53 protein-coding genes (2 of these 53 only partly in view) are annotated in these 57,377 nt (G+C 64.4%); 22 read left to right on the forward strand and 31 right to left on the reverse strand.

Translation table 11 applies throughout. The features are described 5' to 3' along the window. From CIK75_RS06090 to CIK75_RS06105, 4 genes are all read right to left on the reverse strand, one after another. Positions 1-450: the 5' portion of a flavin reductase family protein gene (locus CIK75_RS06090; RefSeq protein WP_086997867.1), read on the reverse strand. It extends 102 nt beyond the left edge of the window; only the first 450 of its 552 coding nucleotides appear in the window; the start codon lies at positions 448-450; its stop codon lies beyond the left edge, outside the window. Between the two features lie 84 nt (positions 451-534). Next, positions 535-1,875, reverse strand: a complete 1,341-nt coding sequence (gene gdhA / locus CIK75_RS06095) for an NADP-specific glutamate dehydrogenase (protein WP_086997864.1) — start codon at positions 1,873-1,875, stop codon at positions 535-537. 165 nt (positions 1,876-2,040) lie between these two features. Further along, complete coding sequence (locus CIK75_RS06100) at positions 2,041-2,652, reverse strand: metalloregulator ArsR/SmtB family transcription factor (RefSeq protein WP_086997861.1); 612 nt, start codon at positions 2,650-2,652, stop codon at positions 2,041-2,043. A 51-nt stretch (positions 2,653-2,703) separates the two neighbouring features. Beyond that, complete coding sequence (locus CIK75_RS06105; protein ID WP_086997857.1) at positions 2,704-3,849, reverse strand: acetoin utilization protein AcuC; 1,146 nt, start codon at positions 3,847-3,849, stop codon at positions 2,704-2,706. 202 nt (positions 3,850-4,051) lie between these two features. Here CIK75_RS06105 and CIK75_RS06110 point away from each other — a divergent pair, with 202 nt between their 5' ends. Then, positions 4,052-5,470, forward strand: a complete 1,419-nt coding sequence (locus CIK75_RS06110) for a potassium transporter TrkG (RefSeq protein ID WP_086998034.1) — start codon at positions 4,052-4,054, stop codon at positions 5,468-5,470. Between the two features lie 25 nt (positions 5,471-5,495). Further along, positions 5,496-6,134: a TrkA family potassium uptake protein gene (locus tag CIK75_RS06115; RefSeq protein ID WP_086998031.1), complete on the forward strand. Its 639-nt coding sequence runs from the start codon at positions 5,496-5,498 to the stop codon at positions 6,132-6,134. A gap of 10 nt (positions 6,135-6,144) precedes the next feature. On the opposite strand, the gene proC is transcribed toward CIK75_RS06115, so the two are convergent. The 6 genes from proC to CIK75_RS06145 form a co-directional block, all read right to left on the reverse strand. Further along, positions 6,145-7,014 (reverse strand): pyrroline-5-carboxylate reductase, encoded by an 870-nt coding sequence (gene proC, locus CIK75_RS06120; RefSeq protein ID WP_086997854.1) that lies wholly within the window; start codon positions 7,012-7,014, stop codon positions 6,145-6,147. A 70-nt stretch (positions 7,015-7,084) separates the two neighbouring features. Next, positions 7,085-7,912, reverse strand: coding sequence for a sugar phosphate isomerase/epimerase (locus CIK75_RS06125; protein ID WP_086997852.1), 828 nt, complete (start codon positions 7,910-7,912; stop codon positions 7,085-7,087). Positions 7,913-7,929: 17 nt separating this feature from the next. Continuing rightward, on the reverse strand, positions 7,930-8,949 hold the full coding sequence (locus CIK75_RS06130; RefSeq protein WP_086997849.1) for an exopolyphosphatase: 1,020 nt from the start codon (positions 8,947-8,949) through the stop codon (positions 7,930-7,932). Positions 8,950-8,966: 17 nt separating this feature from the next. Further along, positions 8,967-11,705, reverse strand: a complete 2,739-nt coding sequence (gene topA, locus CIK75_RS06135; RefSeq protein WP_086997846.1) for a type I DNA topoisomerase — start codon at positions 11,703-11,705, stop codon at positions 8,967-8,969. Between the two features lie 130 nt (positions 11,706-11,835). Beyond that, positions 11,836-12,477, reverse strand: coding sequence for a winged helix-turn-helix domain-containing protein (locus CIK75_RS06140; protein WP_086997843.1), 642 nt, complete (start codon positions 12,475-12,477; stop codon positions 11,836-11,838). 11 nt (positions 12,478-12,488) lie between these two features. Then, entirely contained in the window at positions 12,489-14,153 is a 1,665-nt protein-coding gene (locus CIK75_RS06145; RefSeq protein ID WP_342744373.1) for a methyltransferase, read from the reverse strand. 64 nt (positions 14,154-14,217) lie between these two features. Here CIK75_RS06145 and CIK75_RS06150 point away from each other — a divergent pair, with 64 nt between their 5' ends. Then, positions 14,218-14,781, forward strand: coding sequence for a GNAT family N-acetyltransferase (locus CIK75_RS06150; protein ID WP_241895324.1), 564 nt, complete (start codon positions 14,218-14,220; stop codon positions 14,779-14,781). Here CIK75_RS06150 and CIK75_RS06155 read toward each other — a convergent pair. Continuing rightward, positions 14,736-15,662 carry a rhodanese-related sulfurtransferase gene (locus CIK75_RS06155; RefSeq protein ID WP_086997840.1) on the reverse strand — a complete coding sequence of 309 codons (927 nt, stop codon included), beginning with the start codon at positions 15,660-15,662 and terminating at the stop codon, positions 14,736-14,738. The two genes, CIK75_RS06150 and CIK75_RS06155, sit on opposite strands and share 46 nt — an antisense overlap. A gap of 174 nt (positions 15,663-15,836) precedes the next feature. Between CIK75_RS06155 and CIK75_RS06160 the strand changes: the two genes are divergently transcribed. After that, positions 15,837-16,502 (forward strand): GNAT family N-acetyltransferase, encoded by a 666-nt coding sequence (locus CIK75_RS06160; protein WP_086997838.1) that lies wholly within the window; start codon positions 15,837-15,839, stop codon positions 16,500-16,502. A 47-nt stretch (positions 16,503-16,549) separates the two neighbouring features. Next, positions 16,550-18,868 carry a DEAD/DEAH box helicase gene (locus CIK75_RS06165; protein ID WP_086997835.1) on the forward strand — a complete coding sequence of 773 codons (2,319 nt, stop codon included), beginning with the start codon at positions 16,550-16,552 and terminating at the stop codon, positions 18,866-18,868. Between the two features lie 8 nt (positions 18,869-18,876). Here the strand turns inward: CIK75_RS06165 and CIK75_RS06170 are convergent, their stop codons facing one another. The 7 genes from CIK75_RS06170 to ssd form a co-directional block, all read right to left on the reverse strand. After that, the gene (locus CIK75_RS06170; RefSeq protein ID WP_241895326.1) at positions 18,877-19,290 is read right to left on the reverse strand and encodes an Rv3654c family TadE-like protein; all 414 of its coding nucleotides are present in this window, start codon (positions 19,288-19,290) and stop codon (positions 18,877-18,879) included. Then, complete coding sequence (locus CIK75_RS06175; protein WP_086997830.1) at positions 19,287-19,682, reverse strand: TadE family type IV pilus minor pilin; 396 nt, start codon at positions 19,680-19,682, stop codon at positions 19,287-19,289. Before CIK75_RS06175 ends, CIK75_RS06170 begins: the two co-directional genes overlap by 4 nt. Positions 19,683-19,692: 10 nt before the next feature. Then, positions 19,693-19,929, reverse strand: coding sequence for a DUF4244 domain-containing protein (locus CIK75_RS06180; protein WP_086997827.1), 237 nt, complete (start codon positions 19,927-19,929; stop codon positions 19,693-19,695). A gap of 170 nt (positions 19,930-20,099) precedes the next feature. Beyond that, positions 20,100-20,669, reverse strand: a complete 570-nt coding sequence (locus CIK75_RS06185; protein ID WP_086997824.1) for a type II secretion system F family protein — start codon at positions 20,667-20,669, stop codon at positions 20,100-20,102. After that, entirely contained in the window at positions 20,666-21,550 is an 885-nt protein-coding gene (locus tag CIK75_RS06190; protein WP_086997822.1) for a type II secretion system F family protein, read from the reverse strand. Before CIK75_RS06190 ends, CIK75_RS06185 begins: the two co-directional genes overlap by 4 nt. Continuing rightward, a complete protein-coding gene (locus CIK75_RS06195) occupies positions 21,538-22,794 on the reverse strand; it encodes a TadA family conjugal transfer-associated ATPase (RefSeq protein WP_086997819.1) in 1,257 nt (418 codons plus the stop codon). Before CIK75_RS06195 ends, CIK75_RS06190 begins: the two co-directional genes overlap by 13 nt. Further along, the gene (gene ssd / locus CIK75_RS06200; protein ID WP_086997816.1) at positions 22,791-23,978 is read right to left on the reverse strand and encodes a septum site-determining protein Ssd; all 1,188 of its coding nucleotides are present in this window, start codon (positions 23,976-23,978) and stop codon (positions 22,791-22,793) included. Before ssd ends, CIK75_RS06195 begins: the two co-directional genes overlap by 4 nt. Positions 23,979-24,111: 133 nt before the next feature. Between ssd and CIK75_RS06205 the strand changes: the two genes are divergently transcribed. Continuing rightward, positions 24,112-25,827, forward strand: coding sequence for a bifunctional 3'-5' exonuclease/DNA polymerase (locus CIK75_RS06205; protein ID WP_241895327.1), 1,716 nt, complete (start codon positions 24,112-24,114; stop codon positions 25,825-25,827). 9 nt (positions 25,828-25,836) lie between these two features. Here the strand turns inward: CIK75_RS06205 and CIK75_RS06210 are convergent, their stop codons facing one another. The 3 genes from CIK75_RS06210 to CIK75_RS06220 are packed head-to-tail and all read right to left on the reverse strand — an operon-like array spanning position 25,837 to position 28,723. After that, on the reverse strand, positions 25,837-26,592 hold the full coding sequence (locus CIK75_RS06210) for a CoA pyrophosphatase (RefSeq protein WP_241895328.1): 756 nt from the start codon (positions 26,590-26,592) through the stop codon (positions 25,837-25,839). Further along, entirely contained in the window at positions 26,589-27,404 is an 816-nt protein-coding gene (gene nth, locus CIK75_RS06215; RefSeq protein ID WP_086997809.1) for an endonuclease III, read from the reverse strand. Before nth ends, CIK75_RS06210 begins: the two co-directional genes overlap by 4 nt. A gap of 2 nt (positions 27,405-27,406) precedes the next feature. Continuing rightward, positions 27,407-28,723 (reverse strand): hypothetical protein, encoded by a 1,317-nt coding sequence (locus CIK75_RS06220; RefSeq protein WP_086997806.1) that lies wholly within the window; start codon positions 28,721-28,723, stop codon positions 27,407-27,409. A 243-nt stretch (positions 28,724-28,966) separates the two neighbouring features. Here CIK75_RS06220 and acs point away from each other — a divergent pair, with 243 nt between their 5' ends. The 3 genes from acs (at position 28,967) to CIK75_RS06235 (ending at position 32,523) form a co-directional block, all read left to right on the forward strand. Continuing rightward, on the forward strand, positions 28,967-30,949 hold the full coding sequence (gene acs / locus CIK75_RS06225; RefSeq protein ID WP_086997803.1) for an acetate--CoA ligase: 1,983 nt from the start codon (positions 28,967-28,969) through the stop codon (positions 30,947-30,949). Positions 30,950-31,052: 103 nt separating this feature from the next. Then, positions 31,053-31,505: a type II 3-dehydroquinate dehydratase gene (gene aroQ / locus CIK75_RS06230; protein ID WP_086997801.1), complete on the forward strand. Its 453-nt coding sequence runs from the start codon at positions 31,053-31,055 to the stop codon at positions 31,503-31,505. A gap of 34 nt (positions 31,506-31,539) precedes the next feature. Then, positions 31,540-32,523 (forward strand): DUF2332 domain-containing protein, encoded by a 984-nt coding sequence (locus CIK75_RS06235; protein ID WP_086997798.1) that lies wholly within the window; start codon positions 31,540-31,542, stop codon positions 32,521-32,523. A 5-nt stretch (positions 32,524-32,528) separates the two neighbouring features. Here CIK75_RS06235 and CIK75_RS06240 read toward each other — a convergent pair whose 3' ends face one another. Continuing rightward, positions 32,529-33,716, reverse strand: coding sequence for a MarP family serine protease (locus CIK75_RS06240; protein WP_241895329.1), 1,188 nt, complete (start codon positions 33,714-33,716; stop codon positions 32,529-32,531). 204 nt (positions 33,717-33,920) lie between these two features. On the opposite strand from CIK75_RS06240, the gene CIK75_RS06245 reads away from it, so the two are divergent. Next, positions 33,921-34,598: a Crp/Fnr family transcriptional regulator gene (locus CIK75_RS06245; protein WP_086997794.1), complete on the forward strand. Its 678-nt coding sequence runs from the start codon at positions 33,921-33,923 to the stop codon at positions 34,596-34,598. Between the two features lie 143 nt (positions 34,599-34,741). Here CIK75_RS06245 and CIK75_RS06250 read toward each other — a convergent pair whose 3' ends face one another. From CIK75_RS06250 to CIK75_RS16300, 3 genes are all read right to left on the reverse strand, one after another. Further along, entirely contained in the window at positions 34,742-35,512 is a 771-nt protein-coding gene (locus tag CIK75_RS06250) for an NUDIX hydrolase (RefSeq protein ID WP_342744372.1), read from the reverse strand. Between the two features lie 217 nt (positions 35,513-35,729). Beyond that, the gene (locus CIK75_RS06255) at positions 35,730-36,206 is read right to left on the reverse strand and encodes a RidA family protein (protein WP_086997787.1); all 477 of its coding nucleotides are present in this window, start codon (positions 36,204-36,206) and stop codon (positions 35,730-35,732) included. A 21-nt stretch (positions 36,207-36,227) separates the two neighbouring features. Next, the gene (locus tag CIK75_RS16300; protein WP_086998016.1) at positions 36,228-36,383 is read right to left on the reverse strand and encodes a hypothetical protein; all 156 of its coding nucleotides are present in this window, start codon (positions 36,381-36,383) and stop codon (positions 36,228-36,230) included. A gap of 37 nt (positions 36,384-36,420) precedes the next feature. Here CIK75_RS16300 and CIK75_RS06265 point away from each other — a divergent pair, with 37 nt between their 5' ends. From CIK75_RS06265 to CIK75_RS06280, 4 genes are all read left to right on the forward strand, one after another. Continuing rightward, complete coding sequence (locus tag CIK75_RS06265; protein ID WP_179204268.1) at positions 36,421-38,601, forward strand: transglycosylase domain-containing protein; 2,181 nt, start codon at positions 36,421-36,423, stop codon at positions 38,599-38,601. 29 nt (positions 38,602-38,630) lie between these two features. Further along, positions 38,631-39,584 (forward strand): metallophosphoesterase, encoded by a 954-nt coding sequence (locus tag CIK75_RS06270; protein WP_086997781.1) that lies wholly within the window; start codon positions 38,631-38,633, stop codon positions 39,582-39,584. 176 nt (positions 39,585-39,760) lie between these two features. Continuing rightward, complete coding sequence (locus CIK75_RS06275; protein WP_241895330.1) at positions 39,761-41,608, forward strand: ABC transporter ATP-binding protein; 1,848 nt, start codon at positions 39,761-39,763, stop codon at positions 41,606-41,608. Beyond that, positions 41,605-43,413 (forward strand): ABC transporter ATP-binding protein, encoded by a 1,809-nt coding sequence (locus tag CIK75_RS06280; protein WP_086997778.1) that lies wholly within the window; start codon positions 41,605-41,607, stop codon positions 43,411-43,413. Before CIK75_RS06275 ends, CIK75_RS06280 begins: the two co-directional genes overlap by 4 nt. A 97-nt stretch (positions 43,414-43,510) precedes the next feature. Here the strand turns inward: CIK75_RS06280 and CIK75_RS06285 are convergent, their stop codons facing one another. Further along, positions 43,511-43,816, reverse strand: coding sequence for a hypothetical protein (locus CIK75_RS06285; RefSeq protein ID WP_086997775.1), 306 nt, complete (start codon positions 43,814-43,816; stop codon positions 43,511-43,513). A gap of 171 nt (positions 43,817-43,987) precedes the next feature. Between CIK75_RS06285 and CIK75_RS06290 the strand changes: the two genes are divergently transcribed. Further along, entirely contained in the window at positions 43,988-45,226 is a 1,239-nt protein-coding gene (locus CIK75_RS06290) for a helix-turn-helix transcriptional regulator (RefSeq protein ID WP_086997773.1), read from the forward strand. A gap of 70 nt (positions 45,227-45,296) precedes the next feature. On the opposite strand, the gene CIK75_RS06295 is transcribed toward CIK75_RS06290, so the two are convergent. Both CIK75_RS06295 and purD read right to left on the reverse strand, forming a co-directional pair. After that, a complete protein-coding gene (locus CIK75_RS06295) occupies positions 45,297-46,202 on the reverse strand; it encodes a phosphoribosylaminoimidazolesuccinocarboxamide synthase (RefSeq protein ID WP_086997771.1) in 906 nt (301 codons plus the stop codon). Continuing rightward, positions 46,202-47,488, reverse strand: a complete 1,287-nt coding sequence (gene purD / locus CIK75_RS06300; RefSeq protein WP_086997768.1) for a phosphoribosylamine--glycine ligase — start codon at positions 47,486-47,488, stop codon at positions 46,202-46,204. The genes CIK75_RS06295 and purD overlap by 1 nt, the downstream gene beginning before the upstream one ends. A gap of 53 nt (positions 47,489-47,541) precedes the next feature. On the opposite strand from purD, the gene CIK75_RS06305 reads away from it, so the two are divergent. The 6 genes from CIK75_RS06305 to purM are packed head-to-tail and all read left to right on the forward strand — an operon-like array spanning position 47,542 to position 52,668. Next, on the forward strand, positions 47,542-48,153 hold the full coding sequence (locus CIK75_RS06305) for a class I SAM-dependent methyltransferase (protein ID WP_086998012.1): 612 nt from the start codon (positions 47,542-47,544) through the stop codon (positions 48,151-48,153). Between the two features lie 34 nt (positions 48,154-48,187). Then, entirely contained in the window at positions 48,188-49,186 is a 999-nt protein-coding gene (locus CIK75_RS06310) for an asparaginase (RefSeq protein WP_086997765.1), read from the forward strand. A gap of 4 nt (positions 49,187-49,190) precedes the next feature. Then, positions 49,191-49,574, forward strand: a complete 384-nt coding sequence (locus CIK75_RS06315; protein WP_086997763.1) for a sterol carrier family protein — start codon at positions 49,191-49,193, stop codon at positions 49,572-49,574. Between the two features lie 3 nt (positions 49,575-49,577). Then, entirely contained in the window at positions 49,578-49,913 is a 336-nt protein-coding gene (locus tag CIK75_RS06320) for a hypothetical protein (protein WP_241895331.1), read from the forward strand. A 47-nt stretch (positions 49,914-49,960) separates the two neighbouring features. Further along, positions 49,961-51,511, forward strand: coding sequence for an amidophosphoribosyltransferase (gene purF, locus CIK75_RS06325; RefSeq protein WP_086998007.1), 1,551 nt, complete (start codon positions 49,961-49,963; stop codon positions 51,509-51,511). 14 nt (positions 51,512-51,525) lie between these two features. Continuing rightward, on the forward strand, positions 51,526-52,668 hold the full coding sequence (gene purM / locus CIK75_RS06330; RefSeq protein WP_086997759.1) for a phosphoribosylformylglycinamidine cyclo-ligase: 1,143 nt from the start codon (positions 51,526-51,528) through the stop codon (positions 52,666-52,668). Between the two features lie 61 nt (positions 52,669-52,729). On the opposite strand, the gene CIK75_RS06335 is transcribed toward purM, so the two are convergent. Together CIK75_RS06335 and CIK75_RS06340 are read right to left on the reverse strand one after the other, a co-directional pair. After that, positions 52,730-53,704: a Sir2 family NAD-dependent protein deacetylase gene (locus tag CIK75_RS06335; protein WP_241895332.1), complete on the reverse strand. Its 975-nt coding sequence runs from the start codon at positions 53,702-53,704 to the stop codon at positions 52,730-52,732. Between the two features lie 118 nt (positions 53,705-53,822). Continuing rightward, a complete protein-coding gene (locus tag CIK75_RS06340; protein ID WP_086997752.1) occupies positions 53,823-54,050 on the reverse strand; it encodes a DUF3073 domain-containing protein in 228 nt (75 codons plus the stop codon). 196 nt (positions 54,051-54,246) lie between these two features. On the opposite strand from CIK75_RS06340, the gene CIK75_RS06345 reads away from it, so the two are divergent. Next, on the forward strand, positions 54,247-54,843 hold the full coding sequence (locus tag CIK75_RS06345) for a septum formation family protein (protein ID WP_096223390.1): 597 nt from the start codon (positions 54,247-54,249) through the stop codon (positions 54,841-54,843). On the opposite strand, the gene clpB is transcribed toward CIK75_RS06345, so the two are convergent. Then, a protein-coding gene (gene clpB / locus CIK75_RS06350; protein WP_086997746.1) for an ATP-dependent chaperone ClpB crosses the window boundary here: on the reverse strand, positions 54,840-57,377 show its 3' portion. It continues 75 nt past the right edge of the window; only the last 2,538 of its 2,613 coding nucleotides appear in the window; its start codon lies off the right edge, out of view; the stop codon is at positions 54,840-54,842. The two genes, CIK75_RS06345 and clpB, sit on opposite strands and share 4 nt — an antisense overlap.

Raw genomic sequence — 57,377 nt, forward strand, 5'->3', positions numbered from 1 at the left:
CACCAGATGTGTTGCCACTTCGTGCACTGCCGTCGTTCTCAGATCGAACCAGGAAATCGCACCGTCGATCACTGCGGCCCCGCTCACCGGCGCCCGCCGGAAGGGGACTTGGCTCAACAGGCCATGGACGGGGTTGGCGGGGCTGGCCAACCAGTTGGCGATCCCCTGGTGCTCCCCGTGCAACAGCGACAGGGTCCACCCCTCGGATTCGGAGACTGCTTCACCTATGCGACCGTCCCCGTAGAGGCTGACCAGCATCGTCGGCGGATCGTAGGACACGTCCAAAAACCCGGTGACCGTCGCGGCGATGTCTCGGCTATATCTGCGTGTGGCCACCACCGCGGCCCCCGAGGCAATGTCCCCGGCGAGCAGACGATACGTGTCGATATCATCTTGCTTCGGCGCGTCCGGGTCGATGCGGTGGGCGGTGAGTGCTTCGGTGTTCTCCATACCCCCATGTAAACACCCCTGACACGACGATGTCCCGGACGCCGTGGCGTGCGGGACATCGACCGAGGGTTTCGGGTGTTGGACCTAGATGACGCCCAGGGCCAGCATGGCATCGGCGACCTTGGTGAAGCCGGCGATATTGGCGCCGGCGACGTAGTTGCCGGGTTTTCCGTAGCGGTCCGCAGTCGTGGCACACGTGGAGTGGATGCCAATCATGATTTCCTCGAGACGGCGTTCGGTGTGACCGAAGCTCCACGAATCACGGCTGGCGTTCTGCTGCATCTCCAGCGCGGAGGTTGCCACACCACCGGCGTTGGCTGCCTTGCCCGGCCCGAAGAGGACCCCTGCCTCCTGGAAGATGGCGGTGGCATCGGCGGTGCAGGGCATGTTCGCCCCTTCGGCGACCGCGACGATGCCCGCTTCGACCAGACGTTTGGCGTCCTTGGCTTCGAGTTCGTTCTGCGTGGCGCTGGGCAGGGCCACCGTGGCGTCCACATCCCAGACACAGCCGTTCTCGACATATTTCGCCTTGCCACCGCGCCGTTCGGCATATTCGCTGATCCGACCGCGTTCGACTTCCTTGATCTGGCGCAGCAGGGCCACGTCGATGCCGGCTTCGTCGACGATGTATCCGCCGGAGTCGGAGGCCGCGACGGCCGTCGCCCCGAGGGACTGTGCCTTGTCGATGGCGTTGATGGCCACGTTGCCCGACCCGGAGACGACCACGCGCTGGCCGTCGAAGGTGGCCCCTCGGGTCTTGAGCATCTCCTGGGCGAACAGGACGGCGCCATATCCGGTAGCCTCCGGACGCAGCAGCGAGCCTCCCCAGCCCATGCCCTTTCCGGTGAGCACGGCCGATTCGTAGCGGTTGGTGATCCGCTTGTACTGGCCGAAGAGGAAGCCGATTTCACGGCCTCCCACACCGATATCGCCGGCGGGAACGTCGGTGTATTCGCCGATGTGGCGGTACAGCTCGGTCATGAAGGACTGGCAGAAGCGCATGACCTCGCCTTCGGACCGGCCGCGCGGGTCGAAGTCCGAACCGCCCTTGCCGCCGCCGATGGGCATTCCGGTCAGGGCGTTCTTGAAGACCTGTTCGAAGCCCAAGAACTTTACGGTGCCCAGGTAGACCGAGGGGTGGAAGCGCAGGCCGCCCTTATACGGGCCGAGCGCCGAGTTGAATTCAACCCGGAAGCCGCGGTTGATCTGCACCTTGCCCTCGTCATCGGTCCACGGGACACGGAAGATGATCTGGCGCTCGGGCTCGCACATGCGCTGCAGAATGGCCGCGTCGGCGTATTCGGGGTGCTTGCCGATCACTGTGTTGAGGCTTTCGAAGACCTCGGTCACGGCCTGGTGGAATTCGGATTCACCCTGATTGCGGTGGAAAACGTCTTCGCGGATATCGAGCAGATGCTGATCCAAGCGGTACTCCTTAGAACTTACGGGGTGGGCGCGACGGCACCCATAGGGGGGGTGATGAGCGTCGGCGCTCCGAGAAGAACAATGGCACGTCCGGGGCCATCAGACCCAACCGATCGTAAAATATCCGAGAACCAGTCGTAACGTAGACCAGCCCGATGGCCGCCTCTAGCGGCGCCGGCCGAACTTCGGTTTCTGTAGCCTTTCGAGAAGGTCCTGGGCCCGACCGGTGACCTGTTCAACTGTACGCCCCACGGTCCGCCCCAACTGTTGTGGAGTGTTCCCGGAGCCCGGGTTTGCGGGGTTTTCCTGCTCAAGAGCCAACGCCTCCTGGGCGGAACGCTCCTCCAGTTCTCGTTGCTGGGCGGAACGATACGAAGCCGCCGTCTCCAAAGCTCGGACCGTCGCTTCCTCCCCCGCATTGTCGTCGACAGTTGCCGTATCGAGGTCGTTGCCGAATGACCCGTCTTTCTTGTATTCTGCGCGCGTAATCGCGGTCACGGCCATTTCGGCACCAGCGTGGCCAGGAAATGCAGCCAACCAGCTGGCGGCCCGGTGCAGGGCCCCTGGTTCGACAGAATAGATTCGACGCTGCCCATCGGCACGCATGCGCAGCACACCGACTTCACGTAAAACCTTCAGATGTTTGGATACCGTCGGCTGGGACACCTCAAGGAGCTGGACGAGGTCTCCCACGGAGTTCTCCTCTTCACGCAGGGCCTCGAGGATCCTGCGCCGGGTCGGATCTGCCAGGACGGAAAAGACGTCGTCGAAGGTCATTCCATCACCTTATCCGCAGATGTTCGTCCGGGCATCCCGGCCCCTGAACGCTCAGTCGAACCACGGGTCGAGCCCAAAGACGGGAAAGACCTCTTTGCGGGTGGCCATGATGGTCCGGTCAATGAAATCAGCCGGGTCGTAGCCCACTTCCCAGGAGCGCCACCAGAGGTCGACGCCATCGTTCATCAGCGCGGGACCGGCGGCACCGTACTTTTCTTTCACATAGGCCAACCAGCTGCCCGGCACCTCGGTACGCAACGGCACCGGCTGGCCTCCAGCGATCGCCACCAGATGGCTCCACGCCCGGGGAACGACCTGGATGAGGTTATATCCCCCACCGCCGGTGGCGATCCACCGTCCGCCACAGTGGCGTTCGGCCAGGTCGGAAATATCCAGGGCATTTTGTCGTTGACCGTCGACGCTCAAACGGAGATTGCTCAAATCGTCCTCGCGATGACCGTCACAGCCGTGTTGACTGACGATCACCTCGGGTTCGAAGGCGGCCACCAGTTGCGGTACCACCGCGTGGAAGGCTCGCAACCAGCCAGCATCGGTGGTCCCTGCCGGCAGTGCCACGTTCACCGCACTGCCGATGGCTTCGGTGCCACCTGTCTCATTGGCGAAGCCCGTCCCGGGGAACAGTGACATCCCCGATTCGTGCAAGGAAATGGTCAGGACCCGGGGGTCATCCCAGAAGATCGATTGGGTTCCATCGCCGTGGTGGGCATCTACGTCGATATAGACGACCCGCTGCGTACCACCGTCGAGAAGCCGCTGGATGGCCAACGCGGCGTCGTTGTAGATGCAGAATCCGCTGGCTTTGCCACGGGAAGCATGGTGCATGCCGCCGGCAAAGTTGACCACATGCAGGGCACGTTCGGCCAGCACTGCCTCGGCCGCCTGGAGCGAACCTCCAGCCAGGCGGGCACTGGCCTCATGGATATCGGCGAAAGCCGGGGTGTCCTCCGTGCCCAGCCCGCGTTCCTCGTTGACTTCATCAGGATGCTCGCCGGCGTATTGGACCGCTGAGATGTATTCCCGTTCGTGTACAAGCGCCAGCTCGTCGATGGTGGCAACCTCGGGGGCCAATAGTGAGATGTTCTTCCGCTCCAGGATGCCCAGACCCTCGATCATGCGCATGGTCAGATCCAGACGCGAGGGATGCATCGGATGACTGTCACTGAAACGGTAGGACATCAAGTCCTCGCTCCAGAGGATCTCCGTCGGCGGTGAAGGCGGTGTCGTCAAGCTCACGGGGTCAGGCTACGCGATATCGCCCTCCGACGGGTGAATGTCATCGCCGCGGCGGTTGCCCGCCGCCTAGCCGGTGGGAGGTGCTTTACTGTGGACAGTGCCGGGAAACGCCCGGATCCACCGTTTCCCGGAGCAGCCCGCGACCATGTCCGCCATACCACCAGCCACCCCGCTCAGTTGGGGGAACGCCGTGCCGCGTTTCCTCCACGGGGTACGCGACTTCGTCGACACTGTCGCGGCCACCTCGCCGGCACGGTTGGCAATCGGTGTATTCCTTCTGGTCATCGCCCTGTTCACGACACTGCTTTCGTTGCCGGTGGCCTCCTCTAGCGGGGAATTCACTCCCCTCCACGATGCCCTCTTCACGGCCACTTCAGCTGTCTGCGTGACCGGCCTGACGGTGGTGTCCACGGCGGCACACTGGTCGTTCTTTGGCCAAGTAGTCATCATCGTCGGCATCTTCATAGGTGGTCTGGGCATCCTGACGCTGGCCTCGTTACTCTCCTTGGCGGTGAGCAAACGGCTGGGCGTGCGCGGCAAGCTCCGCGCCCAGGAAGCGATGAACATCCAAAATGTTGGGCGCCTCGGAGAGGTCGGCACTTTGTTGCGGGTCGTCATCACGACGTCGGTGACCATCGAAGCCCTGCTGGCGCTGGCCCTCGCCCCACGGTTCTTGGTGTTGGGCGAGTCCATCGGCCAGGCCATCTGGCATGGGATCTTCTACGCAATCTCGGCTTTCAACAGTGCTGGTTTCACCCCGCATTCCGATGGTTTGGTCCCCTACGAAACCGATTTGTGGGTTCTGGTCCCCATCACGGTCGGGGCCATCATCGGTTCTCTGGGGTTCCCGGCCCTCATGGTGCTGATCGTCTTCCGCGGTAAATTCCGCAAATGGAACCTCCACACCAAACTGACCGTCGTGGTCTCGGGCATCCTGCTGCTGGTGGGCAGCCTCAGCTGGGGCCTCATGGAGTGGAACAACCCGCAGACGATCGGCGGGATGAGCCTGTCAGATAAGCTCATCCACTCCTTCTTCGCTTCGGCGATGACCCGTTCAACTGGTTTTTCCCTGGTCGACCAGAACCAGCTCGAATCCTCCACGATGCTGCTCACCGATGCCCTGATGTTCGCCGGCGGCGGTTCCGCCTCCACCGCGGGTGGCATCAAGGTCACGACGATCGCCGTGATGTTTTTGGCCATAGTGGCCGAAGCGCGGGGCGATAAAGACATCAAGGCCTTCGGCCGGCGCATCCCCGAAAGCACCATGCGCGTGGCGATCTCCGTCGCCGTTCTCGGCGCCACACTGGTCAGCGTGGGGACCGGCCTGATCCTATCCATCAGCGACGAACCGTTGGACCGGGTCCTTTTCGATTCGATTTCCGCGTTCGGCACGGTGGGGCTGAGCACGAATCTGGCTGCCGAACTCCCACCCGAGGGTAAATATGTTCTCTCCGCCCTCATGTTTGCCGGACGCGTGGGCACCATTACACTGGCGACGGCACTGAGCCTGCGCCAACGCAACCAGTTGTACCACTATCCGGAAGAGAGGCCGATCATTGGCTGATAACTCGTCGAACCACAATGCGCCGGTGCTGGTCATCGGTCTGGGCCGCTTCGGTGCGGCGGTGGCCAATCAGCTCGTGCGCCAGGGCCGGGAAGTTCTGGCCATCGAACGGAACCAGGATCTGGTGCAGAAGTGGGCCGGTACGCTCACCCATGTGGTGGAGGCCGATGCGACCAACGTCGATGCCTTGCGTCAGCTCGGAGCCCAGGACTTCAGTTCGGCGGTGGTCGGCGTGGGCACCTCGATTGAGTCCTCGGTGCTGATCACCGTGAACCTGGTCGATCTCGGGGTCGAGCACCTCTGGGTGAAGGCGATTACTCCTTCACACGGCAAGATCCTCTCGCGGATCGGTGCCAACCACGTAGTTTACCCGGAAGCTGATGCCGGAGTGCGCGCAGCCCACTTGGTGGGTGGGCGCATGTTGGACTTTATCGAGTTCGACGATGGGTTCGCGATCGTCAAAATGTACCCACCGAAGGAAACTCAGGGCTTCACCCTGGGCGAATCACAAGTCAGGTCCAAATACGGAGTGACCATCGTCGGCGTGAAGTCTCCCGGAGAGGACTTCACCTATGCCCAGCCCGATACCAAGGTCACCCGGCGGGACATCCTCATCGTTTCCGGACACGTGGACCTGCTCGAACGATTCGCTTCCCGCCCTTAGGCCGGGGGATCTAGCCGGCCAGCTCGCGAGTGATCTGCGCCGCCCGCTCGGAAGCTGCCTTAACGCCTGAACCGATTCCTGCACGCACCCCCGCCGCGTCGAAGCCCTCCAAAGCGGCCTGGGTGGTGCCCCCGGGGCTGGTGACTGCGGTGCGCAGCGCGGAGGGGTCGGCATGCGGTTCGTCGAGCATGACCCCGGCACCGGCAACTGTCGCCCGCGCCAGATCGCGAGCCAACCCGGTCTCTAGGCCCAGTTCTTCACCCGCAGCGGCCATCGCCTCGGCGAGGTAGAAGGCGTAGGCGGGACCGGAGCCACTCACCGCCGAAACGGCATCGATCTGGTCTTCCGAGACCACGCGCACCATTCCGGATCCGGAGAGCAACGCGGAGACCGCTTCAAGGTCGGCCTCGCTCGTGGAAGAACCTCCCGCGAGAGCCACGACGCCCTTGCCAACGGTCAGGGGGGTGTTTGGCATGGCGCGGACGACCGACTGCCCCTCTGGCAGCGACGCTTCGATCATGGCGATGGTCACCGCGGCGGCCACACTGACGACGACGGCCCGCTCGGGAAGGGCCGGGGCGATATCGCGGCAGGCATCTTGGATACCGACAGGTTTGACGCCCACGAAGACAATGTCGGCCGCTGCCACCGCTTGCCGGTTGGCTTTCTCATCCTCGGAAGTGGCCAGGGTGGCAACCCCGGTGTCGGTCGCTAGGAGCTCCGCTTTTTCGCTGCCACGCACCGTGGCCGTGATGGACTGGGGGTCGAACCCTCCGGCGAGGATCCCACGGAGAATCGCCCCGTTCATGTTGCCGGTGCCGATGAAGGCCAGGCGCTGTCCAGTCGACGGGGTGTCAGGGGTTTCATTCGAAGTTGCCATGGAATCATTCTTCCATGGTGTGTGCACCGGCCGTGTCGCCGCCCCTCACGTGGCGGGCCCGGGGGGCCTCTCAGGACCGCAGCGTGGAGGAATCCGTGGAGGTATCGGCTGGGGCAGGTTCGAGGTGTTCTCGGGCGAAGCGGAGGGTCTCTGCCAGCCATTCCTCGCGTCCGCCGGCTCCCTTGGCCTTGCGGGTCGACACCTCCACGACGACATGGCCGTCCCATCCGCTGTCCCGGAGGTACCGCATCGACTCGACAACCGGCTGGGTGCCCCGTCCGGGGACCAAGTGCTCGTCCTTGCCGTTATCAACCCCATCGCAGAGGTGGACGTGGCTGAGGCGGCTGCCGAGGGACTGAATGGATTGCAGCGAGTCCACGTTCGCGATGGCGGCATGGGAGAAATCCCAGGTGACGTACTCGTAGGGTTGCGGAACGGGGTTCCAGTGCGGCAAGTACATCTTGGCCTCACGGCCGCGGGCCCGCCATGGATACATGTTCTCCACGGCAATACGCACACCGTAATCGTCCATGATCTTCTTGACGCCGTCGGCGAATCCGGTCGCATACCCGCCTTGCCAGCGGAATGGGGGGTGGACGACCACGACATCACTGCCGACGTCACGGGCCATGGCTGCGGACATCTCGATCTTTGACCAGGCATCTCCCCAGACCTGCTGGGTCAGCAGCAGGGTCGGGGCGTGGATCGCCAAGATCGGCTGATCGTAGCGGGAACTGAGTTCGTTCAGCTTGCGGGGGTCCTGCGACAGGTGGTTGCCAGTAACCAGCACCTCGACGCCGTCGTAGCCCAGGTCGTGCGACATGGCGAAGGCATCGTGAACGTTCAGCGGGAACACCGATGCACTGGACAACCCCACCTGAATCGGATCCTTCGACATTGCCTGGCTCCCTCTTTTCAATCGACCGCGCCCACGGTGGGCACCCTCGGCAGCTGGCCGAGTTCGACGTGGCCAACTCCCACGCTACTCCCCAGAGGTAAAGGTCCGTCAAAGATCAGGTGGTCGAAGCGTCGAAGGATCAACCCTTCACGCAGCGCCCACGGGCAGATGCGCAAGGATTTCACGCCGAGGGTGTTCATGGCCACGGAGGCCACGATGGCTCCGGCGAGCATCTGTGGTGCGCGTACTTCGGAGACCCCTGGTAGCTCGGTGCGTTCCAGGGTCGTCATGGCTTCGAGCCGGCGGGTCCAGAGTTTGAGGTCTTCGAGCCGCAAGACCCGTTTGACATGAATTCCCTCGGCGCTGGGCGCGGCCCCGGTGATCCGGGCCAAGGATCTGAAGGTCTTGGACGTACCGGTGACCAGGGTCGGTTTGGGATGTTGGGCGATCCGGGCCAGTGGTTCGGCCAACGTGTCCTTGACGTAGGCACGTAGCGCTTTCACATCGGAGGTGCGGGGCGGATCCCCGGGGAGCCAATCGCGGGTCAGTCGGCCGGCGCCGAGGGGCACCGAAAGGGCCAGCTCAGGGAATTCGTCGGTCCCGTAGGCCATTTCAAATGATCCGCCGCCGATGTCGAGGTCCAGGATGCGTTCCGAACTCCAGCCGAACCAGCGACGGACCGCATGGTAGGTCATCCCCGATTCCTGTTCGCCGGAGAGCTCAGCCAACTGGATCCCGGTTTCCTGCATGACTCGTTCGAGGACGGCCGGACCGTTGCTGGCGCTGCGAATCGCCGAGGTGCAAAACGCGAGCAGATCCTCAGCACGGTGACGGGTGGCGAACAGCGAGGCTTCATGAACAAAATCAAGCAGCTCGCGCTGGCCGTCCTCGGTAATCGCACCGTCCTCGTCGAGGTAAGCCACCAAGGACAGCGGTCGCTTATGCGAGGCGAAGGCAGTGGGCCGTGCACCCGGATAAGCATCGATCAACAGCAGGTGAACCGTGTTCGAACCAATATCAAGGACGCCCAGTCGCATCGCTGCCTCCGCCTGCGCTACTTCTTCTTCTTGGCTGCCGGGCGCTTGGCCGGGGCCTTGCTGCCGCGCTTGACCGGCCCCTTGGCGCGCTTCTCGGCCAATAGCTCCACTGCCTGCTCACGAGTCAGGTCCTCGACTGCGGTCCCCCGCGGAACCGTGATGTTGGTGGCCCCATCGGTGATGTAGGCACCGAAGCGGCCTTCCTTGACGATGATCGGCTTCTCCGAGACCGGGTCGTCGCCGAACTCGGCCAACGGCGGAGTTGCTGCGCGGCCACCGCGTTGTTTGGGCTGGGAGTAGATCTCCAGCGCCTGTTCCAGCGTGATGGTGAAGATCTCCTCCTCGGTGCCGATGGACCGCGAATCGGAGCCCTTCTTCAAATATGGGCCGAAGCGGCCGTTCTGCACGGTGATCTCCACGCCTTCGGCGTCGGTACCGAGCACACGAGGCAGCGAGAGTAGCTTCAGCGCATCATCGAGGGTGATGGTTTCCAAGGACATGGACTTGAACAGCGAACCGGTGCGCGGCTTGATCTTCGCCGGCTTCTTCGGGGGTTTGGGTTTGCCGTTCTTGTAGTATTCCACCGGCCGGGCGGCCAGTTCCTCCTCGGTCGGTTCAACGATCACCTCGGACACGAAGGGACCGTATCGTCCGTCTTTGGCCACGATCTCGCGTCCGGTCGACGGATCGGTGCCCAGGACGCGTTCGGAGGGGCCGGCGTTGTCCATCAGGTCGATGGCCTTTTCGGCGGTGAGTTCATCGGGTGCCAGGTCCTCGGGCACGTTCGCTCGTTCGGGATCGGTGCCCTCCGGGGAGCCTGCGGGCGCCGGACGTTCCAAGTATGGGCCGTATTTGCCCACCCGCAACACGATGCCCGGTGCGATGTCGATCGAGTTGATGGCGCGGGCGTCGATATCACCGAGATTCTCGACGATTCCCTGCAAACCCTTTTCCTCGCCGTCGCCGAAATAGAAGTCTTTCAGCCAGGCAGAGCGGGCCAGATGACCTGCGGCGATCTCATCGAGATCATCTTCCAAACGGGCAGTGAACCCGTAGTCGACGTACTGGGCGAAGTGTTCCTCGAGCAGGCGGATCACCGAGAACGCGATCCAGCTCGGCACCAGGGCGCCACCGCGCTTGGTGACGTACCCACGATCCATGATGGTCGAAATCGTGGGGGCGAACGTCGAGGGCCGACCGATCTCTCGTTCTTCGAGTTCGGCGATAATCGAGGCCTCGGTGTAACGCGGCGGTGGGGAGGTTTCGTGGCCCGAAGCCGTGACGTCTGTGCCCACGAGGGCGTCGCCTTGGGTCAGCTGTGGCAGACGGCGCTCGGCGTCCTTTTCTGCTTCTTCGGCCGCTGAGACGTCCTTGCCCTCTTCATAAGCGGCCATGAAACCGCGGAAGGTGATGACCGTACCGGAGGCTGAGAATTCGGCGCGCCGGCCGTCGGTGGATTCACCGGCGAGTCGGACCGAAGCGGTCGAGCCCTTGGCATCAGCCATCTGTGAAGCAACGGTGCGCTTCCAGATCAGTTCGTAGAGGCGGAACTCATCGGCCCCGAGCTGAGATTTCACATCGCGAGGACGGCGGAAGGCGTCGCCAGAAGGCCGGATGGCCTCGTGGGCCTCCTGGGCGCTATCGGATTTGGCCTTGTACATGCGTGGCTTGGACGGTACCGATTCCTGCCCATACAGTTCGGCGGCCTGTTTCCGGGCGGCCGAGACTGCCTCGTTGGAGAGGAACACCGAGTCGGTACGCATATAGGTGATGTAACCGTTTTCGTACAGACGCTGGGCGACCTGCATCGTCGACTTCGATGACCACCGTAATTTGCGTGAAGCTTCCTGCTGCAGGGTCGAGGTGGTGAAAGGTGCTGCGGGACGGCGCGTATACGGCTTGGTGTCGACATTGGTGACAGCGAAGTCGCTATCCTGCAGGCCAGCGGCCAGCGAGGTAGCGGCTGCTTCGTCCAGGTGGACGACTGCGGTGCCGGATTTGGGGGTCTTCAGTGCGCCCCGGTCATCGAAGTCACGGCCAGCGGCCACACGGCCACCGTCCACGGCAACGAGCTTGGCGCGGAATGACTCCCCGGCGGTGGTGGCGAATTCGCCGGCCAGATCCCAGTAGAAGGCCGAGCGGAAAGCCATCCGTTCGCGTTCACGTTCAACGACCAGGCGGGTGGCCACGGACTGCACGCGACCTGCCGAGAGCCCCCGGGCGACCTTGCGCCACAAAACGGGCGAAATCTCGTATCCGTAGAGCCGATCCAGAACACGACGGGTTTCCTGCGCATCGACCAGATCGGTATCGAGCTCACGGATGTTCTCCATGGCCCGGGCGATGCCTTCCTGGGTAATTTCCGTGAAGGCCAGACGATAGACCGGAACCTTGGGCTTGAGGACCTGCAGGAGGTGCCACGCGATGGCTTCGCCTTCGCGGTCCGCATCGGTAGCCAGATAGAGTTCGTCGGCATCCTTGAGCTCGGCTTTGAGCTCCGAAACCTTCTTCTTCTTGTCCGGATAGACCACGTAATAGGGCTCGAAGTCATTTTCCAGGTCGACGGCGAACTTGCCGACCGGGGACTTCTTCAGTTCCGCCGGCAGCTCCGAGGGCTGCGGAAGGTCCCGGATATGACCGACCGAGGCATCGACGATGAAGCCGTCGCCCAGGTACTTGGCGATCGACTTACTCTTGGCCGGTGACTCGACGATCACGAGTTTCTTGCCGGTTTTTTCCTTGGCCTTGGGGGGCACAACACTCCTATTTGCAGCTGATGGCACGCCGTTGGGGGCGCACCTGCTCATTCTGCACTAGGTTAGCCGCTTCCGGCACACCAACTGCAAGCCAACACCCCCGGTTGTGGTCAACGCCGCGTTGGCCGGGTCAGGAATCGGTGGCGGCAACTTCCGGCAGGAAGGAGAGCATGTAGTAGATCCGTTCGCCTTCCACACCACGTTCTTCCGGTTCTGCCATGGCCTCATATTCGTCAACCAGCCCGTAGACCCGTTGAGCGAATTCCTCCTGTAGTTCCTTGCGCAGGAACACCATGCCGGTGGTCAGAACCGGTGGCCGGCCCGGAGACGGTTCGATTCCTGCCTTACGTTCTGCATCACGGCGGTTGATCTCCACGCTGAGCCGTTCGCGGAAGGCATTGAGTTGGACGTTGAGGAACGCGTTCTTGGCTGCCGTTGATTCGGTCAGGGAACCGACCACCAGCTGATCCCCGGCCGCCTTCCAACGACGCTCTCGCCCATCCCCTTCACTGGCGGCACGTTCGACATAGCCGTATTTCTCCAACGCCCGCAGATGATAACTCATGGCGCTAGGCGTCAGGTTGCAGCGCGAAGCCAGTTCGGTCGCGGTACGGGTGGACTGCGAGGCGAACAGCTCTTCGAGAACCTCCAACCGGGCTTCATGTGCCAACGCACGGATGGCCTGCGGGTCACTGATGACCACCGGCTTTTGGGCCTCTCGCCGGAACTTTGCCTCAGTGGGCAGCTCTTCTCCGGATGTGTTCTGAGTCATACAAAAAAAGTTTAGCCTTTGTTTCGCATTTCGGTGACGAACCCTTGGGTAACGAGTCGATCAACACTGGCCAGTAGGTCATCGGCAATCTCCTGCGGGTCCCCTTCCACCAGGGAGGCAACGGCCTGCGCCAGCACACCCGCGCTGAATTCGCCATCGCAGGCTGAAACGAATCCGGCCTCCGCCGAACTGAGCAGGGTGGTCCGGCGCAGCCCGGCCCCCTGCCGCAGCAGAATGACCCCCGGATGTTGCGCACCGGGGCGCTGGTGCCGTTCTTCGGTCACATCATCGGCAACCACCAGAACGAGTTCCGCGCGGTCACGTCCCATCAGGGAGTCGGTGGCCTCGATCTGCGCCTGCAGATACGGAGCGATGGGCTGCTCCAGGGGATGAGCGATCTCCTCGAATCGGAGGCCGAACCCCAGTTGCCCCGGTTGAACCGGCCGGCGGAGCCAGAGCATGCCAAAGCCGATCCCGTCCACGTCACGGCCGGCGAAGTCTTCCAAATAGTCGCCATAGGCCTCGGCGTAGGCTTCCTGATCACGCCCCTGAGAGGCGTCACGCAACCAGGTTTCGGCATAAACCTCGGGGGCGGTGACATCTCGCTGGATGAACCACGCCTCCGTGCCGGAAGAAATCCAGGAACGCGGCCGAACCTCCCAGGCACTAGGTGTTTTATCATCCGGTGCAATTTCACCTTCCGGAGGGTTTTCGTTGTTCGACGCAGGCTCTGCGGCGGCTCTGATTTCCCAGTTCGCCAACAGCTGTGCCGTGCCCCCTGGCGCGAGCACGGCAGGCAGGCCGCGGACGAGGGACTCGACGAGGGAGTCTCCGGGCATGCCTCCGTCACGGTAGGTGTATCGGTCTTCGGCCCGCTCGGTCTCCCGCCGCGGGGTGATCACGAAGGGTGGGTTGGAAACGACTAGATCGAACTCTTCCCCCGCTACGGGTTCAAGCAGTGAGCCGTGTCGAAGCTGGACCCGATCCTCGAGCCGTTGTGGATCCAGCCCCAGTGTCTGGTGGTTGAGCAGGAGGTTGAACCTGGCGAAGGCCAGGGCCCGTTCCGAGATATCGGTGGCCACGATTTGCTGGCAGTGGGTCAGCAGATAGAAGAGCTGGATACCGGATCCCGTGCCGAGATCCAACGCTTTTTCCACGGGGCGACGAATGACCGCCTGCGCCAGTGTCACCGAGGCGCGGCCGACGCCCAGCACGTGGTCATGCCGCAACGGCCCGGGCCTTTGGTGGGCCCCGAGGTCGCTGGCAATCCACGTTTCGGCAGCTACATCGCTAGCGTGGGGGCGCAGATCCGCAGCAGCACGGAAATATTCTCCGTCCGCTTCGATCAACTGCAGTCGGCTGGCACCTGCGGCCCCGGTCAGTGGCAGTGCAGCATCGAGAACTTCCGCACCGAAGGACATCCCCAGAAGCCACAAGCCCACCAGCACCGGCAAAGCTTCGGTGGTTCCGCCCTCCAGGACCCTCTCAACGACCAGTTTGGCCGGTACGATCTGGTCCCGCCCCAGAGCCTCATGGGCGGCATCGCCGAGCAGTACGGCCACGGCATCCTGAACATAGCCGGCCCGGGTCAGATCTGCGGCGAGTGCTTCGAGTAGATCCTGCTCGTGACTCAGCGGGGCATGGTTCATGACGGAGAGGGGGTCCGAGATATTCACCTCTTGAGCCTATCGGCGGATAGGCTTCCGATGCACTGACCGCACCGGAACTTGAGGAGCAGTTTTGACCTTGGTCACCACGACGTCCCTGCAGATGACCTCTGCCGGGTCCTTGAACCCTGCTGCCCGCCCCCTGCCCGAGGGGGCCCGGATCGAACGGGTCCCGGGGATCACCGCCGACTACAGCAAGTTCCTCTACCGTTCGGTGGGCGGATCCTGGAACTGGGCGGATCGGCTTCCCCTGACCCGAGAGCAGTGGTCGGCCGAAGTTCAACGCGATGGCAGCGAGACCTGGGTGTTGACGGTCGACGGCGCTCCGGCCGGCTACATCGAACTCGGCGGTTCAGCCGACGGGGTCGTGGAAATCGTCTATTTCGGTCTTTTCCCCGAACAGCTCGGACGCGGCCTTGGCGGTCTGCTGCTCAGCGAAGGGACGGCACGGGCCTGGGACCTCCATACCCGATGGGAGGGGTTCGCTGCCGTCCACCGTGTGTGGGTCCACACGTGCTCTCTTGACGGTCCTGCTGCCCTGGCCAATTACCGGGCCCGCGGCTTCGAGGTCTTCGCAGTCGAAGAGGCAGATCAGGTGGTGGGGGACGGCTCGAGCGGGCTCTGGCCGGAAGCGTAGCAATCGGGGCAGAGCCGCAGCTGGTCGTCGGAGGCACAATCAGCGCAGAATAAGCGCAATTTGCGGCAGGAGGCCGTGGCGCAGTTCTCGAACTTATTTGTCGGCCCCTGGCAGCCCACGCAGCGCCCGACCGTCACCGCCTCTGGCGTGAATTCCAGGTGCATCCGACGGTCGAAAACATAGAGCGATCCCTCCCACATGCCGCGGTCCCCATACTGTTCGCCGTAGCGTGCAATACCGCCTTCGAGTTGGTAGACCTCATGGAAACCGCGGTTGAGCATCAGTGCCGAGAGCACCTCACAGCGGATGCCGCCGGTGCAATACGTGACCACTGGTTTATCTTTCAGGTCATCATATTTTCCCGAGTCGAGTTCCTTGACGAAGTCGCGGGTGGTCTGCACGTCAGGAACGACGGCATCACGGAATTTGCCGATCTGCGCTTCGAAGGCGTTGCGTCCGTCGAAGAAGACCACCTCTTCTCCCGCTTCGCGACGGGAGTCAACGAGTTCATGGACCTGTTGGGGACTCAGATGCCGACCGCCGCCTTGGACTCCGTCATCGGTGACCGTCAATTCGCCCGGCGCCCCGAACGAGACGATCTCCTCACGGACCTTGACCGAGATTCGCGGGAAATCCTCTGCGCTCCCGTCGCTCCACTTCACATCCAGGCCATGAAAAGCAGGGTATTCGCGTGTGGATTTCAGATATTGCTTCACCGCACGGATTTCCCCGCCCACGGTTCCATTGATTCCGTCCCGCGAAATGAGGATGCGTCCGCGCAGCCCCCATTGCTCGAGGAGTGACCGCTGCCAGAGGCGCATGGCCTCGGGATCGGGCAACGGTTTAAAGGCGTAAAAGAGGGCGATGCGGTGCTGGGCCATCCCTTAAGGATAAGGCGAGCACCCCCGACTCAGCGCCTGCACCGGGACCGCACCTTCGGCACCGGGGATGAGGGCCCCACTGAACGGTCGCCGTCGTTAACAATTCGCTACCAAAGTGCCGAAGTTGCCCTCCCGACTCTGCAGAGGATCGCACCACCGGGTATTGTCAGAAGCATGGGATCGACTGCAACTGACAATTTGATTGGCGTCTGGGTCACCGGCTGGGTCGGTGCCCGCGGTTATGAAAGCCGCACCGAAGGCCGGGTCCATGCCGCCCTGCGCCACGACACGAGCGGGGACTGGGAATACATCATCCACGAGCCCAGCTCCGAGGAGCTCGTGGCCGTCAGTGAGACGTTGCATAAGCACCCTGCCCGTCGGCTGACGATCGTCACCAACGATTCCCTCAGTACCACCGAGGCTGCCCTGACGGCCGGCTTGGGTGTGGTCACTTCGGACGAGGCCTTGATGGTCGCCGATATGTCCGGCCAGGACGTGGAATCACCTCGACCTGCCGAGGGCTTCACCATCGAGACGGAACGTGATGGCAAACATGCCTACGTCTCCATTCACCTCGAAGATGATCCAGAGGTCGTTGCCGCCAGCGGGCACGTCGCCGTCGTCGACGAGTACGCCGTCTTCGACCGGATCATCACCGCCAATGATTTCCGTCGCCGCGGACTGGGCAGCCTGGTGATGCGGGCCCTGGTTTCACTGGCTCTGGAACACGATGTCGAAGAGGGCCTCTTGGTCGCTTCCACCGATGGGCAGGCGTTGTATCACTATCTGGGTTGGACCCCCATCGGCAGCATCGTCACCCTTGAGGGCCAGAAGGACTAATCGCCCCCGGCCACCATTCTGTCGGCCAACGATGCCACAATGATGCGGTGAGAGAACCCAACGCACTCATTGAGCAACTGGGCCATGGTGCTTCCCCGGACGCATTGACGCATTTACACGTCATTCCTGCCCGAGAAGCAGTCCATGGCCCGTGGCCCGAATGGGCGCACCCAGAGGTCGTGGAGGCCTTCGAACGATCCGGAGTCCAGACTCCTTGGTTGCATCAGGTGCAGGCTGCGCACAGCGCCCACGAGGGCCAGCACACCATCGTTGCCACGGGCACTGCCTCGGGCAAATCCCTGGCCTACCAACTGCCGGCCTTGGACGCGGTCCACCGGGCCGAGCTGGACCAGACGGTCAGCCTGCAGGCCACCGGTGCTGTAGTTCTCTACCTCTCCCCCACCAAGGCGTTGGCCGCCGACCAACGCTCGGCGCTGATCGGGTTGGGGTTACCCACGCTGAAGGTCGCCAGCTACGACGGGGATACCGAGCCCGGAGAACGCCGCTGGGTACGCGATCATGCCAACCTCGTGTTGACCAATCCAGACATGCTTCATTTCGGCATTCTGCCCAACCACCCTGGATGGGCCAGGTTCTTCCGTCGGCTGAGCTATGTGATCATCGACGAAGCCCACAGTTATCGGGGAGTCTTCGGTTCCCATGTGGCCAACCTGCTGCGGCGCCTGCGTCGAATCTGCGCCCACTACGGGTCAGATCCCGTGTTCATCGGCGCATCGGCGACCAGCGCCGACCCGGCCGAATCCTTCGGTCGGCTCATCGGCGCCGAGGCACGTGAGGTGACTGTTGATTTCTCGCCCCACGGTCAAACCGTGGTGGCACTCTGGGAGCCCCCTCTCTTGGAGGGGCGGGGCGAGAACGGTGCCCCGGTCCGCCGCACCGTCATCGCCGAAACTGCTGATCTCTTGGCCCATCTGGTCAGTGGCCAGGTCCGCACTATCGCGTTCATCAAATCGCGGCGGGGTGCCGAAACCATTTCCAGCATCGCCCGGCGGCTGGTCGACGAGGTCCACCCCTCGCTGCCCGGACGTATTGCCGCCTACCGTTCCGGCTACCTGCCGGAGGAACGTCGGGACCTGGAAATCCAACTGCGTACCGGCGAACTGCTGGGAATTGCCTCGACTTCGGCCCTGGAACTGGGCATCGACGTGGCCGGTTTGGACGCGGTGCTGGTGGCGGGTTGGCCGGGAACCCGTGCCTCGTTCTTCCAGCAGATCGGCCGCGCAGGGCGAGCTGGGCAGGACGCACTGGCCACGTTCGTCGCCAGCGACGATCCCTTGGATACCTATCTGGTCCACCACCCCGAAGCCATTTTTGAAACCTCGGTAGAGGCGACCGTCTTCGATCCTTCCAACCCCTACGTCCTGGGGCCCCACCTGTGTGCCGCAGCCGCTGAACAGCCCTTGCGGGCCGAGGACGTCGACCTCTTTGGCCCCACCGCAGCCGGGCTCTTGGATTCACTCGTCGAGCGGGGCTACCTGCGTCGGCGCCCTTCGGGCTGGTTCTGGACCCACCCTGAAAATGCTGCGTCGATGGTCAACCTCAGGGCGGACGGCGGCGGCCCGATGAACATCATTGACGCCGACACCGGGGCCCTCCTGGGAACCATGGGCTCTCCCCAGACGCAGTACCAGGCGCATACCGGAGCGGTCTATGTGCACCAAGGAACCACGTATGTGGTGGAGGAACTCAATGAGCAGGACCATTGCGTGCTGGTGCAGCGAGCTACCCCTGATTTCTACACCCAAGCCAGAGACATCACGACCATTGGTGTTCTCGAAGTTCTCCGCACCCTGGATTGGGGCCCGGTCCAGGTGCACTTCGGCGAGGTAAAGGTGACCACACAGGTGGTTTCCTTCCAACGCAAGGCGTTGGTCTCCAACGAGATCCTCGGCGAAGAGCCTCTGGAACTCGATGCTCGGGACTTGTTCACCAAAGCCATCTGGTTCACGGTGCCTGAACGTGAGATGGCGGCCGCCGGAATCTTGCCCGACGCGGCCCCCGGAGCCTTGCATGCTGCAGAACACGCAGGCATCGGCATGCTCCCCCTGGTGGCCACCAGCGACCGATGGGATATCGGTGGGGTCTCCACGGCTTTGCATATGGATACCGGGATGCCCACCATCTTCGTCTACGACGGGCATCCCGGCGGAGCGGGTTTCGTCGAGCGGGCGTACGACCAGGTGACCACCTGGCTGCGCGCCACACGCGAAACCATCACCGCCTGTGAGTGCGATGCGGGATGCCCCTCTTGCGTCCAGTCCCCCAAATGCGGCAACCGCAATAATCCTTTGGACAAGGCAGGAGCCGTCGCCTTGCTAGACCTGTTGCTGCGCCACTCCTCATAAGCGGCGGATCAGGCCGGAGGCGCCCAGGGGCTCGTCGGCGGTCCGGCCCGGGAACGACCGCTGGCTTCCACCCCCAACGGGGCCAGCCACGACAGGCCCGGCCCGAGCGGGACACTGGTCCAAATATCGACGAGCACACCACCACTGCCCGACCTGAGGCATTGGTCCACCTGAGCCCCGTTACGTGCTGCCGTCCGAGCTGCGACGGCGCACGGCTCACCGGTGGTCAGCCCACGAGCCGCGTCGGCGGCAGCCAACGCGGCCAGATCGGCAGAGCCTGCCGCCCGACTGGCAGCCGTGGCCACCGCAGACACCGAGAGGACCACGACGAGACAGAAGGCCAGGCCGGCGACGAGACCCACGACCAGCAGTGTGCCGGAACCGTGTTCGGCTCCCGAACCACGCAGCTCGGACGTCTTCACGGCGCTCCTGTCAGGGACCATTGGCGCCCACCGGGACGTTGCGGGCCTTCTTCGGTTCGCGCTTGGGCTTGTGCGCTGAGCACTAGGAGCTCGCGATCAGAGAACCAGGGCAGGGTGATCGTTCGAGTAACTTCAACACTGCGATACCGGCCAGCGGGTCCGACCCGGACGGCGGTACTCTCCCCCGCCAGGCGGTGCCCGGTTTCCACGGCATGGGCTGCAGGTTCTCCGCGGGCCAGTTCCCGGGCTGCTGCCCGGGCTGCCTGCTCCAACCTGATTTGGGTGCTACCGCATACGCCGGCACCCAAAACCAAGGCGAGGAAGGCGGCCACGACCGGCAGCAACACGGCGAATTCCGCCGTGCTGCTGCCCCGCTGATGGTGTAGTGACATGACCGGTCCCTTAGAAGGACAGGGCCTGACGGACCAGCCCCATCAGCAGCTCACGGACGCCTCCGCTGCTCAGAATGCTCACTAGCAGCCCGGCAAACCCCACGGCGGCCAGAGCCACGATGGCAAATTCGGCGGTAGCGATCCCCTCCTCGCCTCCTCCTGCTGCTGAAGGCAGCGCAGAGGCGCTGTCCTGGCCGATCGCACGGTCCTGCCCACCGGGGTCGACCTGTTCGTCCTGCTCGTTCATGATGTTCTCCTGTCTCTCTGGCTGCGGGCCCCACCATGGGACCTGTCTCCACTGTCGGTGCCGGCGAGGCCGGAACGGGGTCGGGAGAACACCCTCTGGACAACGCAGCCACCACCCCATCCTGTGAGGGGTTCGTGGGCCGGCAGGAGCCCGCAGTGCCGCAGGCACGGTTAGCCGAGCGCGGGCAGCAGTGCCATCACCATGGGGACAATGCCCAGGCAAATAAAAGCCGGCAGAGCGCAGACGCCCAGCGGAATAACCATCTTCACACCCAGTTCCGCGGCCTCCTTCTCGGTTCTTCTGGCCTCAGCCCTGAGTGCCTGGTCCGCTGCAGAGCGGAGTAGGCCCGCCGTGGCGGCCCCGGTGAGGTGGGCAAAGGCCAGTGCCTCACCGATGCCTCGCAATTCGACGGGGGCAGTCTGCCAGGCCCGCTGCCAGCTGACACCCAAATCCAGGCACCGGACCACCGGCTGCAATCCCCGGCAGGGGGCCACCTCGCGTCCCAGAGTGGCCAGGACACCATCAACAGGGAGCCCCGAGTCAAGCAAAGTGGCAGCCAGTTCCAGTAAAAGCGGAACATCGGCCGTCGTCGGCCGCTGGTGAGCTGGTTCGGTGGCCGGCCGAAGGGGGCCTGATCCTGTCCCCGCACCGGTGTCTCGCCGCGAAGAGGGGCGGTGATGGACGGCCAGGGAACAAAATGCCGTCACCCCGGCGAGGAGCGCGGCGACCAGGACCGTCATCGACGCCGCCCACTCCCCCGGAGACGCCGCCGAGTCGTCGGCGGTCGAGCCGCAGCCAGAAGATGTCGGCTCCACAGCGCGTTGGCCCCCCACAGTGCGCCACCGGCCATCAGACACATCCTTCCCAGAGCGGTTCCGGTGAGCACCCCGAGCGGGTCGGCACCCATGAGCTGGGCCAACCCCAATCCCAGGGCCGGTAGCCAGGCCAGTAACTTCTGTGTCATCCGGGGTCCGGCCAAGGCGGCTTCGAGGGCGCGACGTCGATCTTGTTCGGCTTCGAGCTGGTCGGCGAGTCGTTGGAGTAGCTCTCCTAAGGGAGCACCGGTGGACTCCGAGAGACGGATGCACCACAGAAGTCGCTGCCAGGCGTGGCTAAATTCTGGTTGTTCGCGCTGATGGCGTTCGATACCTGACGATGGGCCCGAACCGGTTTCGTGGGAGATCCGAGCAGCACGACAAGCCGCCACAATATCCCGGGCGGCAGTAGTGGTGGCGGCCCGTTGATTCCGCCAGCCACGCCGTGGACCCCGTGCGGTTTTCCGTTGACCTTCGGCCTGCGGAATTCTCATACCCCAGGTGGTTTCCAAGAGCATCCAGACTTCACCGGGATGCCGGCCCGAACGCAGCAAGGCAGCCAGTTGGCGCATCAATTCGACGTGGTCGTCCACGCCCATCCCGGCAGCCGGGCCACGGGGACGGAACCATCGCTGGCCTGCGCCGCGGCGACGGGCGGCTTCGGGCGCGGCGTCCCCCGGAAAGCCGGAACCTGCCCCTATTGGGTTCGCAGTAGGCCCCTGGACTCGGGGAAGCTTGGTGAAGGCCGGCAGAAACCAACAGGTCAGCCCGGCCAGGACGGTGCCCGTGATGATCACCAGGGACATGGAAGGGACCTTTCGGCGAGCAGCCCGGCCAACCATTCGGCCGAAGGCCCCGGCCGCAGTGTTTGGTCCGTACCCATTTGCAAGACCGGGGAGACCGTGAGAAACCCACGCCCATCCCGTACCAAACGCCCCAGTTCGAGCGGGCTGCGCTGTCCTGCCGTTCGGCTCATGTGAATGATCAGGTCCAGGGCGCTGGCCGTCTGGACGGTGAGCGCGTCGCCGGTCATTCCCGACAGGGCAGCCAAGGCCGCCAGCCGGGCGGGGACCGCGGCGGCGGAACTGGCGTGCACCGTGCCGCCGGCTCCGTCGTGTCCGGTGTTCATGGCGGTGAGAAAGTCGCTGACCTCGGCGCCGCGGCATTCCCCGACGACCAACCGGTCGGGGCGCATGCGCAGGGCTTGCCGGACCAGTTCCGTCATTCCCACCGCGCCGGCCCCCTCGATGTTTCCGGTCCGGCATTGCAGGCTGACCACATGGGGATGGTCCGGTTCAAGTTCTCTCGCGTCCTCGACGATCAGGATTCTTTCGGTGGGCTCACATTCGCCCAGCATCGCTCCGAGCAGTGTGGTTTTTCCGCTACCGGTTCCCCCGCTGACCAGGAAGTTCAGCCGCGCACCGATCACTGCCGTGAGAACCGGGTGCCAGGGGTTGGAGATGCCGCCGGGCAGGATGGCTTCCAGCCCCACGGATTTACCGGCTCTGACCCGCACCGAGATCAACGGTCCACCGGCAGAGATGGGCGGGAGGACGGCATGGATGCGGTAGCGTCCCACGACGACATCGGCGAAGGGTTGGGCCCCATCGAGCCTGCGTCCGCCAGAGGCCGCCAATCTCACGGCCAGTGCCCTGATCCGTTCGGGTTCGGTGAACTGCAATGTGGTGCGGCGCAGTCCCACGTCGCTGTCCCGCCAGACCAGTCCGGCTGCGTCAACGAGAACGTCGGTGGTTCCCGGTTCATCCGCGATGGCTTGTAGCGGGCCCAGGCCCTGCAGGTCCTCCTGGAGCAGACGAATGACCTGGGCTGCGCTACCGCTGCCGACCACCAGCCCGGAGGACCGCACGGCACCGGCCAAATCTGCCCCGGTCAGCGGTCCCGCCCCGCTCAACGCCCGTTGCCGCACCTCCTCCAACAGGCGTTCGTCGAGGCCTGGCCCAGCGGGGTGTGCGGATTCCTGTGGATCCCAGCGGCGGCGCCCGCTGGGCTGTTCCTCAGTACGAGCGTTTGATGGCCCATTGCTGCTCATGAGGTCCCCTGCCCCAGGCTGGCCGGGTCGTCATCGGGCGGCAACGTCCACCCCACAATTGTTCTGAGCCTGCGGCGCAGACGACGGCGGGTGAACACCCCACCCAGTCGTCCTTCCCCGGCCGCTGTAGCGAAGGCAGCAGTGGCAGGAACATACCCCAGCAGTTCCAGGTCCACAGCGGAGGCCAACCGGCTGGGATCGATGCCGGTGGGCAACCGTCCCGTGACTACCAGGCGCCGGGGGCCCCGGTGGGCCTGCCCACCACCGGGACGGGCAGGACCGACACCAGTCATGGTTCCCGGCGCCACGATAATCACCGAGTCCGCCAGGGAGGCCAGTGTCTGGTCCACCCCGACGGCTCTACCGGCATCGACAACCACCGTGTCGAAGGTCCTGCGTGAAGCGGCGATGACCTCATTCACCATCGCGGGCGGGAGTGTTTCGGGGGTGCTGCCGGACCAGGTCAGCACCGCTGTGCCGTCGGCTGCCGGCAAGACGTCGGCAAGATGCCCGGGAGCGATGCGCCCCCGGGAGCGCATGAAGTCCTCCCATCCCACCCCGGAAACCGTCGGCCGTCCCAAGAGCGGCCACAGCCCCCGGCTCTGCGGGTCCGCATCGACCAGCAGGCTCCGGACACCCCGGCGGCCGGCCCCCACCGCCGAGAGCACCGCCAAGGTGGTGGTTCCGGCACCGCCGGTCGCCCCGGAAAAGACCGTCACCCGTCCCCGCCCGGAATGCAGGGCCCGTTCCCCGAGGTATTCCCCCAGCCAGGCAGCTGCTTCGGGCAGCACCGCCACCCGCGATCCGGGATCCCTGGCCGCCGCCCGCCAAAGGTCCTCACCGTCGGGGCCGAACCCGACCAGCACCACCGGAGCCCCTAACCTGCCGGCGACGGACTCCAACGCGGCGTCGTGGCCCAGCAAAATCATGGAACAGCCCTCTGGAACGGTATCGGGAAGCGTCCGTTGGAGCTGCAGCACAACACCGCAGGCGGCAGCAATGAGGGCGACGTGATCGGCCAGTCGTTCATCACGGGTGACCAGGAGGCAACCGGTGCCTGCCGGTCCGCCGTTTTCCGTCTGTTCCCATCCGGTCGCCTCCGGGGGGTTGAAGGGGTCACCCCTCTGCTCGGCAGTTGTGCCTGATGGTGGTGCCGAGGGGGTGAATGCTGGCGACTGATCCATGGGCCTACCGTGCCCCAGCACCCGTTCTGGTCGGGCCCGTGTCCGGGGCGTTGTGGACTCACCGGCGGCGGCCCCTTCCCGGGACCAGTTGTGCAGGGCGCGTCGGGTCGGAAGTCCCTGTCAGAATAGGAAGGTGCCCGGTTACGCAATTCTTGCCACTCATTCCACCGTCCAGGCGGCTCCCGATCAGGGGGCTGCCACCGCCGTCGTGCAGTTATTGGATGACTCAGGGATCGCCGAGGCCCCTCCCGTCGTCCTGTTCCACGACCAGTTGGCGGGGCTGGTCCGGGATATGGCGCCACGCCGGCTGCGCTGGGTTTGGGGGCGGACCGGCGACTGGTATCCGGGTCTGCTGGCCGCCGGTTGCACCGTGGAACGGGTCAGCGATCTCAGCCTGAACCGGACCATCCTGCGCCATGCCCCAGCCGCCACCAACACCGACTATCTTGCGTCGCTGCGGGTGGCGGGGGCCGGCCGGGACGACGGCGGCGAGCCGGCTTGGTCCCTGCCCCCGGCCCGGGTACCAGAAAACCAGGGGGCGCTCTTTGCTGAGCCCAAAGACGATCAGACGTCTCTTGAGGCCGTCATCACGGAGTTTCGTGAACAGCAGCGCACCATCCCCGCAGGGCCCGCGGGGCGTCGGCTGCAATTGCTGTTGGCCGCGGAATCCGCGGGCGCCCTGGTCGCCGCCGAAATGCAGCATCAGGGCATCCCGTGGAACCGCGGCGTTCACGAACAGTTGCTGGTGGACCAGCTGGGTCCACGCCCGGCCTCGGGAGTCCGCCCGGCCCGGATGGAAGAGGTCGCCTCCGAGCTACGTACCGCCTTGGGCGCCCCGCAACTGAACCCGGATTCCCCGCAGGAGCTCCTCAAGGCCCTGCACCGCGTGGGCATCGACGCCAAAAGCACCGGGCAGTGGGAGTTACGCGAATTTTCGCACCCGGCCTTGGACGTCCTGCAACGCTATAAGAAGCTCTCCCGCCTACACTCTGCCAACGGATGGGTCTGGCTGGACGAATGGATCCATGACGGGCGGTTCAGACCCGAATATGTGGTCGGTGGGGTGGTTACCGGCAGGTGGGCCTCCCGCGGCGGTGGGGCATTGCAGATCCCGCATACCATCCGCGACGCCGCACGGGCCGACGCCGGGCACCTGCTGGTCGTCGCCGATGCCGCCCAGCTTGAACCTCGTATTTTGGCCGTGCTGGGCCGCGACACCCCTCTGGCCGAGGCCGCCCGGGGGCAGGACCTCTACCGGGGCATCGCCGACAAAGGTTTCGGCGGAGACCGCGCCCACGCCAAGATCGCGATGCTCGGGGCCATGTACGGTTCCACCACCGGTGAAGCCGGGAGACTCATGCCCCAGCTGACCCGGACGTTCCCGCAGGCGATCGCGGTGCTGGAACGGGCCGCCCGGACCGGGGAAGCCGGAGGGGCGGTGCAGACCTTCTTGGGGCGTGGCTCCCCCGCGGCAACACAGGACTGGGTGGACGGTCAACGAGCCGCCTCGGCGGAAGAGCAGCGTCGGGCCGATGCTGCCGCCCGTACCCGGGGACGGTTCACCCGGAACTTCGTGGTCCAGGGAACCGCTGCGGAGTGGGCGCTGTGTTGGCTGGCAGAGATCAGGCTGCAACTGCGGGCCGCCCGGTCCGCCGGCCGTGACGACGGCGAACTGGTCTTCTTCCTCCACGACGAGGTGATGCTCCATGTTCCCCGGGAGGCCGCCGAACGGGTGTCAGCGATGGTCCAGGAAGCCGCGGAGCGGGCGGCAACACTGCTCTTCGGCAGCGTCCCGGTGCAGTTCCCCGTCGGGGTCACCGTCGTGGAATCCTACGCCGACGCCACATAGTCGTCAGGTTCAGGAGAACGGGTGGGGCCTGATCCTCGAGGGGTCCCAAGGAAGGGCCCAGCCCAGATCGTCGAGCAGCCTCGATAAGACGATCCCCGTGAACCCCCAAATCAACCTGCCGTGGAGATCGAATGCCGGAGACCTGTGTTTCTGGCCTCCCCGGCTGACTTCAACACTCAGCCGGTTCCGCGGGTCCACCAGGTCAGCCACCGGGGCACGGAATACGGAGGCCGATTCCCGTTGATCGACGGCGAAGACCTCGCAGGGCAGCTTCCACCAACCCAGCACGGGGGTCACGACGAAGTTGGTGACCGGAAGTTCGGCCTGCGGCAATTGGCCGAGAATCTCCACGCCGGCGGGGTCCAGTCCGGTCTCTTCTTGGGCTTCACGGAGGGCCGCCGCCCGGCTGGAAGAGTCGGTGTCATCGATGGCCCCACCGGGGAAAGCCACCTGCCCGGGATGATCGCGCAGGTTTGCTGCCCGCTCAACGAACAGCACATCAAGATCCGCCGGAGCTGTGAGCGGTGCTGCCATCGCATCGATATCGTCCAGACGCCCGAACAGGATGAGCACCGCGGCACGGCGGGCCAGCGAATGGTCCAGCCCCTCAAACATCCAGGATGAGGGCATTTTGCTGGCCCCCAGGTCACCGGCCTCGACCAGCGGTCGGTGACGTTCGATCATGGCCAGGAGGTCCTCGCGGGCCGGGCCCGAGGTCATGGGGCGCCAGGCGGCCACGTCGCCTTCGAGCTCCGGTCCACTCATGTTCCCAACCCGAAGCCCAGCGCCCGCAGTTCTCGCCGCGATTTTCCGGAACGCATCAGCTCCAGCAGGTCTTCGCGGCCCGGGGCGAGCTCGTACTTCAGCAGTTTCGCCGCCTTTTCCGGGTCAACCTCCCCTTCCCCGTAGGACGGGCACAACGTGGCGATCGGACAGACCCCGCAGGCCGGTTTCCTGGCGTGGCAGATCCGCCGACCATGGAAGACGATCCGATGCGAGAGCATCGTCCAATCACGTTTTTCGAAGAGTTCACCGACGGCGTGCTCCACCTTGACCGGGTCGGTTTCCAGCGTCCACCCCAGCCGGCGGGCCAACCGCAGGAAATGGGTATCCACGGTGATCCCCGGGATGCCGAACGCATTGCCGAGCACCACGTTGGCCGTCTTGCGCCCGACTCCGGGCAGGGTGACCAGGTCCTCGACCCGAGAGGGGACCACGCCGTCGTACTCGTCGACCACAGCACGCGCGAGGGCGATGATATTGCTGGCCTTGGTCCGGTAGAAGCCGGTGGTACGGACCAACTCCTGGACGTCCTCCAGTTCCGCTTCCGAAAGGGCGATCGGATCCGGGTAGGCGGCGAAGAGTGCCGGGGTCGCGGCGTTCACCCGCACATCGGTGGTTTGGGCCGACAGGACGGTGGCGATGATGAGTTCGAAAGCGTTCTCGAAGTCCAGTTCGGGGACCGCATAGGGGTAGGTTTCGGCCAGAACCCTATTGATCTTCCGGGCCCGGCGTTTGAGGCCAATCGTTGTTTCACGATCACGCGGCGTCGCCTTGCGGGGTTGTTCCACCGGCATCGTCAGGCGCGTTCGATCCGGCTCAGATCGCGCAGTACCCCCACCGCGCCGTCGGAGGTCTGGACGAGGAACTCGTATCCGCGATCCTCCAAGGCCAAGATCCACTCCCCGGGCTCCAGGACGAAGGAGTTGCGGCCCGTGGCCTCGTTAACCGCTGTGCGGCTATCGGGCACCGCGAACCAGAAGGCCGTTGACGTCGAGGCGTTCCCACCACTGGTGGCGGTGAAGGACTGTTCGGCTTCCTGTTGGGAAGCTGTATCGCTGCTGGCGGCCACCGAATGCACCGTCGTTTCCGGTGCCGGTGCCGGTGCCGGTGCCGGTGCCGGTGCCTGAGCTGCGGAAGCTGGTGATGCTTCGGGCCCCGGGACGTCCTCGGCGGTGTCTGGCTTCGCTGCCGGTGTTTCGGCCGCTGGCTCCTGGGCTGCCGGTGTACCGAGAAGTTCTGGGCCGGCGCTCGGGGACGGGGAATCGGCAACGACCGGCAGGGTTCCCGCATCGGTGGGGGGCCCCGCCGGCTCAGGTGTGGTGGCCTCCGGTTCCGCTGGTTGACCGGTCGGGCCGTTCGTGGTGTCGGCGATCTCGCCAGGTTCTGCCGCTTCATCGGCGTCAGCGGACACCGGCCAGGCTCCCGGAACGGGTTCGGGCGTCGTGCTGTGGCCGGCGGCCAGCCCGGTCGCCACCGCGGCCTGGTGTTTCTCTTCGGGAGTCTGGCCGGGCGTTTGGGCTCCGGCGGGGACGGTCGTCCCGGTGGCGGCTGCGGCTCCGGTGGCCGGTTCCGGTGGGACGGCAGAGGTGTTCGAGGCAGCGGGCCGGGCCTGGGCACGCGGTGCGCTGGGGCGGATCGGCCGGGTCAGCAGGGCCGCCTCGCCGGGCGCGAAATCCAGCACGAACCCCGGGATATAAGGGGCCGCCGTAGTGCCTGCGGTCATCACCAGGGCGCCGACCAGTCCCAACAGGAAGGCGGGGTTCATCGACATCACCGAGTAGATGAAGAAGTACAGGATGCCCAACAGGGAGACCACCGAACCGAGCTGGTCCAAGGTGAGGGAACCGGCGGTCACCCGGGTCCTGCCGGCGAGTCGGCGCCAGGCGAAGGCCCCGCCAATGATCAGCGGCAGGGCCAGCGAGATGAATTGGTTGAAGGCGCTCGTCTGGTGGTTCCACACGTTGGCATAGGAGCCTCCGGCGACCTGGAACGGCAACACGGATCCAACGAGCAGCAGCAGGGCGCCAGCCATCACCGCGACTTCGCGCAGGGTGAAGGGGCCGGCCAGTGCCGGGGCGGTCCCCGACGAATCGGCGGAGGAACTAGCCATCATGACTCCTTTCGCCGCCCACTTCGTGACGGTCTGCAATCGGCTTCGGTCCCCAGCCTATCGGCGCGGTACGACCAATGCCGCACGGATTCCGAGGCCATTTCACTCTCCAGGGGGCCCCGAGGGTACCGTTCACCGCAGAATCCGCACGGTGAGCGTCTCACTGCGTGATCGAGGCCACCACCAGAGACGATCGGTTGTAACCTGACTCACAGCACTTAATTCCGCGCCGAAAGGATCCGCACCGTGTCGGACAAGCACTCCACCCTCGATAACCTCTCCCATGAGGACCGCAGCTTCGCGCCGAGCGCCGAATTCGCGGCCCAGGCCGTGGCCCGCGAGGAGTTGTACCAGCGGGCAGCCGACGACCGGCTGGGATATTGGGCCGATCGCGCCCGGGAGGCGTTGACCTGGGAGACGGACTTCACCGAAACCCTCGACTGGTCCGAGGCCCCGGTGGCGAAGTGGTTCGTCGGAGGCAAGGTCAATGCCGCCTATAACGCCCTGGACCGGCACGTCGAGGCCGGAAACGGCGACCGGGTCGCCATCTATTTCGAAGGTGAGCCCGGCGATACCCGCAGCTACACCTACGCCGAACTCACCGAGGAAGTGAAACGTGCCGCCAACGCCTTTGGTTCCTTGGGTGTCGGCAAGGGCGACCGGGTTGCCGTCTACCTCCCGATGATCCCCGAGGCCGTCATCACCATGCTGGCCTGCGCCCGGATCGGTGCGATCCATTCGGTGGTCTTCGGTGGCTACTCCGCCGACGCCCTGCGCAGCCGCATCGACGACGCCGAAGCGAAGCTGGTCGTCACCGCCGACGGGACCTGGCGTCGGGGCAAGCCCAGCGCGCTGAAGCCTGCCGTCGACGAAGCAGTAGCTGGTTGTGCCGGTTCGGTGCAGAACGTGCTGGTGGTCAAGCGCAACGGCGAAGACGTCGCCTGGACCGAGGGTCTGGACCTGTGGTGGGACGACGTTGTTGCCACCGCCGACACCGAGCACGTCGCCGCAGGCCACGACTCCGAGCACCCGCTCTTCGTGCTCTACACCTCGGGCACCACCGGTAAGCCCAAGGGCATCATCCACACCACCGGCGGCTACCTGGTGCAGAACGCGGTCACGCACCGCGATACCTTCGACCTACACCCCGAATCCGACGTTTTCTGGTGCACCGCCGATATCGGTTGGGTGACCGGGCACAGCTACGTCACCTACGGCCCACTGCTCAATGGCGCCACCCAGATCATCTACGAAGGCACCCCCGACAGCCCGCACCAGGGCCGGTGGTGGGAGATCGTCCAGAAGTACGGGGTCTCCATCCTGTACACCGCCCCTACAGCCATCCGCACCATGATGAAGTGGGGCCGCGAGATCCCTGATGGCTACGACCTGTCCTCGCTGCGCGTGTTGGGTTCGGTGGGCGAACCGATCAACCCCGAAGCCTGGATGTGGTACCGGGACGTCATCGGTTCCAATGCCGGGGCCAACGGGGAGCGCAAGGAGCATCCGACGCCGATCGTCGATACGTGGTGGCAGACGGAAACCGGCGCCCATATGATTGCCCCGCTTCCGGGGGTCACCGCGGCCAAACCGGGTTCGGCGCAGGTCCCGGTCCCGGGCATCAACATCGACGTCGTGGACGAGAATGGCGAGGCGGTGGCCAACGGTGAGGGCGGCTACCTGGTCATCCGCGATCCGTGGCCTGCCATGCTGCGCGGGATCTGGGGCGATATGCAGCGTTATAAGGACACCTACTGGTCACGCTTCGACAAGATGTATTTTGCGGGCGACGGGGCCAAACGCGATGAGGACGGCGACCTCTGGCTGCTGGGCCGCGTCGACGACGTCATGAACGTTTCGGGCCACCGGCTCTCCACCACCGAAATCGAATCCTCGCTGGTGGCCAGCGAACTCGTGGCCGAGGCTGCCGTCGTGGGTGCGAAGGACGAAACCACCGGGGAGGCCGTGTACGCCTTCGTGATCCTCCAGCGCGAACCGAAGAACGGGGAGGACGTGGTGCAGCTGCTGCGCAGCCACGTGGGCAAGCAGATCGGCCCCATCGCCAAACCCCGCGATATTTTCGTGGTCCCCGAGCTGCCCAAGACCCGTTCGGGCAAGATCATGCGCCGCCTGCTCAAGGACGTCGCAGAGGGCCGCGAGGTCGGCGATTCCAGCACCCTGGCCGACGCGTCGGTCATGGCGCAGATCGCCGATTCGGTGCGCCACTGATCCGGCCGACCTACCGGGAACGAACCACCACACGGTGGATGCCGTTCGTGCCACGCCCCGTCATACATCACGTATCGGCGGGGCGTGGGGGTTTAATGAGGGCATGACTGACACCGCTTCGGAGCCCCGCCGCGTCCTGGTCCTGAACGGACCGAATCTGAATCTGCTCGGTACCCGCGAACCGGGGATCTACGGGACAGCAACCCTTGCCGACGTCGAGGCGTTATGCCGTGACCGGGCCACGGCACGTGGTTGGGAAGCCGATTTTTTGCAGTCCAACCATGAAGGCGCCCTCGTGGACGCGATCCAGGCAGCCCGCGGTACGTCGTCGGGCATCGTCCTGAACGCCGGGGCCTACACCCATACCTCGGTGGCCATCGCCGACGCCATCTCCGCCGTGGGGCTTCCCGTCATCGAGGTCCACCTGTCCAATGTCCACGCCCGCGAGGCCTTCCGGCATCATTCGTTCATCTCCCCCGTCGCCGCAGCAATCATCATTGGTGCCGGGATCAACGGTTACGGGTATGCCATCGACCAGCTGGCTGGCCTCCACTAAGCCAGAGGACCCACCACGGAGGCAGGAACGGATCATGGAGGAAACCACCGACGAAGTGGCGGCGACGGCAGCCACCTACGACCAGTACGCCCGGCACTGGTTCGACGGGCATTCTGCGATCTACACGGCATGGGCCTCCCGGGTCGCCGCCGACCGGGACATGGCCTCACTCATCGCCTCCCTGCCACCGGCCAAACGCCAACCCAATCTGGTGTTCGCTGCCAGCCGTTTCCTGGGCTGCCCGGATCAGGACGCCGATGCCCTGGCCCACTTCCTGCACGATGCCTGGCCGGAGGTCTTCCGCGTGGTGTTGGAGCGGCGCACCCAAACCAACGAACCGCGCCGTTGCGCCACCCTCCTGCCGGCCCTGGGACTGATCGCCGCAGCCGACGAACGCCCCTTGGCGCTGATCGAGGTCGGCCCCTCCGCGGGGCTGTGCCTACTCCCTGACCTCTACTCCTATGAGTACGACGGCGGCCCCCGGCTGGGTACTGCGTCTCCCCTGCTGCGCTGTACCACCACGGGCAATCCGCCACTGCCCTCAACGCTGCCCCGGGTCGCTTCGCGGACCGGGGTGGATCTGAACCCGTTGGACGCTACCGATCCCGATACGGTGCGCTGGCTCGAGTGTTTGGTCTGGCCCGGGCAGGAGGACCGGCTACAGACCCTGCGAGCCGCCCTGGGACGGTTGGCTTCCCTGGGGGCGGAAGGCCCGTCGCTGCTGACCGGGGACCTCAACGACCGGGTCGCCGAGCTGGTGGCCGCTGTGCCCGACTCCCATCACGCCGTCGTCTTCCATTCCGCAGTGCTCGCCTATCTGAGCCCCGCCGATCGCAGCCGCTTCGCCGCAACCATCAGATCCTTGGACTGCCGGTGGCTCTCCAACGAGAATTTCTTCCTGGATGAGGCCGGGCTGACCGTCAATTCTCTTCAGGGTGACCGGTTCACGCTCGCCCTGGACTCGGTGCCCTTGGCCTATACGGGACAGCATGGGGCCACCTTGGATTGGATCGGCTGAACAGGTCAGTGCGCCGAGCAGGCCCCCGTGGACACGGTTTCTGAATACTGCGAAGCCTGCTTCAGGACCGGGCCGACTTCCTGCAGGGAGAGCGCGTAGCCCACATCGGTATCGCCCTTGGCCTTGGCGAAGATGACCCCCACCAATTTCCCCGAATCATCCAGCAGCGGGCCCCCCGAGTTGCCCTGTTTGACGTCGGCACCGAGTTGGTAGATCTCCAGGTTCGAGGCGTCCGCCCCGTAGATGTTCTGGACCGAAATGCTGCGCAGGGACTGGACCACCGCCCCCTGGGCCTGGAAGGGTCCGCCTTCGGGGTATCCCATGAAGGTGGCCGAATCCCCGGTGGACAGATCACGGCCTTCCTGCACCGGTTTCAGATCGAGCGAGTCCACGGCCAGCACGGCAAGGTCTTGGGAAGCGTCGAAGTGGACGACCCGGGCGGCCAACGCCCGACCATCAGCAGTGTTCACGACCGGTTCGGCGATACCTGCCACGACATGGGCGTTGGTCAGGATCCGGTCCGGGGCGATGACGAAACCGCTCCCGGTCTGGTTCACTCCGCAAGCGAAGGCCGTACCGGTGATTTTCGCCACCGAATCCTCCACGGCGTTCGTGGCCGCGGCATCGGGTTCAGCATCGGCTGCCGCACCGTCGGGGACCGGGGCAAAGGGCTCGATCAGATCGGGGATGGACTGGCCCATCACCACGGAGCGTGCCTTGGCCATCGCCGAGGACACCGGATCGGGGGTGACGTTGCGGATGGTGCTGATGACCTGTGAGGAGGCGATCTGCTGGGATAGGAACGGGAGGCCCATGCTCGCTGCCGAGAACGCGATCGCCGAGATGACCAGGGCCGCGACGACGACGTTGGTGATTCCGCCCAGGAGCCGGTCGAAGGTCTTGACGACGGGGAAGTTCAGCATCAGCCGGACCCGGTTGCCCACGGCCACGCCGATGGAGTGGCCCAGAAGCACCAGAACGACGGCGGTGGCGATGACCCAGAAGACCCGCCAGCCCGCGGTGGACACCCAGCTGGAGACGAACGGGATCGCGTAGAAGGCACCGATGCCGCCGGCAACGAGCCCAACCACGCCGCCGAGGGTCACGAAAAGGCCCTTACGCAGGCCCGATACAAGGAAGGCGACAAACGACAGCAACAGCAAGATGTCGAGCCAGCTGAACCCGAAAATCACCAAAATCTCCAACCCGTCACATGAGACCGCGGCGGGTTTCCGGCAGGTTCCGGTGCCCGTACGGCTCAATCAGTCTACGGGCACGCCCGGGTCAAACATTGGTGCTGAGGGCTGAAATCATGCAACTATCGTTGTGGAAGGTGTCACATCGGTTCTGACTACGGCACAATAAGACAAGCGCCATCACATTTGCGAGGAGAATTCATGGACATCGAGGTACTGCGCCGGGCACCACTATTCACGACGCTCAGCGACGAGGTATTCGCCGCCCTGACCGAGGAATTGATCGAGGTCGATTTGTCGCGCGGGGCATCAGTGTTCCGCGAGGGAGATCAGGGAGATCAGCTCTACTTCATCGTTTCGGGCAAGATCAAGCTGGGGCGCACCGCACCCGACGGTCGTGAGAACCTGCTGGCCGTCCTCGGTCCGGGAGAGCTCTTCGGCGAAATGGCCCTGTTCGATCCGAGCCCGCGCAATGCCACGGCGACCGCCGTATCGGAAACCCGTCTGGCTGGCCTGCGTCACGAGAACCTGCGCAAGGTTCTACAGAGCTCCCCTGAGGTCTCCGTGCAGCTCCTGCAAGCGTTGGCTCGTCGCCTGCGCCGGACCAACGAGTCGCTGGCCGACTTGGTGTTCTCGGATGTTCCCGGCCGTGTTGCCAAGGCCCTGCTGGACCTGGCTGACCGTTTCGGCCGCCCGGCCACCGACGGTGTTCTGGTCGCCCACGAGCTCACCCAGGAAGAATTGGCCCAGCTGGTCGGCGCTTCCCGCGAAACCGTGAATAAGGCTTTGGCGGAATTCGTCCAGCGCGGCTGGCTCCGTCTGGAGGCCCGCGCCGTGGTGATCCTCGACATTCAGCGTCTGCGTCAGCGTTCGCGCTAACGTCGAAGCATCCGGGCGAGCCGTAGGCCCGACGAATCACCCCCGCCACCGGGGCCCCACGATGGGGTGTCCGGGGCGGGGGTGCTCGGTTTAAGCGGCCGTGCGGCGAGAGCGTCCTGCCGGGCCTATCCGACGGAGCAGACTCAGCGTCCGCGGGCCGCGGCCCCGCCTTCGGAGGCGGCGCTGATGCTCACATCCAGGTAGAAGGAACCTTCTACCTCGATCAGTTTGGGGTGGTAGGACTTCACCCGGCGGCGGTGCGAGAGGTAGGCGACCGTTCCACGGGTGGTGGCAACCTTCTCCAGGATGAACTCAACTGCGGGTGTGGTGATCGCGCTCAGTTGCTGTCCGCGGGTGTCCTGCTGGTCGACTTCATCACCCAATGAGGCGGTGGCACGGTCCTTCAAGACGTCGGCAGCCGACTTCCAGGCGCTCCAAACCCCTTTGCCTTGGAGGAGGCTGGCCTGTTGCTGCGGCGGCAAAGCTGCGGCGAAATAGCGGGTATCGAAACGCCGGTGGGCGAAGTCGGGGCTGATCCAATGCGAGAGCGGACGCAGCAGGTCGGTCCGCAGACCCAGCCCACGTTTGGCCAGCATCGCGGTGAAGCTGATGTCCTGCCCGGCGACGGCCTCGCGGATCTGCATCCATTCGGCGGTATTGCAGTTCTCCACGATGGACAGGGCGTCCGAACCGGCCAGCAGGATCCCGGTCTCCTCGAAGAGCTCACGGACCGCGCACATGATGTGGCTCCGGGCGATGCGGTGATCGAGCACGCCCAGCTGGCTGGACCACCAGCCCAGGGAGGGGCCGAACCAGTCAGTGTTTTCGTCATCTCCGGCTTCGAAGCTCCCGCCGGGAAAGGCCACCGAGCCCAGCGGGGAACCCCCGGGGCGGTAGCTGAGATAGGTCTCCACACCCTGGGGCGAGTCCCTCAATAAGACAACTGAAGATGCCCTCCTGGCCGCACGTGGGGTGCGGCTGCCATAGGTGATCCAACTCTCCGCCGCCCCGTATTGGGACGGCGGGAGCGGGAACAGCCGTCGGAGCATGCCGGTGCGGGGCGTTGCGGATTCCGCTGGACGCGGTCCCCCGCCCCGACCTGACACGCCGCCGACGACGGGTCGTGTCGAATCAGCTGAATTCGGCAATCAATTCAACTTCGACGCAGGCGTCCAGCGGCAGTGCCGCCACGCCGACGGCCGAACGGGCATGGATGCCCGCATCGCCAAACACGGTGCCCAACAGCTCGGAGGCACCGTTCACCACGCCCGGCTGTCCGGTAAAGGACGGATCGGAGGAAACGAATCCGACGACCTTCACAATTCGGGTGACCCGGTCGAGGTCTCCGATCATCGATTTCACGACTGCCATGGCATTGAGAACTGCCGTGGCAGCCTGTCCCTTGGCGGTGTCGGCGTCGACCTGCGCGCCGACCTTTCCGGTTACTGTGAGTTCGCCGTTAATAAACGGCAGTTGTCCCGAGGTGTGCACGAGGTTGCCGGTGATGACTGCCGGCACATAGGCAGCAACGGGTGCTGCCACCTGCGGCAACGTCATCCCGAGTTCGGCAAGACGCTGTTCGACAGCGGATGAAGGCTGGTTTTCCACGATTTCCGGTTTCCTTTCGGACTACTGCTTCGGGCGTTTGAGGTAAGCCACCGGAGCATTCCCATCGGGCCCGGCGATGACGGTAACAAGCTCCCAACCGTCGTCTCCCCATTGGTCCAGGATCTGCTTCGTGGCGTGAATTATCAGCGGTAAAGTCGCATACTCCCATTTCGTCATACCGAATACGTTAGCCGCTCCGGCTAAACTGGTCCGCATGGCGTCTAGAAAGTCCCCCTTCTTCAACACTGCAACCACCCTCGGCAAGATCGTGGCCTTCTTCGGGGTCAGCGCACTCTGCGGGGTCCTGGCTGCCGGAATGCTGGTGCCTGCAGCCTCAGTGGCCGGCTCCACCGCAGCGATCGGGATGGACTTCTTCGATGCTCTACCGGCCGAGCTGAAGCAGGAACCACTCTCCCAACCCTCCAAGGTCGTGGCCAAGGACGGGACGACCCTCGCCACGTTCTACGCGGAGAACCGCACACCGGTGGACCTCGATGACATTTCCAAGGACATGCAGAACGCGATTGTCTCCATCGAGGACGAACGGTTTTATAAGCACAACGGCGTCGACCTGCGCGGTATTGCCCGCGCCGCGGCCCACAACTTCACCAGTTCCTCGCAGCAGGGTGCCTCGACGCTGACGCAGCAGTACGTCAACAACGTGCTCATCAACGCCGACTCGCTCAAGGGCGTCGACCGTTCAGAACTGACCCTTTCGGGTACCAAGGACCTCGCCGATAAGCTCCGTGAGGCCAAGCTGGCCATCTCCGTGGAGAAGGAATTCACCAAGAAGGAGATTCTGCAGGGCTATCTCAACCTCGTCCTCTTCTCCGGGACCAACTACGGTGTCGAGGCCGCCGCGGAACGCTATTTCTCGGTCCACGCCAAGGACTTGAACATCCAGCAATCCGCCATGCTCGCCGGTATGGTCCAGCGCCCGAACACCTTCGATCCGCTGAAGAACCCCGAGCTGACACTCAAACGACGCAACACGGTGCTCGGGGCCATGCTCAAAACAAAGTCGATCACCAAGGCCGAATATGACAAGGCTTTGAAGACGAAATTGGGTCTGAAGCCCAAGGCCGTGAAATCCGGTTGTGTCGCCGCCAAGACGGCGAATAACTTCTGCGATTACGTCGCGCACGAGTTCCTGAAGGATCCTGCCTTCGGGAAGACGGAGAAGGACCGCGAATCGTTGCTCTACCGTGGCGGTCTCACCATCAAGACCACCTTGGACCCGCGGCTGCAGAAGGAAGCGGAAAAAGAAACCCGGAAGGTTATTCCTGCCGGTGACAGCTCCAACATGGGGTCGGTCATCGTCACCGTGGAACCGGGCACCGGCAACGTTCTGGCCATGGCGCAGAACAAGAAGTTCGGCTCCGAGCCGGACAACTCGGCATATACGACCTATAACCTCGCCGCGGGCCGGTCGATGGGTGGTACAAACGGCTTCCAGGGCGGCTCGACCATGAAGCCCTACACGGCCATCGCCTGGTTGGAAGACGGTCGGCATATGTGGGATCAGGTCAATGCTGCCCGCGATAGCTACGGACCGGAATTCCATTGGAAGGCCTCCTGCATGCCCAAGGGCTATGTGAGCCTGGACCCTCCGGGCTACCCGGTGGGAAACTTCTCCAAGGGCTATAAGAAGCGCATGACCGTGGACTACGGCCTCTACTGGTCCATCAACACCGCAACGGTCAATGAGGCCTCCCAGCTTGATTTGTGCAAGATCGCCGACGTCACCAAGCGGGTCGGCCTCTTGAATGCTTCGACGGGCAAACCGATGACCGGAGCCAACCCGGCGTTCGTGATCGGTTCGGATCCGATCACCCCCTTGGCCCAAGCCACCGCCTTTGCGACCTTCGCCAATAAGGGTGAGTACTGCAAGAACCGGGTCCTCACCGCCGTCACCGACTCCTCCGGAAATTCCTATAAGGTCCCCGGAGAATCCTGTGAACAGGTCATCGACGAGCAGGTGATCGCCAACCTGAACGGCACCCTCAAGAGAATCGCCGGCACCCGCGTGGCCAAGGACACGATCAGCCAACCGATCGCCGGTAAGACGGGCACCAATAACAGTGCCTCCTCCACCTGGTTCGTCGGTTACACCACCGGGATGGCCACCGCTGCCTGGACGGGCCGCTTCGACGGGAACGCGGAAATTGCCGGAGAGCTGATCAACGGCAAACGCTATGCCAACCCCGACTCCTCGACCCTGGCCGCACCGTTGTGGCTGGATTACACCAAGGACGTCATCGACTACTATCCGGCGGAGAGTTTCGGCAGCAAGGATTCAAAACCTGGCAAGTCCTCGGACTCCGGCGACGATTCGTCCAATAACGATCCCGCGGGTGACAACGGGGACAATAGCAACAACAACGACGGCGAATAACAGCTAGGACGAGGGAGGGCTCCCACGCCATGGGCGCAACACAGGACATCACGCAGGCCGTCAAACGAGCGGCGCCCTTCGTGGGGGCCGCGGCCGGCATCGGCGTCTCGCTGGGCGGGCTGGCCATCGGCTACGGGCTACTGGAGCGCAACGCGTTCAGCATCCGCCATGAGACGGTGGCCCTCCTTCCCCCGGGGATGCCTGACCTGCGGGTCCTCCACCTCTCAGATATCCACATGGTGCCGGGCCAGGACGCCAAGAAACGCTGGCTCGAATCCTTGGCCGGGCTGAACCCCGACCTGGTGGTCAACACCGGGGACAACCTCAGCCACCGCCAGGCCGTCCCCGAACTTCTGGAAGCCCTCCGACCGCTGATGGCCTTCCACGGGGTGTTCGTCCCGGGATCCAACTGCTATTACGGGCCGCGTCCAAAGAACCCGCTGCGCTACCTCACCGGTGCCCGCGACAAGTCACGCAACCTGGCCAAATACGCGTTGCCTTGGCAGCAGATGCATGCCGGCTTCGGCGCAGCCGGTTGGACCAATTTGACCAACCGGGCCATTTCCAAGCCCGTGAACGGGGTCCGACTGGACTTCTCGGGGGTGGACGACCCCCACCTGAAACTCGAGAAATTCGCTGGGTGGCCCCGCGGCTCCTCCACCGCTGGCGAAGCGCCCCACGTACGCATTGCCGTAACCCATGCCCCCTACCAGCGGGTTTTGGACCAGTTCACGGACTCCGGAGCGGATATTATTTTCGCCGGGCACACCCATGGTGGACAGATCTGTCTTCCCGGTTATGGAGCACTGGTGAGCAACTGCGATTTGCCGACGTGGCGCGCCCGCGGTCTCACCGAATGGGAGCACCGGGGCAAGACCGTCCCCTTGGAGGTCTCGGCGGGCATCGGCACCTCGAGGTTCGCTCCGATTCGGATTGCTTGCCCGCCGGAAGCCGTCTTGTTGACGCTGACCGCACGCGACTGACCCGCGCCCCCAACGGTCGCCGAAACGCCATCGAAATTCCTCTGCCGGGTCCTGCCCGGTCAATAAACCGCCGCCTCGTGGGAGCACACCACCTCGCTGATTGATGAAACCCAACCGGTGGTTGTACGCTGTCTTTGATTGCTGTAGGCAAACACAACAGATCGAGGACGCCCTCCGTGGTGCAACACCAGAATAGTCAGCAACAGCCCGACGCCCCGGCGTCGTTCTGGCAAACCGTGAGCCGACTCGGCCCACAAATCCGCCCCTTCGCTCCCCGCCTTTTCGCGGGATTCCTCTGCGCGCTCGGAGCAGGCGTCGTGGCCCTAACGATCCCGCAGGTTCTGGGCCAGATGGTCAAGTCCGTGCTGCACGCCGGCGGCTCAACAGCCGACGTCTGGTTCAGTGTCGGCATCGTCGCCTTGCTGGGGCTGGCCGAGGCGGTACTGGTCTTCTTCCGGCGGATCTTCGTGATCACCCCGGCGGCACGCATCGAAACGAACCTGCGCGTGGGGATGTACCAGCACCTGCAACGACTCCCCGTGGCCTTCCATGACAAATGGGGCTCCGGCCAGCTGCTCTCGCGCTCCATGGCCGACCTCGGGCTGCTGCGCCGCTGGCTGGCCTTCGGCTCGATCATGCTCATCGTCTCCACCGTGACCGTCCTGGTGGGCCTGACGCTGATGTTCACCAGTAGCTGGCTGTTGGGGACGATTTATCTGATCGGGGCCATCCCGATCACCATCCGCGCCTTCTACTTCCGCAACGTTTTCCGCATCGCCAGCCGGCTCAGCCAGGACCAGGCAGGTGACCTGGCCACCAACGTGGAGGAATCAGTCCATGGCATCCGGGTCATCAAGGCCTTCGGCCGTGGCAGCGAGGCCCTGGAAGGATTCGGCGTCCGGGCCAGACGACTACGGGACACCGAAATTAACAAGGCGCGTACGCTTTCCGGTTTCCTGATGTTCGTGGTCTCCATCCCCGAAGTGACCCTCGGCGTGGGCCTGCTGGTCGGCATCTGGCTGACAGCCCAAGGCGAACTCGACGTCGGCGATCTGACGACCTTCTTCGCCACCGCTGCCGTCCTGGCCGCCCCCGTGGAAGGCATCGGCATGCTGTTGGGCATGACCCTGACGACGAAGACCGCCCTGGACCGCCACTTCGACGTCATGGATACCCTCAACAGCATCGACTCCCCCACCACACCGGCCCGCCCGGCCAGCCCCGAGGGGCGGTTGAGCCTGCGCAACGTCTCCTTCAGCTACCCCGACGCCCGCCCCGGGACCGCACCGGTCCTGGCCGGGGTCGACTTGGAGGTCGAACCGGGAGAAACCATGGCCCTGGTCGGGACCACCGGCAGTGGCAAGTCGACCTTGCTGCAACTGATTCCCCGGCTGTACGAAACCTCAGGCGGCAGCGTGGCCATCGACGATGTGGATGTGCGTCACTACGATCTCGAGGAGTTGCGCACTGCCGTATCGGTCGCCTTCGAAGACACCACCCTATTTTCCTCGTCGATCTCGGAAAACATTCTCCTGGGTGCCTCAATTCCCGCCGGGACGGCCCCGCGAACCGCCCTGGAGGAGGCGCTGGATGTCGCCCAAGCCCATTTTGCACACGATCTCGAGGACGGCGTCGACACGGTCATCGGCGAGGAAGGCCTCTCCCTCTCGGGGGGCCAACGGCAACGGATCGCCCTGGCCCGGGCCATTGCCGCCAAACCCCGCGTCCTGGTCCTGGATGACCCGTTGTCGGCCCTGGACGTGCGCACCGAGGAGGCAGTGACCGAGCGCCTGCGCGCGGTGGTCGCCGATATGACGACCCTCATCGTGGCCCACCGCCCCTCGACGGTGATGCTCGCCGACCGGGTCGCGCTGCTCCGCGATGGACGGATCGACGACGTCGGCACCCACACCGAACTCCTGAGCCGCAGCGACCACTACCGCTACGTGATCGCCAGCCTCGATGACCCACCCACGGTGGAGGACGTCCTGCAGACCAAAACCGGAAAGGGATCCGAAGCATGAGCGGCACACGCGGCGTCGAGAACGAAGACCAGATTCTGCTCGGGCGCGAGGACCGGGCCCGGGTCAGGTCCCGTTCCTGGGCCCTGCTCAAACAGTTGGCGGCCACCCAAAAACCCCTGCTGGCCCTCACCGTGGTCCTGGTCGTCGTCTCCAACCTGGCCCGCGCCTCCTTCCCGCTTATTGTCGCGTGGTCCATCTCCTGGGCGCTGCCTCAACTGATGGACGGCAACACCACCCCCTTCGCGCTGACGGGAGGGCTCTACATCGTGTCCGGACTCCTCGCAGGGCTGCTGTTGGGTTGGTACAACCTCTGCACGGCCAAGGTCAGCCAGGCCATGCTGCTCACCCTGCGGATGCGCGTCTTCCGGCACACCCAGCTACTGAGCCTGGAATTCCACGAGAAGTACACCTCGGGACGGATCATTTCCCGGCAGACCTCCGATCTGGAGACCCTACGGGAGCTGCTGGACCAGGGCATTTCGGAATTGGCCTCCGGCATCGTGTTCATCACCTTCACCGCCGTCAGCATTTTCTTGTTGGATTGGCGTTCGGGGCTGATCATTCTCTGCGCACTGATCCCCATTTCGGTCATCTTCAGGTGGTACCAGAAGCGTTCCGAGCTGGTCTACCGCGAGTCCCGCGTCTTCTCAGCCCGGCTGATCACCTCCTTCGTGGAGACGATGACCGGAATTCGTGCGGTCAAGGCCTTCCGGAGGGAACGTGATAACAACGAAAGCTACCGCGCAGTCGCCCACGACTACCGCGACAACTCCATCCGCTCCATCAACCTCTTCGGTGTCCTGCAACCGTCCCTGGTCCTGATCGGCAACCTGACGGTGGCCGCACTGCTGCTCTTTGGCGGCTTCCGCGTCCTCGAGGGGACCCTGGACGTCGGGACACTCATCGGCCTGCTGCTGGCCGGGAAGCGGGTCTTCCAGCCCGTGGACCAGATCGCCATGTTCTACAACTCGCTGCAAGCCGCCACGGCTGCCCTGGAAAAGGTTTCCGGCCTGCTCGAGGAAGAGCCCACCGTCGTCGACCCCGAGGATCCGCTGCCGTTGGAGGATCCCACCGGGCATATCGAGTTCCGTCAGGCGGTCTTCGGCTACGGGGACGGGCCGGTGGTCATGGAACGCTTCGACCTCGACATCCCCGCCGGCCAGACCGTTGCCGTGGTGGGCCAGACCGGTGCCGGAAAGTCGACCCTGGCCAAGCTCATTGCCCGGTTCTACGATCTATCCCACGGCTCCTTGACCCTGGACGGCGTCGAACTGAGTCACCTGGCCAACGAGGACCTGCGCCGGGCAGTGGTCATGGTGACCCAGGAGGCGTTCCTGTTCTCGGGCACCGTCGCCGAAAACATCGCCTTAGGTAAGCCGGGGGCATCCGTCGACGAGATCATTCTGGCGGCACGGGCCGTGGGGGCCGATGAATTCATCAAATCCCTCCCCGACGGCTACGACACCGACGTGAATAAACGCGGGGGCCGGGTCTCGGCGGGCCAACGTCAGCTCATCTCCTTCGCCCGGGCCTTCCTGGCCGACCCGGCAGTCCTCATCCTGGACGAGGCCACCTCGTCCCTGGACATCCCCAGCGAACGGCTGGTCCAGCGCGGGCTGCAGACCCTGTTGGGCCAACGGACGGCCCTGATCATCGCCCACCGGCTGTCCACCGTGGAGATTGCCGACCGGGTTCTGGTGGTCCATGACGGGCGAATCGTCGAGGACGGCAGCCCCACCGAGTTGGTGCAAGCCGGTGGACGCTTCGCTGCCTTGCATCACGCCTGGCAGCAAAGCCTGAACTAGCCTCCGGCAGGCACGCAAATGGTCCGGCCCCCCAAGGGGCCGGACCATTTCCTTCTGACATCAATGCTCCTGCGGTGTTCCCAGCGGAACGCCGGGATCAGGAGACGGCTGCGTGCGGCCAGTTACCAACATTGATCGTTGAGTGCGGCCAGTCACCCACATTGATCTTTGAATGCGGCCAATTGCCCACGGCAACTGCCGAGTGCGGCCAGTCACCCACATTGATCGTTGCGTGCGGCCAATCGCCGACGTTGATCGTGGCATGTGGCCAATCACCAACTGCTACAGAGGAATGCGGCCAGTCGCCGACGTTCGGGGTGGCGTGGGGCCAGTCTCCGACAGCCAGGACCGAACCGGCCGCCAGGGCGGCCGTGGCCGCGAGCGCTGCAACAAGCTTCTTCAATGTCTTCTCCTTGTGTGGGTCGCCACGAATTCTTCGATATATACCTCAGTGAGTGGCGCATCACTTAACATTCATTGTAAATTGGAAGGAACATGTTTCGTCAAGGTTTGCTACTAGACCTTTTCGAATAACAGAGAAATATTCACTTCCAGTTCGTTCTAAGGGGTTTCCATGGGAATCAAATTCGGCGAAAAGCTCCGCCATGCTCGCCAGCAGATGAAGTTGACCCAGGCCCAGCTCGGACACGGTAAATACTCCACGAGTTATATTTCTCTTTTGGAGACAGGAAGTCGTGAACCGACCGCAGATATCATCACCGAGCTATCCGCCCGACTGAATTTGGACCGCGAACTCATGGATTCGTGGAACACCCCGGTCTCGGCCGATGAGGCGGAATTCGTCCTGTTAGAGCACCGGGCCCGCCAGTCGTTCACAGCTCGCGAATATTCCGACGCCGGAGAGACGGCCGCCGAAGCGGCGTTGGTGGCGCTGCGGCTCAAGAATTCGAGTGCCTGGTGGAACATGATGTTCCTGCGCGCCGAGGCGCTACGGGACCAGGGCCGCCATGATGAATACCGCACGACCGCCGAAGAGGTCCTGAACCACCCGCTGACGGACGAGTCGCTCGCGTTGAAGGTGCGGGCTGAAACCCTGGTCGCCAATGCCTACCTGGGACTGGGGAAACTGCATATCGCCGTCGAGCATGCGATCACCGCCGTCGACCTGGGGAAGAATCTGCCCGGGGACTCGCTGATCTACATCGGCGCACTGTTCTCGCTGATCGCTTCCCTGGCCGAATCCGGGCAGCTCGACGCCGCCTGGACCAGTTGTGAAGCATTGGCCGAGGCGGTGGCCGAAGGTGCCCCCAGCCAGACGGCAGGCAACGCCTACTGGGCGATCGGCAATGTGGCCTTCAAACGCCAGGACATCGTCTCGGGCCTGAGCAACCACCAATTAGCTGCCCAGCGACTGCTGCCTGCCAGCGATATCGAACAGTGGGCCCGCTTCAATAAGGCCTCGGCGTCGATGCGGTTGACTGCCGGTGTGGTTGAACCCGAGACGTTGGAGTGCATCGAAAAGGCCGAGCTGGCGATCAGTGTCATCGGCGGCAATCCTGCCGAAGCCCTGGAATTGGGTCTGATCCGCGCCCGCTGGCTGCACCTGAACGGCCAACCCGAGCAGGCGCTCGAGGAACTCGCGCCCGTCGAAAAGGACCGGGAGATCCTCTCCCAGCACCTCCAGGGAGAAATCGACCTGCTCACGGCCCGCTGCATGGTGGGCATGGGCAACGGAACCGAGGCCATCGACCACCTCGCCCGCGCCCAGCAGGCCTTTGCCTTGGCCGGTTCCCCGGACCGCGCCTCGCTGGCGATCGAATTGGCGACAGAGATCCGCGCTTCACGACGCTAGGAACCCCACGCGTGGGGCGGGAGGTTCTTCGCGCCCCACGTTCGGCCGCGGTGGCAGAAACCTCCGCCGGTCAGGCCGTGAAGGTGTTCCCGGTGAGTCGTTCGTAGGCTTCGATATAACGGGCCCTGGTGCGCTCGACGACCTGCTGGGGTAGTGGCGGTGGGGGGACGGCGCTGGTGCGGTCCCAGCCCGAGGCATCGGAGACGAGCCAGTCGCGGACGAACTGTTTATCGAAGGATGGCTGGGCCTGCCCCGGAACATAGGTCTGGGCATCCCAGAAGCGTGAGGAATCGGGGGTCAGCACCTCATCGCCGAGGGTAATGGCCCCGGTGGCCGGATCCAGGCCGAATTCGACCTTGGTGTCGGCCAGAATGATGCCGCGTTCACGAGCAATCGTTTCGGCCCGGGTATAAATACCCAGGGTCAGATCACGCAGCTGCCCGGCCACTTCGGCTCCGACCCGTTCGACGACCTCGTCGAAGGTGATGTTCTCGTCGTGTTCGCCCACCTCCGCCTTCGCCGAGGGGGTGAAGATCGCCGGCTCCAGCGCCGAACCATCGACCAGCCCTTCGGGTAATGGAAGTGAACACACGGTCCGGTTCCCCCGGTACTCCGTCAGCCCCGAGCCGGTCAGGTAGCCGCGGGCAATACATTCGATCGGGTACATCTGCAGTTTCCGGCACACCATGGCCCGGCCGGCAACGGCTTCGGGCACCGCGGTGGAGATGACATGGTTGGCGAACCCGTCGAGTTGGTCGAACCACCACAGGCTCAGCTGGGTGAGGACCTTTCCCTTATCGGGGATCGGGGTGTCCAAAACGAAGTCATAGGCGCTGATACGGTCACTGGCGACCACCAGCACCCGATCGGCCTCCTCGGGAGAGATTCCTGCGGGGGTGTACAGGTCGCGGACCTTGCCCGAATACAGGTGATCCCATCCCGGTAGTTCCAGGATCTCGGTGGTGAAGCCGGTCATCAGTGGCCTTCCGGTTCGACGATGATTTTTCCTTGTTCTGCCCGCAGGGCAATATCGGTTCGATGCTGGCTTCCCGCGAGGCCGATCTTGGCGATTCCCGCGTAGGCCCGCTCCCGTGCCGAGGACAGGCTCTTCCCCAAACCAACGACCGCGAGGACCCTGCCCCCAGCGGAAATGGTGGCGCCGGCGTCGTTCACGGCAGTTCCTGCGTGCAGGACGCTGACCCCCTCAAGGGCTGCTGCTTCGTCGAGCCCGGTAATGACGTCCCCAGTCACCGGGGCATCCGGGTAATGGGCCGACGCCACCACGACGCCAACCGCTGTTTCCGGGCGCCAGGTGAGCGGTTCGACGTCGTCCAGGGTGCCCTGGGCCGCCGCCAGTAGAAGTGAGCCCAGCGGGGTCTTGAGCCGGGCCAGGACGGCCTGCGTTTCGGGATCCCCGAACCGTGCGTTGAATTCAATGACCCTGATGCCACGACGGGTCAGTGCCAGCCCGCAGTACAGGACACCGGTGAACGGGGTGCCGCGGTCTGCCATGGCGTTGATGGTCGGTCCGGCCACCCGTTCCATGACGTCGTCGACGAACCCCTCGGGGAGCCATTCCAGCGGACTATAGGCGCCCATGCCCCCGGTGTTCGGGCCTTGGTCGTCGTCGAAGATGCGTTTGAAGTCCTGGGCAGGTGCCAGCGGAACGGCGTGACGCCCATCGGAAAGGACGAAGAGGGAGACCTCGGGGCCGTCCAGGAATTCTTCGATGACGACACTGCCGCCGGCGGCGAAGCATTCGGCCGCATGGGCCAAGGCTTCCTCGCGATCCCCGGTGACCACGACCCCCTTGCCCGCGGCCAGACCATCGTCCTTCACCACGTAGGGTGCCCCGAAGGCGTCCAGGGCGTCGGCCGCGCTGACGGCATCGGTGGCGACCCGGGCCATCGCGGTCGGGACACCGGCGATGGCCATGATTTCCTTGGCGAACGCCTTGGATGCCTCCAACTGGGCTGCTGCCTGGGAGGGGCCGAAGACCGGGATATTGGCCGCCGTCAGGGCATCGGCGACACCGGCTGCCAACGGGGCTTCCGGTCCGACGATCACCAGGGAGGATTGCAGTTCCCGGGCCAGCGCAAGGACTGCCTCCGGGTTCTGCGCATCGACGGCGTGGGCCTGAACGTCGGCGGCTATGCCGGCGTTTCCCGGGGCCGCATGGACCTCGGTGACGAATGGATCGTTGAGGAGGGAACGAATAATGGCGTGTTCGCGGCCGCCCGGGCCAATGACGAGTACCTTCACGATCCCCTAGCCTACCGGGGCGGGAGGCACTCGGCTTGAGTAGGGTGGTCGGTGTGCGTAAAGAAACCCTCTGGGAAGCCCAGTGCAAGGAAAATCCTGGACATTCACGGTCCTATATCGAACGTTTCGAGTCCCTACGCGCCGAAGGGGCCGACCTCGACGGTGAAGCGCGTCTGATTGACGCCATGCTCCCGCGGGGAAGCAAGATCCTGGACGCCGGGTGCGGCCCGGGACGTGTGGGCGGGGAACTGGGACGGCGCGGTCACCAGGTCGTCGGTGTGGATGCCGACCCGGTGCTGCTCGCGGCGGCGAAGGCCGCCTTCCCGGAACAGGACTGGAGGGTCGGCGACCTCTCCGAATCCACACTGTCGGCGGAGGAAGCCACCTTCGATCTGGTGGTCTGCGCCGGCAACGTCATGGCGTTCCTCGCGCCGGGGACGGCACCAGCGGTGTTGCAGGGCTTCCATTCACTGCTGGTGGACGGAGGCCGCGCCGTCATCGGCTGTGGCACGGATCGAGGGTACGACCCGGAGGTCTTCCAATCCGATGCGCTGGCCGCTGGATTCACCGTGGACGGTTTGTTCTCCAGCTGGGATCTACGCCCGTACCCCGGTGACACCAATTTCGTGGTCGCTGTTCTGGGCCGCGCGGCCTCCGCCGCCTGAGCCGGATCAGCGGAACGGCGAATACACTAGGGGCATGCCACAGACCCACCCCGACTTCGCCGATCTGGCCGTCATCGACCGCAGCGGCCTCGTCGAGTCGCGCCACGCAGGTACGGCCGTCGTCCTCGGAGCCGACGGGGCGGTCCTGCATGCGCTGGGCGATATCGACGCCCCGATGTATCCACGCTCTTCGCTTAAGCCCTTTCAGGCGCTGGCCTCCATGCAATCGGGCGTCCCCTTACGCGGCGCGGAGGTCGCCTTGGCCTGCGCCAGCCACGTGGGCAGCACCGAGCACCAGGAACTGGCGGCGTCGATGCTGGCCAAGGCAGGACTCTCCGAAGCAGATCTGCAATGCCCCACTGCATGGCCCCGACATGAAGCCACCCGCATGGACTCCATCCGTTCCGGTGGGTCCCCCTCCCGACTAGCCTTCAACTGTTCCGGCAAACATGCTGCCTTCCTCTGGGCTTGTACCGAGAACGGCTGGGACACCACCACCTATCTGGACCCGGAACATCCACTGCAACGGCGGGTCGTCGAAGTCGTGGAGGACTACGCCGGGGAGAAGATCACCCATCTGGCGGTCGACGGTTGCGGGGCCCCGGTTCCGGCAATTTCCCTCAGGGGTCTGGCCTCTGCCACCGGGAGGTTGTCCCGCTCCCCCGGACATAAGTCCTCCGACGCCCGGGCGACGACGATCGCCACCGCCATGCTCGACTACCCCTGGGCCGTGCACGGACACGGTGAGGAGAACACGGTGGTCATGGAGGATCTGGGCATCATCTCCAAGCTCGGGGCCGAGGGCGTGCTGATCCTGGGTACCCCTGAAGGGGTCTCCTGCGCCTTGAAGATCCGCGACGGCAACTCCCGAGCCGCCACGCTGGTCGGTCTGACCCTGCTGGCCTCCGTTGACGCCCTCGAGATCGATGCGCTGACCGCGGTCCTCGAGAAAATCAACAAGCCGGTCTTGGGCGGTGGCCGGCCGGTGGGCCGCATCCGTGTCGCCAAACCGGTGTTGGATCTGTTGGATTAAGGGCATGGCTGTACGACGACGGATTCCCGCCGAACAGGGGCTCGCTGCGGTGGCCGCGTGGCGGCAGGCCGACCATGAGGCACGGGCAGCCCTTCCCCGTCCGACGATTGCCATGGCCGTACGTTATGCCCTGGAGGAACTTTCCGAACGGGCCGAAGGCAACTCGGTGGAAGTCAGGGTTCCACCCTTCGGGGTCGCCCAGTGTGTGGCAGGCCCCCGCCACACCCGAGGCACCCCACCGAATGTGATCGAACTCGATGCCACGATCTGGCTGCCGTTGGCCACCGGTGAACTCGGTTGGTCCGAAGCGGTGGCCGCCGGTTCGCTTTCGGCTTCGGGGCTCCGGGCCGACCTGTCCGAACATCTCCCACTCTTCGGTATCCTTTAAGGCATGGATTCACCCCGTTCCGCGCCCCTTCCACCCGACCGCGACAGCAGTTCAGCCTCCGAATCCGTGGAGGTCGTGGTGTCCAGTTCGCCCAAGTTCTGGCCCTTCGTCGGCGTCGGGGCGGCCGTCGGCATCCTTGCTGCTTTATTCACCGCATTGGCCGGGGATCCGGGGGCCGAATTCACCCGTGGCTCGGTGTTCGGTTTCTTCGCCGTCGTCTTTGGACTGGCGGGGGTCATGCTCGGCTGCATCGGCTACCTGGCCGTCGACGCCATTCTGCGTCGGCGTACCACCCGGGCACGTGCGGTCCCCATGGATGACGGGAGCGCGTCAAAGTAGCAGCTCCAAGACCTGCAGGTCACCCACAACGTGCAAGAATGATGACCATGGTGCGTGGTGACGGAATGCTTTCACATGATCTTTTGGCCGACGAGAAGGGCCCGCAGGACGAATGCGGGGTCTTTGGTGTCTGGGCCCCCGGCGAGGACGTGGCGAAGCTCGCCTACTACGGCCTCTATGCCCTGCAACATCGCGGTCAGGAATCCGCAGGCATCGCTACCTCGGATGGCCAACGGATCAACGTGTACAAGGACATGGGGTTGGTGTCTCAGGTCTTCGATGAGAACACCCTGAATTCGATGAGCGGGCACATCGCCATCGGGCACTGCCGCTATTCGACGACCGGCTCCAACCATTGGGCCAACGCCCAGCCCACCTTGGGTGCCACCGCCGATGGCACGGTAGCCCTCGGCCATAACGGAAACCTGATCAACTCCGCAGAATTAATGGAATTGGTCGTGGCCGAACAGGGCTCGAAGTTCCGTGGCGAACTCGCCCAGGGCAATACCACCGACACGGCCCTGGTCACCGCGTTACTGCGGGGCGAGGAAGGAACCAGTTTCGAGCAGACTGCCTTGGACCTGCTGCCCAAACTCCAGGGCGCCTTCAGCCTGGTCTTCATGACCGAAGGCACGTTGTATGCGGCCCGTGATCCTCACGGGGTCCGTCCGCTGGTTCTCGGTCGGCTCTCTCGCGGCTGGGTGATCGCCTCCGAACAAGCAGGTCTGGCCACCGTCGGCGCCAGCTTCATCCGAGAGATCGAACCCGGCGAATTCATTGCCATCGACGAAGAGGGCATCCGCTCCCAACGTTTCGCCCCCGCGACCCCCGCCGGCTGCGTTTTCGAATACGTCTATCTGGCCCGCCCCGACGCCGCGATCAACGGCCGCTCGGTCTACGAGTCCCGGGTGGATATGGGACGCCAACTGGCCCGTGAGAACATCACCGAAGCAGATATCGTCATTCCCGTCCCGGAATCGGGCACCCCGGCGGCCATCGGCTACGCCGAGGAATCGGGCATCCCCTTCGCCCACGGCTTCGTGAAAAACGCCTATGTCGGCAGGACTTTCATCCAACCCTCACAGACGTTGCGGCAACTGGGTATCAAGCTCAAACTCAATGCCCTCGAACCGGTCATCCGGGGCAAACGCGTCATCGTGATCGACGATTCGATCGTGCGCGGCAATACCCAGCGGGCGGTGGTGCGGATGCTTCGGGAGGCTGGCGCCGCGGAAATCCATGTCAGGATCTCCTCCCCACCCATCAAATGGCCCTGCTTCTACGGCATCGACTTTGCTTCCCGGGCCGAACTGATCGCCAACGGAGCCACCATCGAGGAGATCACCACGTCGGTCGGCGCCGATTCCCTCTCCTACATTTCGCAGGACGGGATGATCGCCTCCACCAAGCAGCCGCGCGAACGCCTGTGTACCGCCTGCTTCTCGGGGGACTACCCGATCCCGCTGCCCGATCCGCAACACCTGGGCAAGAACCTGCTCGAAAGCCCCAACGCCGGCAGCAACGGCTGCGATCCAGGCCCTGACGCAGAGTTCGAGAACACCCTCACCCCCGCAGACAAGACCCCGAGCTCCCAGTAAAGGACGCCCACAGAATGACTTCCTCCCACCCCGGATCCGCAGGCATCACCTACGCAGCAGCCGGCGTCGACGTCGAGGCCGGCGACCGCGCCGTCGAACTCATGAAGGACGCCATCAAGGCCACCCATAATGATTCGGTCATCGGTGGGGTGGGCGGTTTCGCCGGCCTTTTCGATGCCAGCGCCCTGCGCTCCTATCAGAGGCCGCTGCTGGCTACTTCCACGGACGGCGTCGGAACCAAGGTCGCGATCGCCCAGGCCATGGACATCCACCACACCATCGGCCAGGACCTCGTGGGCATGGTCGTCGATGACATCGTCGTGGTCGGGGCCAAGCCGCTGTTCATGACCGACTACATCGCTTGCGGCAAGGTTGTTCCCGAACGCATTGCCGACATCGTCCGTGGCATCGCCGAGGGCTGCTCGCTGGCCGATACCGCCCTCGTCGGCGGGGAGACCGCCGAACACCCTGGCCTGCTCGGTGAGCACGACTACGATATCGCCGGTGCTGCAACCGGTGCGGTGGAGGCCGACGCCCTGCTCGGCCCGGAACGGGTGCGCGAGGGTGACGCGGTCATCGCGATGGCCTCTTCCGGCATCCATTCCAATGGTTATTCCTTGGTCCGTAGCGTCATCAATCATGCCGGCTGGGCGCTGGAACGCGATGTCCCCGAATTCGGGCGCACGCTTGGCGAGGAACTTCTGGTCCCGACCCGCATCTACACGGCGGACTGCCTTGACCTGATGGACCAGCTCAATACCGGCAGCACCATGGCCCTGCACGGTTTCAGCCATGTCACCGGTGGCGGTCTGGCGGCGAACCTGGCCCGGGTCCTGCCGCAGGGGCTCATGGCTTCCGTGGACCGCTCGACCTGGTCACTGCCTGCGGTGTTCACCCTGATCAGCGAGCTGGGGGGTGTCCCGCAGTCCGATATCGAGCGCACGCTGAACCTCGGCGTGGGCATGATCGCCATCGTCGATGGCGCCTCGGCGGATGCCGCCGTGACCCGTTTGAACGAACGTGGCGTCCCGTCCTGGGTTGCCGGAACTGTCGGGACCGTCACCGATGAAGCCGCGGGCGCCGGCGTGGACTTCGTTCAGGGCGCCAAGGGCGTGGACGGCGGGGCCGTACTGATGCACGGCAACTACGCGAGCTGATTCGCCCCTGAGGCCAACCGCCGCGTTCCCGGCCAGGGGGCGCGGCGGTTGGCGTTGGTCTTCAGTCCAGCGGATCAGCCAGCCGAGAGGCGCCAGTGGCCGTATGCGGTCCTTCGATCCCCAGTGCCTGTGTCAGTTCCTGCAAGGCAGGGGTGACCCTGGTCCGCCATCTCCAATCGGCCTTGGAATCCCCACGGCTGGGGCCCCCATTGATGATGCCTACCGGGCGGCCTGCGGCAACGGCGTTGAGCACTAATTTATAGCCACTCATGACCGCCAGGCTCGACCCGATGACCAGAAGTCCACCGGAGCTCTCCTCGAGGCCTTTCAGGGTGGCCTTGCGCTGGGCCGGGACGTTCTCCCCGAAGTAGACGACGTCGGGTTTGAGCTCGATGCTTCCGCAGGCCAGGCAACCGACCATGGTGAAGTCGGAAATCTGTTCCTCGGAGAGGGTGATATCGCCATCGGGGTTCACGGACCCGGGGTCCACGACGATGCGTTCGAGGTATCCGGGGTTGGCTTCGACCAGACGTCGGTCTAAATTGACTCGGTTTTCCACGACGCCGCAGTTCAGGCACTTCACTTCGTCGAGGTCTCCGTGCAACGGCAGAACGTCGGTGGATCCGGCGCGACGGTGCAGGCCGTCAACGTTCTGGGTCACGACCCCGTTGAGGAATCCTGCGTGCTGCAGTGCTGCCACCAGCCGGTGCCCCTCGTTGGGCTCCGAGACGGACATCCTGCGCCATCCCACGAAGCTGCGGGCCCAATAGCGTTGGCGGGCACCGGGGTCGTGTTTGAACTCCTGGAAGGTCATCGGCCGATGTGATCGCAGGGAGCCGTTCGGACCACGGTAGTCGGGAATCCCCGAGTCGGTGGAGATCCCGGCCCCGGTCAGGGCCAGGACGGATCCGCCATCGAGCATCTCGGTGATACCGCGGCGTGCCACGTCGGGGTCATGCGGTGGCATCGACTCGGCAACGACCCGTTCAATGGAACGAATGGCCGCCTGGTGGGCGTTGGCGATGGGTAGTTCCATGGGCATCATCCTGACGTTTGGGCACAAAAGAATACGCGGACGACATTGCTGTGTCGTCCGGCGTCAGTGCACCGTATCGGGTGGAACTTATCGCCACCGCACCGAAAAGATGCCGTGGTCAGCCGATCCGACGGGATTCGCCCTCGTCGTCATCGCTGGAATACCTGTCCGCATACTCCGCGTAATCCGCGTCGTAGGAATCGTCGGCATGCGAAGAGGAGCCTGCTCCATGACCGCGGCCTTGTCCCAGCTCGCGTTGCAGGGCAGACAAATCAGTGGCCGGGGAATAGTACTTAATATCCCTGGCCTGTCGTGTCGCTTTTGCCTTCTGACGGCCGCGCCCCATGGCGTGACCCCCTTTATCGCTAGATCCGGAGGTGGTCCCTCGCTTCAAGGAGGAAGGCCCCGGAGAATGTGGCTGTTTCTTTCGTATTCCAAGGTTAACATGTTTCCCAGTCGGGTGCCGTCTCAGCGGGTCATAAGCGCCGGTTAGAGTAGGTGGTAATACTCTCATCGCCGCACTCGTCCTGAAGGGAGCGCCCGTGGAGCAGCCCCCTGATCAGCATCCGCAGGGTTACCAACCCGCACGGTCGGCTCAGACTCAGGCCTCCCACCGGTTCGGGGTCGCTCCCGTGTGGTTAGTGATCGGTTCCATCGGCATCATCCTGATCCTGATCTTCGGCATCACCCGCTTGGTTCATGTCATGCAGCCGACCCCGGAACCGGCGACGAGCGTGCCGCGGAACAGCTCCCCGGGTATCGACGGGATCATTGCGGAGATGGCCCCCGCCACCCAATTCGAGGTCGGCGATTGCCTGACCGAGTTCAGTTCCCCCCTGGAACCGGCGACGATCGTCACCTGCTCGACGCCGCATGCGGCCCAGCTCATTGGCCTTGAGACCCTTGATGACGTCCCCTTCCCCGGCGATCCACGCGTGACCTCAAAAGCCGAAGAGGCCTGCCGGGCCATCAAGCTCGATCCTGCCGCGGCGCTGGAAGGCACCTGGAATTATGCCTTCAGCCGGCCCTCGGCAGGAACGTGGGAGGCCGGGGATCGCAGCGTCGCCTGCTTCCTCGCCTTGGAGGACGGAACGACGACGGTTTCGCTCCTCCCGGCCCCCGAAACGACCACAACCTAACTGGCGGTGGGTCCTTCAGGCCCTGCGGACCGATGGATCGTTAGCGCGCCCTGATCGGCATCCAGCTGGACGTCGACGGTGTCCCCGTCGACGATTTCTCCCGAGAGCACCGATTTGGCCAACCGGTCCCCGATTTCGCGTTGGACCAGCCGGCGCAGGGGCCGCGCCCCGTAGGCGGGGTCGTAACCGGTTTTGGCCAGCCATTGCCTCGCTTCGTCGTTGACCCGCAGTGTCAGTCGACGCTCAGCAAGTCGACGGCTCAGGGTTGCCACCTGGATTTCCACGATCCGGCCCAGCTGCTCGAGCGAGAGCGGGTCGAAGAGGATGACGTCATCGAGGCGGTTCAGGAATTCAGGCTTGAAAGAGGTGTTCACAATGTTCATGACCGCTTCCCTCTTGGCGTCGTCCGCCAGGTGGGGATCGACCAAGAACTGGGAACCTAGGTTGGAGGTGAGCACCAGAATGGTATTCCGGAAGTCCACCGTGCGCCCCTGCCCATCGGTCAAGCGCCCATCGTCGAGGACCTGCAGGAGGATGTCAAAGACCTCAGGGTGGGCCTTCTCGACCTCATCCAGCAGGATCACCGAGTACGGCCGACGACGGACCGCTTCGGTGAGTTGTCCGCCTTCCTCGTAGCCGACATATCCCGGAGGGGCTCCAACGAGCCGGGAGACCGAATGCTTTTCCGAATATTCGGACATGTCGATACGCACCATGGCGTGTTCGTCGTCGAAGAGGAAGTCCGCAAGCGCCTTGGCCAGTTCTGTCTTGCCCACACCGGTGGGCCCCAGGAACAGGAACGATCCGGTCGGCCGGTCGGGGTCGGCGATCCCGGCCCGGGAACGGCGCACTGCGTCGGAGACCGCGGTGACCGCGCTGCCCTGGCCGATCAGTCGTTGCCCAAGCAGGGACTCCATATCCAACAGTTTCTGGCTTTCCCCCTGGAGCATGCGCCCCGCGGGGATCCCGGTCCAGGCGGAGATCACGTCGGCGATGTCATCGGCGGTGACCTCGTCGGAGACCATCGTCTCTTCGTGAGCCCCCTCGGCTTCTTCGGCCTGGGCGGCATCGAGTTGACGCTGCAGCTCGGGAATCTCTCCGTACAACAGGCGCGATGCCTTCTCCAGGTCACCTTCACGTTGGATGCGTTCAGCCCGTGAACGCAGCTCATCGAGCTGGACCTTGAGGTCACCGACACGGTTGAGGCCCGCCTTTTCGGCTTCCCACCGTGCGTTCAGGGCATCGAGTCGTTCCCGCCGGTCGGCCATATCCGCCCTGAGGGCCTCGAGTCGCTCCCGTGAGGCGGGATCACTTTCGCCCTTGAGGGCGAGCTCCTCCATGGTCATCCGGTCCACCACCCGACGCAGTTCATCGATTTCTTCGGGAGCCGAATCAATCTCCATCCGCAGACGGGAAGCGGCCTCGTCGACCAGGTCGATGGCCTTATCCGGCAGCTGCCGTCCTGAAATGTACCGGTTGGACAGGGTGGCCGCGGCCACCAGGGCCGAATCGGCGATCTCGACCTTATGGTGCGCCTCGTAGCGTTCCTTGAGGCCGCGCAGGATACCGATGGTGTCGTCGACGCTGGGCTCGCCGACATACACCTGGGCGAAGCGGCGTTCCAGGGCAGGATCCTTCTCGATGTTCTGCCGGTACTCATCCAAGGTGGTGGCACCGATCAGCCGCAGTTCCCCGCGGGCCAACATCGGTTTGAGCATGTTGCCGGCATCCATGGCGCCCTCGGAGGCGCCGGCACCGACCACGGTGTGGATCTCATCGATGAACGTGACGATCTGCCCATCGGAATCACGGATCTCCTCCAGTACCGCCTTGAGCCGTTCCTCGAACTCGCCACGGTATTTGGCCCCGGCGACCATGGACCCCAGGTCCAGGGCAATGAGGGTCTTTCCGCGCAACGATTCGGGGACGTCACCGGCGATCATCCGCTGGGCCAGTCCTTCGACGACAGCCGTTTTGCCGACTCCCGGGTCGCCAATGAGCACCGGGTTGTTCTTCGTCCGGCGGGAGAGCACCTGAACGAGGCGGCGGATTTCGGCGTCACGGCCGATCACCGGGTCGAGTTTGCCCGAGCGGGCGATGGCCGTCAGGTCGGTGCCGAACTTCTCGAGGGCCTCAAAGGTGCTTTCGGGGTCTTCCGTATCGCGAGGGTGATCCCCGCGCAGTCCCTCTACCGCTGCCTTCAGTGACTGCTCGGAGGCCCCTGCCGAACGCAGGATCTCCCCCGTTTTCCCTGCGTCGGCTGCCAACCCCAGTAGCAGGTGCTCTGCAGAAACGCGGCTGAAGCCCAAGTCGGAGGCAGCCGTGGTGGCGGCGTTGATGACCTGCAGGAAGGACCTCGAGTATTGGGCTTGGGCGACGGTGCTGCCGGAGGAAGCGGGCAGATCACGGATCGCCCCGCTGGCAGCCACGGAAACCGAATCCGGGTCGACCCCTGCCTTCTTCAGTAACTCAACAGCCAATGATCCGCGGTCGTCCATGAGTGCCTTGAGCAGGTGAGCCGGTTCGACCTGGGC

Origin of the sequence: Glutamicibacter sp. BW78 (assembly GCF_002332245.1) — a bacterium.
Taxonomy (GTDB): domain Bacteria; phylum Actinomycetota; class Actinomycetes; order Actinomycetales; family Micrococcaceae; genus Arthrobacter_H; species Arthrobacter_H rhombi_A.

What these genes read in the sequence shown, in the direction of transcription:
- aroQ (WP_086997801.1), top strand. Translation starts at nt 31,053, where the DNA reads ATGACTGACACCGCTTCGGAGCCCCGCCGCGTCCTGGTCCTGAACGGA.
- ssd (WP_086997816.1), bottom strand. Translation starts at nt 23,978, where the DNA reads ATGGATCAGTCGCCAGCATTCACCCCCTCGGCACCACCATCAGGCACA.
- purF (WP_086998007.1), top strand. Translation starts at nt 49,961, where the DNA reads ATGGTGCGTGGTGACGGAATGCTTTCACATGATCTTTTGGCCGACGAG.
- CIK75_RS06140 (WP_086997843.1), bottom strand. Translation starts at nt 12,477, where the DNA reads ATGACTCAGAACACATCCGGAGAAGAGCTGCCCACTGAGGCAAAGTTC.
- CIK75_RS16300 (WP_086998016.1), bottom strand. Translation starts at nt 36,383, where the DNA reads ATGACGAAATGGGAGTATGCGACTTTACCGCTGATAATTCACGCCACG.
- CIK75_RS06130 (WP_086997849.1), bottom strand. Translation starts at nt 8,949, where the DNA reads ATGCGACTGGGCGTCCTTGATATTGGTTCGAACACGGTTCACCTGCTG.
- CIK75_RS06155 (WP_086997840.1), bottom strand. Translation starts at nt 15,662, where the DNA reads ATGGCCCAGCACCGCATCGCCCTCTTTTACGCCTTTAAACCGTTGCCC.
- CIK75_RS06280 (WP_086997778.1), top strand. Translation starts at nt 41,605, where the DNA reads ATGAGCGGCACACGCGGCGTCGAGAACGAAGACCAGATTCTGCTCGGG.
- purM (WP_086997759.1), top strand. Translation starts at nt 51,526, where the DNA reads ATGACTTCCTCCCACCCCGGATCCGCAGGCATCACCTACGCAGCAGCC.
- CIK75_RS06270 (WP_086997781.1), top strand. Translation starts at nt 38,631, where the DNA reads ATGGGCGCAACACAGGACATCACGCAGGCCGTCAAACGAGCGGCGCCC.
- CIK75_RS06310 (WP_086997765.1), top strand. Translation starts at nt 48,188, where the DNA reads ATGCCACAGACCCACCCCGACTTCGCCGATCTGGCCGTCATCGACCGC.
- CIK75_RS06235 (WP_086997798.1), top strand. Translation starts at nt 31,540, where the DNA reads ATGGAGGAAACCACCGACGAAGTGGCGGCGACGGCAGCCACCTACGAC.
- CIK75_RS06175 (WP_086997830.1), bottom strand. Translation starts at nt 19,682, where the DNA reads ATGTCACTACACCATCAGCGGGGCAGCAGCACGGCGGAATTCGCCGTG.
- CIK75_RS06190 (WP_086997822.1), bottom strand. Translation starts at nt 21,550, where the DNA reads ATGTCCCTGGTGATCATCACGGGCACCGTCCTGGCCGGGCTGACCTGT.
- CIK75_RS06160 (WP_086997838.1), top strand. Translation starts at nt 15,837, where the DNA reads ATGGGATCGACTGCAACTGACAATTTGATTGGCGTCTGGGTCACCGGC.
- CIK75_RS06195 (WP_086997819.1), bottom strand. Translation starts at nt 22,794, where the DNA reads ATGAGCAGCAATGGGCCATCAAACGCTCGTACTGAGGAACAGCCCAGC.
- CIK75_RS06185 (WP_086997824.1), bottom strand. Translation starts at nt 20,669, where the DNA reads ATGACGGTCCTGGTCGCCGCGCTCCTCGCCGGGGTGACGGCATTTTGT.
- CIK75_RS06105 (WP_086997857.1), bottom strand. Translation starts at nt 3,849, where the DNA reads ATGTCCTACCGTTTCAGTGACAGTCATCCGATGCATCCCTCGCGTCTG.
- CIK75_RS06245 (WP_086997794.1), top strand. Translation starts at nt 33,921, where the DNA reads ATGGACATCGAGGTACTGCGCCGGGCACCACTATTCACGACGCTCAGC.
- CIK75_RS06335 (WP_241895332.1), bottom strand. Translation starts at nt 53,704, where the DNA reads ATGGAACTACCCATCGCCAACGCCCACCAGGCGGCCATTCGTTCCATT.
- CIK75_RS06340 (WP_086997752.1), bottom strand. Translation starts at nt 54,050, where the DNA reads ATGGGGCGCGGCCGTCAGAAGGCAAAAGCGACACGACAGGCCAGGGAT.
- CIK75_RS06220 (WP_086997806.1), bottom strand. Translation starts at nt 28,723, where the DNA reads ATGATGGCTAGTTCCTCCGCCGATTCGTCGGGGACCGCCCCGGCACTG.
- nth (WP_086997809.1), bottom strand. Translation starts at nt 27,404, where the DNA reads ATGCCGGTGGAACAACCCCGCAAGGCGACGCCGCGTGATCGTGAAACA.
- CIK75_RS06290 (WP_086997773.1), top strand. Translation starts at nt 43,988, where the DNA reads ATGGGAATCAAATTCGGCGAAAAGCTCCGCCATGCTCGCCAGCAGATG.
- CIK75_RS06320 (WP_241895331.1), top strand. Translation starts at nt 49,578, where the DNA reads ATGGATTCACCCCGTTCCGCGCCCCTTCCACCCGACCGCGACAGCAGT.
- CIK75_RS06210 (WP_241895328.1), bottom strand. Translation starts at nt 26,592, where the DNA reads ATGAGTGGACCGGAGCTCGAAGGCGACGTGGCCGCCTGGCGCCCCATG.
- CIK75_RS06110 (WP_086998034.1), top strand. Translation starts at nt 4,052, where the DNA reads ATGTCCGCCATACCACCAGCCACCCCGCTCAGTTGGGGGAACGCCGTG.
- CIK75_RS06125 (WP_086997852.1), bottom strand. Translation starts at nt 7,912, where the DNA reads ATGTCGAAGGATCCGATTCAGGTGGGGTTGTCCAGTGCATCGGTGTTC.
- CIK75_RS06295 (WP_086997771.1), bottom strand. Translation starts at nt 46,202, where the DNA reads ATGACCGGCTTCACCACCGAGATCCTGGAACTACCGGGATGGGATCAC.
- CIK75_RS06180 (WP_086997827.1), bottom strand. Translation starts at nt 19,929, where the DNA reads ATGAACGAGCAGGACGAACAGGTCGACCCCGGTGGGCAGGACCGTGCG.
- CIK75_RS06315 (WP_086997763.1), top strand. Translation starts at nt 49,191, where the DNA reads ATGGCTGTACGACGACGGATTCCCGCCGAACAGGGGCTCGCTGCGGTG.
- CIK75_RS06100 (WP_086997861.1), bottom strand. Translation starts at nt 2,652, where the DNA reads ATGACCTTCGACGACGTCTTTTCCGTCCTGGCAGATCCGACCCGGCGC.
- proC (WP_086997854.1), bottom strand. Translation starts at nt 7,014, where the DNA reads ATGGCAACTTCGAATGAAACCCCTGACACCCCGTCGACTGGACAGCGC.
- CIK75_RS06265 (WP_179204268.1), top strand. Translation starts at nt 36,421, where the DNA reads ATGGCGTCTAGAAAGTCCCCCTTCTTCAACACTGCAACCACCCTCGGC.